Raw genomic sequence first — 57,293 nt, 5'->3', positions numbered from 1 at the left:
CAAAGTGTCCGCCGCTGCCTGGCGGTCAATGAATGCATCTCGCGGTGGATGTTCAACGGCAAAGGCACCCAGTGCGTGATCAATCCGACCCTCGGACAGGAGCGTCGCGCAAGTGATGCTCGCCGCCCTGCTTCCAGACAGGAGCGAGTATTGATTGTCGGTGGCGGACCGGCCGGTTGTGAGGCCGCGATACTGGCTGCCGAGCGCGGACATAGTGTGAGGTTGGTCGAGAGAGCGGATCGCATCGGCGGCCAGCTCCATGCGTGGGCAGCCGCGAGCCCGTTTCGCATGGAGGTCAAGAACATGATTGCGTTTTACGAGAGCGAACTCGAACGCGTAGGCGTCGACGTTCATCTCGATACCGATGCAGCTGACTTGGACCTGAGCCCATGGGACACCGTACTGCTTGCGACCGGTACCGTTGCGCAGGATCGCGGCCCGGATGTGGCCGATATGCTGGCAAGCGCCAATTTGCCTGTGACGGACGAGGTCACCGTATTTGGTGAAACCGAGGCGGCAATGTTCGCTGCCCTGTGGCTGGCGGAGCAAGGCAAAAAGGTCAGCCTTGTTTCACCCGCCGATAGCGTGGGTATCGATACCAATGATATGCAGCGCGAGCATCTCGCCGGCCTTCTCAAGCATCTTGACGTATCGATCAGCACAGCAGCAAAGGTGCCTGATGATGGTTACGTAGTAATGGCGACCGCCCGTGCGCCTTCAACGGTTCTGGAGGAGTCGGTCGATGACATTCGCGTCCACAGCATCGGTACAAGGTCCCGTGGTGGGCGGATGTATGAGGCGACCCAATCCGGTTTCTGGGCGGCGGCGAAAATAGGAGAGTTGTCATGAATGTTCGTGCAATTGAACACGTAGGCATTACCGTTCCCGATATGGAAGCGGCAACCCGATTCTTCGTCGAGGCCTTTGGTGCCGAGAAGCTTTACGACATGCTCGACGCGCCCCTGGGAGGGCCTGAGGTAGAAGCGGGACTCGGCATTCCGCCCGGTGCCGTGATTGCCTCAATCCGGATGCTGCGTCTGGGCAACGGCCCCAACCTGGAGCTGTTTTCCTACACTGGCGTCCAGCAGTTGCAGCCGATTGTTCCGAGCGACTTTGGTATTCAGCACATCTGCATCTACGTTGACGATATCGATGCCGCTGCCAATCGCCTAGAGAAGGCCGGCGGCGTTCTGCTCAGCCGACCCGGCGACCTCCCGGGTGGTGACGCCGGACCAGGTAATCGCTACGTGTACACCCGCACCCCTTGGGGAAGCACGATTGAATTGGTGACTTACCCCTCATCGCAAGCCTATGAGCGTCACACTCACCTGCGCCGCTGGCGACCGGACTTGACCGGGCCGGGTGACCACGAAATCCAGGCGCAGTAAGAAAAGGCTTGCCAGACGAGCGGTGGAAATTCCCCCGATCGATGGCAAGCCTGTTTTGCGTACAAATTTGAAGGATGTGTTAATTTTTTGTATCTGTGTCCTCGATGCCTTTAACGCTCAAAAGCCGCTAAGTACTGATAAAAACTCCATAGCCAATACAAATAAAAAGGGAGTTGTGATGATTGCCATCCTGCTAACGCCAGAAAAAATGCTGGACGTTATCCCTGGTGAAGTAACGATCAAGGGAACCGTTGAGACCGCACCTGATAATGGCGTGTCGATTCGGGGCTACCGCTTTGACAAAACCGAAGTCAGCATCCCCTGCATGCGCGATTACGAGTTGGTGAGATGGAAATCAGGCACGTCAAATCTGGGCTTCCACGATGGCAAGCAATGGCAAAAATGGTCCGTTGGCGATAACGACGTCACCATTTTGACCCGAGGCGAATCATCCAGGTGGTACTGGATGAACGATATCGAAGTCAGTCATATCTACATTTCGCAAGCCATGATGGCCAAAGTCGCCAATGAAGTCTTTCAACAGGATGTTGACGGCGTTTTTGTCGACCACTGCCCGCTCGTCAACGACGCGAAGCTCTCCAGACTCATGGCGACCTATGAAATGGAGTGCCTGAGTGGCGAACCGGGGAGCAGTATCTTCGCCCAGACGCTGGAAATACAGATGTGCATCCATCTGCTGCGTCAGTACGTGCGGTGTGACCTCAGAGACAGCGATCAAGCGTCTCGCCTGACAAACCTCAAACGCGACCAGCTTCAGCAATACATCGATTCACATCTGTCCTGCCCAATTTCGGTCAAAGACATGGCCGCCATCGTCGACCTGAGTCCGTCCTACTTTGTACGAGTGTTCGGGGCGGTGTATGGCGTATCTCCCCATCAGTACGTTCAGTCGCGACGCTTGAAAAAGGCCGAGCGCATCTTGTCGACGGTGCGCGATATTCCGTTGAAAGCTGTGGCCATGGATTGCGGGTTCTCGGACCAAAGCCATATGACCCGACTGTTTCAGGAAAAACTGTTCATGACACCCAAACAGTATCGCGAGAAAAACGCTTCCAGGCTTTTTTGCTCATCGGCCTTGCAGTAACGAAACAGCGCGTCGGCCAATCACCCAGACACCGTCCGGGAATGTTGGCCTTTTCAGCTAGCCCACTCCCCAATACCGAACATCATTGGCTGTGACCTCATGCCCGGAAAAAAGCCCGGGCAACTCCGCCTTGAGAAAGTCCACCCAGGTCTTCACTTTGGCATCCAGAAACCGCTTGGAAGGATAGAGTGCATAGACGTTTCGCTCCCTGAGCCGGTAGTCGCCCAGCAGGCGCAGCAACGTGCCCTCGCGCAGCGACCGGGTTGCGGTGTAGAACGGCAACAGGCTGATCCCCATCCCGGCCTCCGACGCATTGACCATCGCCTCGGGTACGTTGCTCTGGAAGGTTTTGCCAGGCACCACTGAATGCTCACCCTGCTCGTCACGCAAGACCCACTCATCGCCGTACAAAGGGTCAAGCATGCGCAGGCAGCTATGTTGATTCAGTTGTTCCGGGTGAGTGGGCAGGCCCCGACGCGCAATGTACGCAGGCGATGCGCAAAGCATGCTGAAAATGCGCCCTACCGTTTGGGCAACGAATTGTGAATCCTCCAACTCCTGGGCAATGGAGATGACCACGTCGTGTCCGTCTTCAAGGGGATCGGGGTTTCGCTGTGACAAGGTCAATTCAACCACCACGTCCGGGTAGAGCTCGCAGTAGCGGGCAATCAGTGGCGTCATCAAAACGCCCAACCCGTTCAAACAATGCAGACGCAAGCGGCCACTGGGCTTGAGATGAGCGCCACGCGCTTCCGCGGTGGCCTCGGCCATGTCGTCCAGAATTTGCCGCGCCCGCAGCAGAAAGCGTTCACCCGCTTCGGTCAGACTCAAGCGTCGGGTTGTGCGCTGCAGCAGGCGAGCCTGCACGTGCTGCTCAAGATCAGCCACCAGCCGAGACACTTGCGCGGTGGAAAAGTCCAGCGCCTGTGCAGCGGTGGTAAAGCTGCCTGCGTCGGCTACACGCACAAAAACACGCAGGCTGTTAAGCAAGTCCATGAACCCTCCGGTGGCAACGACTGTTGCATCTGATGTAACGCTGCATCAAGTACAGCCCTCTTTATCCGTATCTGTAGAGGATTAAAATTGACTCATCAAACAACGACGGAGAACAAAGCATGAAGACCTTATTGAGTGTACTGTTGGCCCTGACCACAACCGCCGTAATGGCCGCCGAGAGTAATCCGGCCCCAACACCTCAAACCCTGGATATCGCCAAGGTCATTTCGGTAACCGATACCTCGACTGCATGCGAAGTCGTGCCGGCAACCATGGTCTACATCGACCACCAGGGAGAAACCCATAAAGTGACCTATCAAGTGATGGGCATGTGCTCGGGCGTTTGAACGACCGGGACGCCACTTTGTTCAGGCCGCTATCCGGGATGCCTGCAGCGCCAGCTCGTGCAAACTGGCCAAACGCTGCATGACCCGCTCGACCACTTCCAGCCTGGCCACCGGACCACTGCGTAACTCCCCCATCGACTGCAATGCGACCTCGGCCTTGTCCAGGCCCGAACGCGTAGAATCGGTAAGCTGCTCAAGACCCTGACGGGCATCCTCTGCGGATTTTTCCAGGCCAGTGGCGATCTGCCGGATCTGCGCACTGGAGTCTGCTGCCTGGCGCGACAGATTGCGCACTTCGTCCGCTACCACAGCGAACCCCCGGCCATGATCACCGGCCCGTGCGGCCTCGATCGCGGCATTGAGCGCCAGCAAATTGGTCTGCCGGGCGATGTCTTGAATGCTGCCGACAATCGCACCGATGCGCACCGACTGGCTGCCTAGCTCGTCGAATACCTGATCCAGACGCTGCAGATACTGATCGAGATCCCCAAGCACGGCTGCCGAAGACTGCATGCTCATGGCACTGGCCTGTACCCGCTCACCCGCGCCACGTGCCAACTGGTTCGCAAAGCGCATGTCCTCTTCAGTTTGCAGCACCACTTGAGTCAAGTGTTCAAGTGCCACCTTCACTTGAGCGCCCGGCCAAACGGGCTCGGCCACTGGCAACGACGCTAGCGGGACCGGAGTACTGGACATCACCGGGTCCGGTTCTGGCTGAACAAGCACTTCAACCACCCGCACTGGCTGACGGTGATAAAGCACCGCCGCCGCCAGCAGCAACAGGTCGATGATGCCGGCAAACATCAGGTTCGTTCCGTTGTCGGCAGCGAGCAGCACCACTGCGCTGCCAGCTGCACCCAGAGCCAATCGCGCCCAGATTTTATTGTTCATTCTCGTCTCCAGGTCACTCACAGCAACGTCCAGGTGTAGCTCAGGATCAGTCGGTTCTCATCGATATCGGTGCGGTAATTGGAGCGCGCCATGGCATTGCGCACCCGGATGCCAAGCCCCGCGAAGGTGCCGCTCTGCACGACGTAACCGAGGTCCAGGTCGCGTTCGCGATCCCTGCCTTCGAAGCCTTTGCCGGTGTCGACGTTGTTGCCGGCGATGTAGCGCACGGTGCTGGTCAGCCCCGGCACACCGAGCGCGGCGAAGTCGTAGTCATAGCGCGCCTGCCAGGAGCGCTCGTCGGTGGAGGCGAATTCATAGGTCGGCACTTCGTTGCCCAGTGGCGAGATGTTGGCGAATACACGAGGAAACGCGCTTTCACCGTAGATGCCCTGGTAGCCGATGTAGAAGGTATGGCCGCCGTGCTTGGCCGACAGCAGGGAGAAAACCGCCTGGTTGTCGATATTGCCCAACAGCTTCTTGCCATCCTCCCTTGCGTCGAAATAGCCGAGGTTGGCGCCCAGGGTCCAACTGCCCAAGGGCTCACTGTGTTTCAGGCCCAGGAAGCCTTGATGGTAGATGTCTTCCAGTTGCCCGTACCAGGCACTGACGCTGGTGCGCTTTTCATTGAAGGCATAGTCGCCGCCGCCGTAGTTGAAGGCGTCACTGCTGACCTGGCGCTGGGGCACGTAGCCGAGCATGGCCTGCATCTTCTCGTCGCCACCCTCATTGCGCAGGTGCGTTGAGCTCAGATGGCCGCCTTGCAGCGTCAGGCCATTGACCTCGGCGGAAGTGATGCTCGCCCCCTGGTAACTGGGCGGCAGCAGACGGATGTCACTGAAAACCAGCACCGGCAAGTTGGGTTGCAGCTCGCCGACGCGCAGTTCGGTCTTCGAGTAGCGCAGCTTCAACGTCCCTTCCAGGCGACTGTATTCATCGGCCGCGCGGCCATCGCCGTGCACCGGCAACAGGCCCGTGTTCACGCGGTCCGGACTGCTGTCGAGCTTGAGCCCAAGCAAGCCGATGACATCGACGCCGACACCGATCGGCCCTGGGGTGTAACCGGACTTGGCATTGAGGATAAAACCCTGGGCCCACTCCTCGGCCTTCGACTGTCGGTTAGCGCCGACAATGTCCGAGTAGTCTCGGCTGAAGTAGTAATTGCGTGCCTGCAAGGTAACGCTGGCATCATTGATAAAACCGCTTTCGGCGGCCATCAGATGGCTGGAAATACCCACGGCGACAGCCATGGACAGCAGCGTTTGGGTTGCATGAATGGTTGGCTTCATCGATGTGCTCTTATTTTTGTTATGTACGAGGCAAGGCGTGGCGGCAGAACTGTTGCGCGCCATGTAAAGCACTGTTACGCAGAGTGCAAATCGAGGGTATTGAGACCGTAAGCGCAGCAATATCCGCTTTGCGCATATCGCTATCCGCTTTGCGCAAAGGGTGATATCGCCAGAGAAGCGATTCCTGTTTTTTTGGCTCATGGGTCTAGCAGTAACGAGCGTCCGCCAGCGAACCTGCTTCCGGTATTCTTCAGAGTGCCGCCGCATTGTTGCGCCAGTGACAGGCATGACACTATGCAAGCGATTGAATCTTCATCGCACCGCAAGGACCTATCAGTACGTGAAACTCCATCAAATCAGGGCACTGGTCGCCATCCACCAAACCGGGAGCATCAGCGAGGCCTCGCAGATCCTGCACGTCACTCAACCCGCCATCAGCCGATCGATCAAGGATCTGGAGAGCGAGCTGGGCCTGGCTCTACTACAGCGCTCCCACAGGGGGATGTCGCTCACTGACGAAGGCCGTCGCATCATTCGCCATGCACAGTTGACCGTCGAGAGCATGCGACGGCTGCAACTGGAGGCTGAAAACATCAAGGATATGCAGGTCGGTGAAGTCACCATCGGCGTCACGTCCCTGACTTCAGTGCTCAAAGGACTGGGGGAATGCATCGCCGGGTTCCAGGCCAAGAATCCGCGTGTACGCATCCGCCTGGTGAATCTGCGCCCCAACCAAATGCTGCAGCGACTTAGGGACGGCACCCTGGATTTCGCCATTACTTCGCAGCAGCATACACAGAGGCTAAACCTGGATTGGGAAGCGCTGAGCCGCATGCGGGGTCTGGTGGTCTGTCGAAAAAACAATCCGCTTCGCCACTCCCATTCGCTGCGTCAGTTGCAGTTTGCAAACTGGATCAGCCTCGATGCCATCGACGATCACTCGTCGCAGTTCTATCAAATGTTTGAAGACAACGAGATACCACCGCCGCAGCGGATAACCGAGTGTTCATCAGTCTTGTTGGCCCTTGATCTGTTACATCACGCCGATGCGTTCATGACGCTCAGTGAAGCCGGAATGGAAAACACGTTACCCAAAGGACTCAATGAAGACCTGATGCAGGTCATGATCGAAGAAAGCATCCCTGAGTACCCCATCTATCTGGTCTGCATTGATCGCCACGCGCTGACCACAACGGCACGAGACCTTTACTACGCGATCAGAAGCGTGCTCTCGAAGAACCAGCCTATGGATGCGTCACGCTAGAGCGCAGCGGCAAGCGAGAAACTTTAGAAAAACGCAACGATATGCCCAACGGTTAAGTCAGTCCCTGTTCCTTGGGACCAACCACCCTATCTTCAAGAATATCGAGCCAAACCCTGTGTTTGCCGCCTGAGTTGATTGCCAGGACGGCTGTGTCGCTGTCGTCAAACAGTGCGTGTGATCGATTATCGGGCGAAACCGCACCGATCTGGCGCCGAGTTTCACTGGGGCGGCTGGAGGTCATAACCAACGGTTAATCATCGAAGAAAAGCGCAAGTGCGCAGTGACAGTGTTTGCCGGATATTCGGCCCACAACAAAACTGTCACAGGAAATATCGATGACTACTCTGCAAGCGCCCCCTCTCCCCCGCGCCACTGCGCCATCCGTAATAGGGTCCAGGAAAGCCACCGTCGCCTGCGCTCTAGGCAATGCCCTGGAAATGTATGACTTCACGATTTACAGCTTCTTTGCCGTGGTGATCGCAAAGAACTTCTTCCCCGCACAGTCGGCCATGGCATCGCTGCTGATGTCGCTAGCCACCTTTGGCGTCGGCTTCCTCATGCGGCCGGTGGGCGCACTAGTGATTGGCCGCTTTGCCGACCGCCGTGGCCGCAAGGCCGCTTTGAGCCTCACGATCAGTTTGATGACTTTCGGCACAGCGATGATTGCCTTCGCGCCTTCCTACCAGGACATCGGCTTGTTCGGCACCTTGATGCTGGTGGCTGGCCGCCTCATGCAGGGCTTTTCGGCAGGAGGGGAAATAGGGACTGCGTCGGTGTATCTGATGGAGTCCAGCGCTACGGCAAATCGCTGTCGCAATGTGAGTTGGCAGGCCGCCAGCCAAGGCTACGCCGCCCTGGTTGGGGCCGGTCTGGGTTTACTGCTCAACAGCACGTTGAGCGCAGATGACCTTGAGAGCTGGGGTTGGCGTATCCCCTTTATGCTGGGGCTGCTCATCGGACCGCTTGGCTGGTACATCCGTCGCTGCCTGCCAGAAACCCACGAAGCTGAACCGACCAAACGCGATGGTCGACTACGTGATCACATTGACGTGCGTCACACCCTATTGGCAATCGGCCTTATGGCCAGCGCCACCATCGGCATATACCTGTTCATTTTCTATTTGCCCGCCTACCTGACTGTCACCCTGGGTTACCCGCAACGTAGCGCCTTGGCTATCGCCTGTGTGGCAAGTGCCTGTCTGGCTGTCATCACGCCTCTGGCAGGACGCTTTGCCGATCGCCACGGCCTGCGCAAGAAACTGCTGGCCTGGACGATCACCCTGCCGGTGCTACTGGCGTGGCCAGCTTTCTACTTGCTCAGTTTGAGCACTGATTTGTTCGTAGCGATGTTGGTCATTGCGATTCTGATATTGCCTGGGTGTATCGGGTCGGGTGCCTTCTTCGCCCTGATCATGGAAGCCTTTCCAAAAAATCGTCGCGCCCTGGGCACCGCCGTCAGCTACAGCTTCGGCGTCACCTTGTTCGGCGGTTTCTCGCCGTTGATCGCCACCTGGCTCACGGCTGCCTTGGATAACCCCCAGGCGCCAGCACTGTACCTGCTCGCCGGCGGCGCCCTCAGTCTGGCGTGCCTGGCTGTATTCCCCGAAAACCCTGGTCGGGAGTGACCTGATGAATGCATTGACCCAAACCCAAACCCGGCCCCTTGCCGAACTGGACCTGGACGCTTTTATCCAGTTGCGCCGGGAAATCCACCAGAACCCTGAACTGGGCGCGCACACCCCGCTGACCGCCGAGTTGGTCGCCAGCAAGCTCGAACACTGGGGCTACGAAGTTCATCGCGGCATTGGTGGACATGGCGTGGTCGGCGTACTGCGTCGAGGCAGCGGCAGTCGCCGCCTGGGCCTGCGCGCCGACATGGATGCCCTGCCGATGCAGGAGAAAAACCGATTCGCCCATGCCAGCCGGATCGAGGGACGCATGCACGGCTGCGGCCACGACGGACATACCGCTATCCTGCTGGCTGCCGCATGGCGAATCGCTCAGGCGCCTGATTTCAATGGCACGCTCAATCTGATTTTCCAGCCTGACGAGGAAGGCCTGGGCGGCGCCCAGGCCATGATGGATGACGGTCTTTTCAAACGTTTTCCTTGCGATGCGATCTTTGCCTTGCACAATTTGCCGGGCATACCGGTGGGTACCGCTGTGGTCCAGGCCGGCCCCACCATGGCTTCCTCGGAACGTGTGAAAGTGTTGATCAAAGGTCGCGGCGGTCATGGCGCAATGCCCGAACGCGCCGTCGATCCGGTGCCGGTACTGGCCAGCCTGATCAATGCGATCCAGACAGTGAAATCGCGCAATCTCTGCGTTGATGAACACGCTGTGATCAGCATTGGCATGGTCGAGGCCGGCAGCGTCTACAACATCATTCCCGACACGGCATCGATGCTGATCAGCGTGCGTACCGATACAGCGCAGACCGAAGGCAAAATCAACCAGCGCCTGGCAGAGATCGCTCAAGGCCATGAGCAGATGTTCGGCGTTGAAATCGAATTGGAAATCACGCAACTGGCACCGGCGCTCGTCAACACAGCGGCGCAAACGCAGGTGCTGCGCCAAAGCCTGGAGCCGCTATTCAATCCCGGCCAGTTGTTGTCGCACACAGCGAAGATCATGGCGACAGAAGACTTCGCGTGGATGCTGACTGAGGTTTCCGGTTGCTACTTCTTCCTGGGGAACGGTGAAGGCGAGTTTCATGGCTGCTCAGTGCATAACCCCCACTACGACTTCAATGACGAGCTTATTCGCATCGGCTCCGACTGCTGGCTGAAACTGGTGGGGGATTATCTCAACTGATGGCGCAGGCTTTAGCGGCGTTTTCATCGCTGTTTGATGACTTCGAAGTGCTCGAGCCACTGAACCCACAACCCAATACCTGTACGACCACCAGCAAGCCGCTTGCGGCCTGCTGGACAAGTCGGGCCACGCCCTGCCCGCGCAATATCTTCATAACGATTACTCGGCGACTTTCTTCTGATCTGCCCTAAAAACAACAACAGGCAAAGTCTATGTATCGCAAAGGTAATTTGGCGCTTTTCACCGCTGGCTCGCTGGCGGCCGCGGTTTCTACTTCTCAGGTCCATGCCCAGGAACAAGGGTTGCTGGAGGACAGTTCACTGACACTTAATACCCGACACTGGTATTCACACGAAGTCGGCCACAAGGCCACATATTTCAAACTGCAAACACCAGACGGTGTACGCAAGCTGCGTGACCGTACTGCCTGGCTGCAAGGCGTCAGGCTCGACTTCGTCTCCGGTTTCACTGAAGGACCGGTGAGGTTTGGGCTGGATCTTTCGACCTTCTCGGCAGTTGCGCTGGAGCGCAGCCGGACAGCGGCGGCAGGCGGCAGTAATCGAATGTTGGTGGACAAGGACGGCGATGTGGTCGATGACTGGAGCAAACTCGGTATTGCAGCGCTGAAGTTCAAGCTCGCCGACACGCTGCTCAAGGTGGGCAGGCAGCAAGTCAGGACACCGATGATGTCCTACACCGACACCCGTACGTTGCCTTCAACGTTCAATGGCGTATCTCTGGAAAGTCATGACGTCGAAGGGTTGACGATCAAGTCGGGCTACTTCGACAAGGGCTCGCCGCGTACCGGGGCCGGAAGCCAGGATTTGACTCCTACTTACGGTTCGCCCCTGGTCACCAGTGACTTTAACGCTTACGCAGGGGCCGACTACGTGTCGAACGCTGGCTGGCGCAGCAGCGCCTATGTCTCTCGATTCGACGATATCTGGGATCGTGAGTATCTGGGCCTGGGCATGAAAACCCACTGGGGACCGGTTAACGTCGATGTTCAATTGGATGCCTATAACACCCAGTCCAGTGGTCGCGAAATCGGTGGCAATATCGACCAGCAGGCCTACGGCCTCAGTATCACGCCCCAGTGGCGCAACCACTCGCTGAAGATCGGCCTGCAGCAAATCAAGGGCGACGAATATTTCGATTATCCCTTCGAATCCAATGCCATCAACCTGCCCAATACCATGATGTCGTTCTTCAACGGCCCCAATGAGCGCTCGATCGGGGTGTTCTACAACAACGATTGGGTCGCTTATGGTTTGCCTGGTCTCAAGACTACGCTCTGGTACATCAAGGGCATGGGCATCGACGGCAGTCATTACGACGGTGGGCCGAACGGCATCTACAACTCGGTACTCAAGCAACGGGGTGAAAGCCACTATGAAGTGGGCGCCAATGCCAGCTACACAGTGCAATCGGGCACCTTCAAGAACATCAGCCTGATCACGAGTTATTCCACCCATCGAGCCAGTGAATATCAACTGGAAGGTAATCTCGATGAGCTCAGGCTTATCGTCAACGTCCCGATCAAGGTGTTCTAAGCCAACCCTTGGCATGTTGCCCGATGCATGGGTGAAACGACCGCCAGGCCAACAGTCGGCCTTGCGGTCCATCCACCTGGCGGTTTATTCGACGTGTTCGAACTCAGCCTTTTCGCCTTTGTCGGGAATAGAGAGAGGGGTGCCCTCGACACCCGAGTAGGTCACTATCACGACAGCCGCCTGATCGCCGGTTACGCCGCGATGGCTGGCCCCCACCGACTCAGCGAATGCTTGCCCGGCGGTTTAGCGAGCGGTGTATTGAATGAATCTGCACATCTTTTGAATGAATCGCACGCCTTACTACCATCGAGGTTTTGGTCGCATGCATGGGAGTAGCGCTGCGCCATTGTATTGAAGCGCAGACTCGGTTGCTGAACACAAAGAGCCCGGATCATTGCCCTGAGAACACCACACCTATCTCATCGGCATACTTCAACCAGGCCTTCTTCAGTTTCTGGACCGTCTGCGGTTGGGAAACCGCCAGGTCTGTGGTTTCCCCGCGAATCTTGGTCATGTCGAACATCAGCAGGAGGCTGTTTACCATGGTCTCGATCAGAAGCACTTACCACCCAATCGATGCCGCGATCCTCTGGTGCGATCTCGCCGGAGTAAAGAGTCCAGGTCGAGTTCAAAAATGAACCTACCTCCGCTTAGTCAGTAATCCGCTTTTGCTTTCTCAAGTCCCTTACCAGACATGTGTTGCAACCAAGACACTTTTAACACTGGCGGTTAGAAGAACCTCAGCTTCTGGTGCCGGATGGCTTTTCCCTGATGCAAACGCATACCCAGCTTGCGCAGCTCGCTAAACCAAAAGACTGCGCTAGCCATTGCCAAACAAAGTCCCCACTGGCTCAGCGTCAATGCACTCGTGTCGAAAGCCTTGTTGAGTGGCGACCAGTGCACCACTGCAATCTGCAAGGCCGTCGCCAAGACAATTGCCCCCCACAGCCATTGATTGGCGAACAGCCCGACGAACGCACTGGCCGACTCCGAGCGAGCACATAGAGCATTGAACAGTTGAGCCAATACAAGGACTGTAAAACCGGCAGTACGTGCCTCGACCAGCGACTCATTACCCGCTATCAACCCTCCCGGCAACATCCAGTCGACCGTCAATACACTCGCCAACGCCATGACCAGCCCCACCTGCAGCACGCCGCCCCACATGCGTGCGTCGATGATTCGATCCGTAGGCCTGCGCGGGCTGCGCGTCATCAGATCCTCGCTGTGCGGGTCAATGCCTATGGCGATGGCAGGCGCCGCATCCGTGATCAAGTTGATCCACAGAATCTGGGAGGCCAGTAGCGGCAGGATGATCCCGCCCTTTTCATCCACCAGACCGACGACACCAGCCCCGACAACGGCCAGAAAGACCGTCAGTACTTCACCCATATTGGAAGACAGCAAGTAACGAAGAAACTTGCGGATATTGTCAAGAATTCCGCGCCCTTCGCGAATGGCCAGCACAATGGTCGCGAAATTATCGTCTGCCAGGATCATTTTTCCCGCCTGCTTGGTTACCTCCGTTCCGGTTATGCCCATCGCAATGCCGATATTGGCTGACTTCAATGCCGGTGCGTCATTCACCCCATCGCCGGTCATCGCCACCACATGCCCCTGCGCCTGGAGCGCATCGACAATCCTCAGCTTATGCGAGGGCGCAACACGTGCATAAACCGAGTTCGATTTAACCGCCTCGGCCAAAGCCGCATCGTCCAGCTTATCCAGATCGGCACCGGTCAACGCACCGGCACCAGCCTGGATGATGCCCAGATCCTCGGCAATGCGGGTCGCCGTTCGCGGATGGTCGCCCGTAATCATAATGATGCGGATGCCTGCTCGATGGGCCTCGGTAATGGCCGGGGCGACTTCTTTGCGCGGCGGGTCAATGATGCCGACCGTACCGATGAAAATAAGCCCTGTCTCAAGGGCTTCACCGGCTGCAACATCTTCACTGGTCGCCAAAGGGCGGTACGCCACGGAAAGTGTGCGCAACGCGGCACCCGACAACTCATTCACATCAGCCACGGCCTTTGCGCGAAGGTCATCGGTCAGTGGCACGACATCCATCCCGACTTGAACCTGTGTGCAATGTTGAAGGAGTACATCCGGCGCGCCCTTGCTGATCAGCAGTCGCTCATCGTTATGTTCATGATCGATGACCAGTGCCGACATCATTTTTCGATCGGAAGTAAAGGGTATTTCCGCCACGCGTTCGAAGCGTTCGATGCTGCGTGGGGGTGCATCAAGTTTGCGCTCTGCCACCAGAAAGGCACCCTCGGTAGGATCTCCCTGAATCACCCAGGTGCCATCTTCCTGCTGCGCAAGCGCGGCATTGCCGGCCAGGCTTCCGCCACGTAACAACAGAACATTTTCGCGGTGCACCGGGCCGCAGGTCATGGGCTGATCCTGATGATGAATCTGGCCCTGCGGGGCGTAACCGACACCGCTGACCGCAACGTTGCCCGATGCCGTCCTGGTTTGCTGGATGGTCATTTCGGAACGCGTCAGCGTGCCAGTCTTGTCGGTGCAGATGACTGATGCCGACCCCAGGGTCTCGACGGAAGAAAGCTGCTTGATGATGGCTTTGTTGCGAGCCATCCGCTGCACGCCGAACGCGAGCACCAGTGACAGAACGGCGGGCAGCCCTTCAGGCACCGCGGCCACCGCCAGCGACACCCCCAATAGGAGCACCCGTAATACATCGCCTACACTGTGAATCTGTGTGAGCATCAACACAGCCACGACAACAAACGAAGCGATAACCAGAACGGCAATGGCGAGCATCCGCCCTATTTCGCGCACTTCCTTTTGCAGCGGCGTTACCTCTTGCGGCGTGACATCCAGCAGATGAGCGATTGCCCCGACTTCAGTCGCCATACCGATTGCAGTTATGACGCCGAGCCCCGATCCCTGGGCGATGGCAGTGCCTTTGAACACCATATTGGAGCGCTCTGCCAAAGGCACTTCGATGCGCAAACGCACTGCACTTTTTGAGACCGCTTCACTTTCTCCGGTCAGCGATGCTTCCAGTACCCGTAAGGCATTGGCCTGAATAAGTCGAGCATCGGCGCCCACAGAATCACCTTCGGACAACACCAGCAGATCACCGACCACCAGTTGGTGACTGGGGATGCGCGACAACACTCCATCGCGGATGATTGAGGAGGTGGTTTGAGTCAGTTTGGCCAAGGCCGCAACCGCGCGTTGCGAGCGGGTTTCCTGGAGGAACCCCAACAGCGCATTAGCCAGCACAATCAGTGTGATGACCACGGCATCAACAGGCCATTCACGACCCTCTACAAGTAACCAGGTGACCAAGGTAATGGCCACTGCGACAAGCAGCAGATAAACCAGCGGATCCCGAAATTGCGCCAGCAAGTAATGCCAGGCGGGTTTGACAGGTTGAGCGCGTAACTCATTGGCCCCGTCACGGCTCAGACGCAGTTGAGCCTGTGCACTGGACAAGCCTGCGCGGGTGTCAGAACCCAGCTCACGGACAATCGTATCGACGTCTTCGAGGTATGCAGCGGCGATACAACGCTTGCCACGCTCATCGGGCTTACTCATTTCACCCCCTTTTGACGGACTTGAATTCCTAGCGCCAATCCAGATAACGAAACAGTTCCTCTTCCTGATCAAAGTGCAGTCGCACGAGGGTATCCAGACGAATCAGCTGATGCTGAATCTCATCAGCAGGTGCCGTTGCGGGGTCGGAACTGAAGTCGCTGCTCATGCGCGCCAGTAAATGGATAAGGCGAAAAATCTCCCGGTGAGCGTGGCTCATGGCTGACATCGGGTCCTCGCCCGGCATGCTTCGCGTCAGCAGCGGGTACAGTGTGTTTTCATCTTCGTGCTCATGCTGCGCCAATGATGTTTGCAGCTTGTTGACCAGTTCCAGCAAGTCGGTCTGTGCTTGCGCAAGTGGGCGCAGGGCAAAGTCATTGGCCAGTTGGTGCAGATCGCTCAGTACGGTGGAGAGTTGCTGGTGTTCAGCTTGCAGGCGATCTATATGCTCTGCGGTAAGCTTTTGTTTCCTCAGCTCCCACAACGGTCCCAGTGCCCGCAAGGCGTTAAAGATGATCACCACGTCGATGCCCTCCTGCACCACAGCGCCGATCAGCGGCGGCAGGTAACCGAGGGCCGCCACAGTCATGGCCAGCAACGACAGCCCCATGCCGACCAGCACACCCTGGCGGGCGATAAAGCGGGTGCGTCGGGCAATGTCCAGCGCCTCGACCAGACGATCCAGACGATCCACCAGCAGCACAACACCAGCGGCTTGTGCAGAAGCAGTGGCACCGCTAGCCCCCATGGCCACGCCGACATTCGCCGCCGCCAGCGCCGGGGCGTCGTTGATGCCATCGCCGACCATCAATGTGCTAGTGCGCAGGCAACCTTGCTGTACGGCACGCACTTTATCCTCAGGGGTCAACCCGGCACGCAGCTCGTCAATCCCGGCAGATAGCGCAATCATCTCGGCAGTTTCCAGGCGATCCCCGGTGAGCATGACGATCTTTTCGATGCCCCTATTGCGCAGTCGACGCAGAGTCTGTGGAGTTTCGCGCCGAACCTTGTCCGAGAAAATCAGCAGGCCCGCGAGTTTCCCATCCACGTCGATGAAGCTTCCACTGCACGCCAGGTAATCCATGTGCCGTATCATGGCGGCGATCCAGTCAGTTTCAGGGGCGTCTTTGTGAGCAAAAGACAACGTGCCGAAACGCACCTGCACGCCATCGACGTGCCCACATAGTCCAGAGCCTGGGCTTTCTTCTACTGCCTGCGGGACGCTCAGCGGCAATTGGCGCTGGTGCGCCGCTTCAACAATGGCCTGGGCGACAGGGTGCGTGGACGCCTGCGCCAGCGAAGCGGCCAGGCCGAGCAGGCGCTGCGGATCACCCAGTCCGTTGACCTCTATCGACTGCAGGCGGGCATGGCCGCTGGTGAGTGTGCCGGTCTTGTCGAGAAACACCTGCTTGACCCCCGCCAGTGCTTCCAGGGTCGCGCCGTCCTTGATCAGGATCCCGCGCCGCGCGGCCCTCGAAATACCTGACATGAAGGCAATCGGTACCGCCAGAATCAAAGGGCAAGGCGTGGCCACCACCAGAACCGCCAGCGCTCGCAAGGGATCGCCACTTAACTGCCAGGCCAATCCGGCAATCAGCAACGTCAGTGGAATGAAGAACATTGCATAGCGGTCGGCCAGGCGCACGAAAGGTGCGCGCGAACGACGTGCCTCCTCCGCCAGTCTTACGATGCCGGCGTAGGTACTCTGCGCGGCCGTTCGCGTGGCGCTTAGCAGGATGGGCGCACCGAAATTCGAAACGCCGCTGAGCACTTGCTCACCTTCTCGACGTGTTACGGGCAACGACTCACCGCTGAGCGCCGATTCGTCGAGAATGGCCGCAGGACTTAGCAGCCGACCGTCGACCGGTATCACCTCCCCCAGCCGTACCAACAATGTTTGATGCACCTGGACCTGCTCAACGGGGATCTCGCGCAAGCCGCCCTCCTCCTGCAGCCAGGCAAAACGTGGCGCCCGGTCGATGAGCGCACGAAGCTCGCGGTCGGCGCGTTGCTTGGTGAAAAACTCCAGGGTCCGTCCGGTCGCCAGCATCAAGGCAATCACCGCCGCCACCAGGGTCTGCTCAAAGGCCAGGGCGGCAGTGATTGACAGTAGCGCGATCAGGTCGACACCGGCCTCGCGCCGGGCCAGGCGCCTGACGATTTCAACGAGCAGTACCGCAGACATCACCAGACTTCCTGCGGCCCAGCACCTCGATGCCCAATCAGGTTCTTGCGCAACATACGCAACGCCGCCGGCAAGCAGCGTCAGTGCGGTGAGCAGCAATAGTGCGGGGTCCAGCCACTTACTGAACATCGGAGTGATTTCCTCAAAAGCGATTTGCACGCCTCGCTGTAAAAACATCTGTCGCTCATCGAGGTAGAGCTTAGGTCTCGAATGTCTTTCGTGTCCGCCGGGGCGCCGCAATTGAGGCGTTGGACACAACAGAGGTCATGGTTGTGCCCAGGCAAACCAGGTGATTGCCTTCTTTCTGATCTAAATCAAACAGGCGTTGGACGGACACGTAGAAATTAGAGTCCAGCATTCGCACCATCGCATTCGATGAGTGCAGAAACGCTCGTTTCGTGGAGGCTCCCATGGCTACGCACCTGCAAGGCACCCAACCGGTAGTCCCGCCGACTGCCCATCCACTTGCAGGCAGTTTGCGAAAGGTGGAACCCAAGCGCCTGTCCTTGAGCCTGCTGATTGCCCTGGTGGTCGGTTCGATGATCGGCAGCGGCATTTTCAGCCTGCCACAGAACATGGCAGCCAGTGCGGGTGCCGGGGCGATCCTGATTGGTTGGCTGATCACTGGTGTCGGCATGCTGTCGCTGGCATTGGTCTATCAGACCTTGTCCAACCGCCAACCGGCGCTGGACAACGGCGTGTTCGCCTACGCCCGCGCCTTGGGTGGCGAATACCTCAGTTTCAATTCAGCTTGGGGCTATTGGATCAGCGCCTGGATCGGCAACGTCAGCTACCTGGTGATTTTGTTCGCTGCGCTGAGTTATTTCTTCCCCCTGTTCGGAGAAGGCAACAACAAAGCGGCGATTGCCGGTGCGTCCATGGTGCTATGGTCATTGCACTGGATGATTCTCAGGGGCATGCACACGGCAGCGCGTGCCAACGCGTTGACGACGGTGGCCAAGATCGTGCCGTTGCTTTTATTTATCGGCCTGGTGATCGCAGCCTTCCAGCGTGAAACCTTCAGTGTCGATTTCTGGGGCTCGCCTGCGCTGGGCAGCACCCTCGATCAAGTCAAAAGCACCATGCTGGTCACCGTTTGGGTGTTCATCGGGATCGAGGGCGCCAACGTGTTCTCCGCCCGCGCAGCGGAGCGGGCTAATGTCGGCCGCGCCACGGTCATCGGCTTTGTCATCACCCTGTTGCTGTTGATTGCAGTGTCATTGCTCTCGCTGGGCATTCTCACACAACCTGAACTGGCCGCCCTGAAAAACCCTTCGATGGCCGGCGTGCTTGAGGCCGCAACCGGGCCATGGGGCGCGCTGCTGATCAGCATTGGCTTGATCATTTCGGTGGGTGGCGCCCTGCTCGCCTGGACGCTGCTGGCGGCGGAATCGGTGTTCACACCGGCCAAGGAAAAGGTCATGCCGGGCGCGCTTGCCGTGGAAAACAGGCAAGGGGCGCCGGCCAACGCGCTGTGGATCACCAACGGCTGCATTCAACTGTTCCTGTTACTGACCCTGTACTCGAGCGCCAGTTACCTCGCGCTGATTTCCCTGGCCACCTCGATGATTCTGCTTCCGTACCTGTTCAGCGGTCTGTATGCCCTGAAACTGACCTGGCAGGGCCAGTCCTATGCCGGCCACCGCGCCCTGCAACTACGCGACATGGCCATCGCCTCGGTCGCCACGCTGTATTGCCTGTGGCTGCTGTATGCGGCCGGGCCTAAATACATGTTGCTCAGCGCGTTGCTCTACGCCCCCGGTTCGTTGATTTACCTGGCCACCATGAAGGCTCGTCAGGGGCAACCGCTCAGCGGCCCCGAGACGGGACTGCTGATCATTATCTGGACGGCGGCAGCCTTCGCCGGCTGGATGTTGTGGTCCGGGACACTGGCGTTGTAGGGGCAGTGTCATGTGTTTGTTCTGTCGTGGTGGACCGACAAACGGGGTGTTTGCGATCCATCTCTATCACCCAAGAGGAGAAATCAAAATGAGCAACAACGAAAAAAAAGTGCCGGTTCATAGCGACAACAAAGCCAGTCAGCATCCGGCAGCAACAGACCTTTGGCGACCCCTGGAAAAACTCCGGCAGCAGGTTGACCACTTGTTCGAAGACTTCAATCGCGGCTCGGGGCTGTCGCCATTCGGTCGCGGGCTGTTCGATGTCGAGCCGCTCTGGCGACGGGAACTGATCGGCCACAGCCTGCCTGCCGTGGACATCACCGAGAAAGACAATAGCTTCGAAATCACGGCTGAACTGCCTGGCATGGATCAGAAAAACATTGAGATCAAACTGTCCAACGGCAGCCTGGTCATCAAGGGCGAAAAGAAAGAGGACAAGGAAGAAAAAAGGAAGGGCTATCACCTCAGCGAGCGTCACTACGGTTCCTTCGAACGGGTTTTCAACCTGCCCAAAGGAGTCGATGCCGAGAAGATCGACGCGAGTTTCAGCAAGGGCGTGCTGAGCATCTCGCTTCCGAAAAAGCCCGAAGCCATGAAAGCTGACAAGGTCGTGCCGATCAAAGGCGACTGATTCTCAGGCTGCCCTGCCCCTGCCAGCAAGCCGGCGGGGCAGAGTTGAGGGCTTCTCGCAACCTGCCATACAGGGTCGGGGGCGCCACACTCATCGTGGCGTCCCACCACCGCACGCCTGCTGGGGCGGATGTTCGACGCCATCGAGTACCGCGGCTTCGAACAGGAAATCGTCGAAGAGCTGGCCAAGTTCGCCGGCGTGCCGGTGTTCAACGGTCTGACCGCTGAATTCCATCCGACGCAAATGATCGCCGACACCCTGACCATGCGTGAACACTGCGACAAGCCGCTGCACGACATCAGCTACGCCTGCATTGTTTACCGGCGTTCCACAATAGCGAAACCAAAGTCGGTAAAGATATCGCCGCGCGGTATCCGCACCTGGCTAACGGCATTGAGGTGACTGATTAAATTCTGATTAATGCCATTGACGCTTTGTTTCCTCCCACTGGATGTCTGATAGCCACTTATCAGCCATCGGAAAGAAAATACTCTCCTCAGCTTCCATATGATCGTAGTATTTCCTGATGAAGTCATCGATAGTGTCAGCGATCACTCTCCCCTCCTGAGTTGAGCCCTCCAACATCTTGAGCTGTCCAGCAATACGCTCAAATGCCAGATGATCTCGCTCGATATCCTTGACCCGTTGGTGGATCGGTGCTTCAGTCGCTAGCAAGGCCCGCCGAATAAGCTCTTCATTTTCATGATGGCGTCGCTCTGCATCACCATGCAAGGCTTCCAGCATCTTAAACAACTGCTTGAAGTCATCGGCACCAGCAGATTCATGCCTCACCTTACCCAGCAATCCTTTTATCTGAGTAATTTTGGTAGCCACCTCATGATGATAAGCGTGCAGTTCATTAAGCAAGACGTTCATATCAAATCCTCACTACCACACCAACTATTGTAGAAAGACCATTATCAATCACCACCCGACAAGAGAAGCCACAGACATCTGGTTCCACCAGACGTCGACCGGTCGCTGACCGGTCCTGTAGCATGGTTTGCAATAAGGGGATTGGTGTTATGGAAAACCTCCTCAGGCGATCACGCCTGTCGTGTTGTTACACATAGCCTTGCCCGCTCTAGACTGCCAGAACGCTGCAAGGCACCTGGTACAGAATATGTTCAGTCGTGCTGCCCAGAAGCTTGACCAGGCCGTGGTCTTGGACCCGGCCCATCACGATCACATCCACGTGATGCTTGTTGGCGAACTCGCTCAGCGCCGTAACAGGATGCCCTAGTACGAAATGCCTACGGTCAGCGGGAACACCGTACCCGCCGGCGAGCTTCAGGAACGATTCCTCCAAATTTTTGCGCCGCCATTTGGTCAGCTCCGACAGTTTCAAGCCACCGCCCAGTTCCTCCAGATAGTCTTGCGAAATGTCATAGGCATAAAGCAAATGCAATTCGGCATCACACTGTACCGCGAGACTAGAAGCCTGTTGGACGATATGGTCATTCAGTTCTTTGTTTTCAGAGTCGCCCGCCGACGCATCAACCGCCGCCACGACCTTGCGCGGCGAGGCATGACGAACTCCGCCCACCAGATAAACCGGTATCGGACAGTGGCGCAGCAAGTGCCAGTCCAGCGGAGTGAAGAACGCGCGTTTGAGTGATGAGTCGTGTTGGATTTCCTTGATCACCAAGTTGGGCTGCAATTCCCTGACGTGATCAAGGATGTCTTGCTCCATGTCGTCAGCCCAAGCCAACGTGGTGGTCACCTCGATCCCTCTGTCATGGAGTTTTCTGGCCTGGTCCTTCAACCAGTCGCGATGGTCCTGCAGGTAACGCTCCCGAGCTGTTTCCCGATCGCCTTCTTCGAGCAGTGACAACAGTTTGAACGAAGGAATCAACGCCGTGATATGCAACTTTGCTCCACTGGCCCTGGCCAGCGCAGCGGCATGGTCGATCGCCGGAGAATGGCGCAGGGCCAGGTGGGTGATGAGTAACAACCGTTGATACTGGCTCACGATCTGACTCCAGGCAGAGGGACTTCAACGCCTATCGCTGCTCATCACAGGGCTCGGCCGTTGCGTCCACGCCGGATCAAGCACCAGCGTTAACTCAGGTTGCTCCGCTGGAATGTGACTGACGTTGATAAATATCAAAGCACGCTGCTTGATCAATACCAATCGTGCGGAACTTCCCTTCTTCACACTGCCGAAAAGTACGAAGCCTAATCATCAAAGGGGAAAAGAAACAGGACAAGGAAGACAAACGCAAAGGCTATTACCTTAGCGAGCGTGTGGTCGGTGTGGACAACCGACTCATTTCGTCCCCGGATTGACGTGGTCGATATCCAGCAGCGCATCGAAGAAGCGCTCAAGCGCAATGCCGAAGTCGATGCCGCGCTCAAGACTTGATTTAAATCAAATGCCCAAGCCGGCAATCCGGTAAAAGTGCGTAAAGAATGTTCCGTTCGTCTATTACACCCCGCAATCCTGAGAATCCGGTGAGTCCAACCCCTCTTGCCGCCTATCCTTAGTGAGTCATCCCTGTTGACTTCACTTCTCATGCCAGACATTCGCGCTTTGCAAGTACATTTTCTGAAGGCTGCGTGTTCAAACTGCAGTGTGATGGAGTTGTGCCTGCCCATCGGCATGACCAGCCAGGAAGTCGAGCGTCTGGACACGTTGATCGTGCAACGCTTCAAGGTCAAAAAGGGTGCGGCGCTTTACCGGGCAGGCGATCCGTTGCGCTCGCTTTATGCGGTACGCATAGGTTCGTTCAAGACCAGCATTCTTTCGGTCGATGGTCGCGAGCAAGTCACGGGGTTCCAGATCCCTGGCGAAATGCTGGGTCTGGACGCTATCAGCACGGATCTGCATGCGTGCGATGCAGTTGCCCTCGAAGATAGCGAGGTATGCCCCATCCACTTTGCCCACCTGGAAGAACTGGCCCATGAGCTGCCATCCCTGCAGCACAACCTGAACAAAGTCCTCAGCAGGGAAATCGTGCGCGATCACGACATGTTGATGATGCTGGGCAACATGAGCTCGGACGAGCGTCTGGCAGCCTTTCTGCTGAACCTGTCGCAACGTTTGAAAACCCGTGGATATTCATCGACGGATTTCGTGTTGAAAATGCGCCGCGAGGAAATCGGCTCCTACCTGGGGCTACGCCTGGAAACCATTTGTCGTGGCATCGCCCATCTGCGGGATCAGGCACTCGTGGAGATTACCGGCCGTGACGTCAAGATCCTTGATCTGGAAGGCCTCAAGCAGTTGATTGCCGGCTGCCATCGCCCTCCTGCCTGTTGATCCCGGTCATCCTATGCGCGCCATGGTTCTACACACGCCCGGTCAGCCGCTGCAACGCGAAGAGCGGCCCGTTCCGAAACCCGGTGCCAATCAACTGTTGATCAAGGTCCTCGCCTGCGGCGTCTGCCGCACCGATTTACATCTGGTAGACGGTGAATTGCCTCAAGCGGTGCTGCCCCGGGTGCCGGGGCATGAAATCGTCGGTGAAGTCATGGCTGTGGGCAGCCATGCAGACCCCGAGCGCATCGGCCAGCGGGTGGGAGTGCCCTGGCTTGGCTGGACGTGTGGTGAGTGCGCGTTCTGTCAGTCCGACCGGGAAAACCTCTGCGATCAGGCCATGTTCACCGGATGTCATCTGGACGGTGGTTACGCCGAATACACCGTGGCCGACCAACGCTTCTGTTTTCCAATCCCTGAGGCCCTCTCCAATACTGAGGCCGCACCCTTGCTGTGTGCCGGGCTGATCGGCTTTCGCGCCTTGCAAATGGCACAAGGCGCCCGTCACCTGGGGTTCTATGGTTTTGGCGCCGCCGCGCATCTGGCCATTCAAGTCGCGCGGGGACGAGGCCAGCAGGTGTACGCGTTCACTCGACCGGACGACCTGGAAGGACAGGCATATGCCCTATCCTTAGGTGCGAAATGGTCTGGTTCGTCGGACCAGCCGCCTGCGCACCTGCTCGATGCCAGCCTGATTTTCGCTCCGGTGGGGGCGCTAGTGCCGCTAGCGCTGGCCGCCACCGTCAAGGGGGGCTGCGTGATTTGCGCCGGTATTCACATGAGTGACATCCCGGCCTTTCCTTATCGGTTGCTATGGGGCGAGCGCAGCGTACGATCTGTGGCAAATCTTACCCGCGACGATGGCACAGCGTTTTTTAAAGAACTGCAACACACTCCGGTACATTGCGACACCACTCATTTTTCCCTCGACGATGCCAATCAGGCACTGGCACTGTTGCGCAGTGGTCAGTTCAACGGCGCGATCGTGCTTGTTCCGTGACACGCGACCTGCCGGCCGTCGCTGATGACGGTGCTCGTTCAGGAGACTGAATGACTGGTGAATAAACTGGTCAATGCAACCCATTCCGTTGTTGGCTGACATAAGCGTTCCCAGCGATTCGATGAGCATCGGAATTGATGCTGATGAGCACGCCTTGATCCTGGTCATGTCGTTCTTGATGCAGGTCAGACGAGCATGAAGGACCATCACGGCGACCGCGCGTACGGCCCATCACGGATCCCCCGCAGGGCATTCATTGCTGTGCACCGAGTGCTGCCATGTACCGGGCGACCGATTCGGCATCGGCCTGGGAAAGTGCATGATCCACCGGCAACATCGGAGCACCGTTGGGGCGTTGCCCGGTCTGCTGAAGCACCATAATCTGATGGCTCATATAGCTGGCATGCTGGCCCGCCACCCGTGGAATCACCCCATTGCCCCCGCCGTCCGTCCCGTGGCAAGCGCTGCACGGTGGGACGCCCCTCTCAGGCAAGCCCTGGCGAAAGATCACTTCACCTCGCGCATCTGGCGTCCCGGTGTCAGCCTGCATGGCTCGCTGGCTCGCAAAATAGTCGGCCAGTTCGGCAATCTGAGTCTTGGTCAAATGGGACAATCCCCCCATGTACCGGCTGTCTGTTGCAGCGCTACGCCCATGGTTTTTGAAATCGGTCAGTTGCAGCTGCAAATACTCGTTTTGCTGGCCCGCCAACTTGGGAAACATGGGCGAGACAGACTCCCCCGTCAGCCCATGGCACAGCGAACAAACGCTGTCCGCCATGGCGATCCCCGACAGGGTGGACGTTTGCTGGAGCGCCTCTTCGCTTGTACCCGTACAACCCATGAGCGTAGTCAGGCAAAGGGCCAGAACATGAGGCGCCCGATCCATATGCCGCAGGCTGGATACGTTCATGGCTGTTACCTCTGGCGTTGGCGGATCACTATCTTCGCCTGGGGGATTGCGCTCTTTATTGATAAATCTCAACCAATCCTCTTGGTCGCGGTGTAGGAATAATCAGGCAGAAGGACACAGGGGCTTCGAAGCGTTAATGACCTGTGTCAAGAACCTGGGCAATGTCTCGGGCGGGTGAGCGTCTGATACGACCCGAGCGCCCTGCCGCCGTCAGCAATCCACCCTTGGGGGGATGAACTCATGAACTCACCTTCGCAGAAATGGCTGGATAAGCCCTACGGCCAGCAACATCACGTAGACACGGCACACATAACCCCAGTGTTACGCCAATACGCTGAACCCCTGCCAGAGCTGGACTCCTGCGATTTTGCCAACCTGTTCGATCGCTACGCCGATGCACGTGTGGTGATGATCGGCGAAGCGAGCCATGGCACCCGCGATTTCTATCGAATCCGGGCGGCGATCACCCAAGGGCTGATCGAGCGGCACGGGTTCAATATTGTTGCAGTGGAAGCCGACTGGCCGGACGCCGGTCATGTCGACCAGTACGTACGGGGGTTGGCCCATTCGGCCTGGAAGCGCCACATCTTCAGCCGCTTCCCGACCTGGATGTGGCGCAACAGCGAGGTGAAGGCGTTTACCCACTGGCTGCATCAATACAATCACCAACAGGTCACCGACCGCCGCGTCGAGTTCCGCGGCCTGGACGTCTACAGCCTGCGCAACTCCATTCATGAAGTGTTGGGCTATCTGGACCGGGTCGACCCGCGTCTGGCCCAAGAAGCCCGGCGTCGCTATGGCTGTTTGACACCGTGGCAGGACGATCCGGCGCTGTACGGCCACTTTGTCGAGCATGGCGGTGTGATGCCCTGTGAACAGCCGGTGGTCGAGCAGCTCAATGCCATGCTGGCTGAGCAATTGACCGGGCTCATCCGCGATGACGAAGCGTTCTTCAATGCGACACGCAACGCTCGGGTGGTGATGGCGGCGGAACAGTATTACCGGGCGATTTATCGAGGGTCGACGACTTCCTGGAACCTGCGGGACCGGCACATGTTCGATACCTTGCGTGCACTGCTCGAACACCGTGGGCCCCAAGCCAAGGCTGTGGTCTGGGCCCACAACTCCCATATCGGCAATGCGGGCGCCACGGAAATGGGCTGGAAGGGTCAGTTCAATATCGGTCAACTGTGCCGTAGCGCCTTTGGGCGCGATGTCGTGCTGATTGGCATGGCCACCGACCGAGGCCAGGTGGCTGCCGCCGATGACTGGGACGGCGAGATGTTGATCAAAGACGTCCGCCCTTCCCGACCGGACAGCTGGGAGCATCAGTTTCTCAAGGCCGGGGTGGCGGCGTCTCTGACCGACTGGCGAGACCCGCAGCGCAAAGTACTGCGCAGCGTTCTGTCCGCGCCCATGCTGGAACGGGCTATCGGAGTGATTTACCGCCCCGAAAGCGAGCGGTTCAGTCACTACTTCGAATCGATGCTGGCCGAACAATTCGATGCCATGATCTGGATCGAGCAAACCACGCCGGTCACCGCGCTGCCCCTGCCGAAAAACCAGCAGCTGGAGCCGGAAGACGAAACCTATCCGTTTGGCGTGTAAGTCAACGTGCAGGATAAGTCGCCTGGCCAACCGGAGGATATCTAACGCAGTTCCCGGGTCCGGTTGTCCAGACGCGGCTCCGATTCTGTGAGCAGGTCGAACAACAGCGAGCCCCGTCCCCGCCGAGCCAGGGCATCGGCCACATATTGATTACGCGGGCTATAACAGCTTTTGGTACTGGCTCATGATCTGCCTCTACTCGGGTGAGTGTTCGATTGCGGCGGCTGCCAAGGGCGTCCATTGCCAGTTCAGTACTTCCGGCATGTCCTGCCCATGTTCAATGAGGTAGAGCTTGTGTTTCTCCATGGTCGACCAGTAGCGCGACCGCGCGCTTTGCACCTGATCGTGCAGCCGGGGTACGCGTTCGATGACGTCCAGTGCCAACTGATAACGATCCAGGTTGTTGAGCACCGTCATATCGAACGGCGTGGTGGTCGCGCCCTCCTCGTTGAACCCGCGCACGTGGAAATTCTCATGATTGGTGCGCTTGTAGATCAGTCGATGGATCAGCGCCGGGTAGCCGTGGAAGGCAAAAATCACCGGTTTGTCGCACGTAAACAACTCATCGAAAGCGCTGTCCGGCAGACCATGGGGGTGCTGGAACGAGGATTGCAAAACCATCAAGTCCACGACATTGACCACCCGCACCCGCAAGTCCGGCACGTACTCGCGCAACAGGGTCACGGCGGCCAGTGTTTCCAGGGTCGGCACGTCACCAGCGCAGGCCATCACCACGTCCGGGTCACCATCATCACGACACGCCCAGCTCCAGCGACCGATACCCGTCTGGCAGTGTCGGATGGCGGCATCGATACCCAGCCATTGCCATTCCGGTTGCTTGCCGGCGACGATGACATTGATGTAGTTGCGGCTTCGCAGGCAGTGGTCAGTCACGGACAGCAGGCAATTGGCATCGGGTGGCAGGTAGATGCGGACCACGTCCGCCTTTTTATTGGCCACCAGATCGATGAACCCAGGATCCTGGTGGGAGAACCCGTTATGGTCCTGACGCCAGACATGGGAGGTCAGCAAGTAATTGAGCGAAGCGACCGGTTTGCGCCACGGCACCTCGGCGGCGGTCTTCAGCCATTTGGCATGCTGGTTGACCATCGAATCGACGATATGGATAAAGGCCTCGTAACAGGACAGCAGACCATGGCGTCCGGTCAGCAAATAGCCCTCCAGCCAGCCTTCGCACACCTGTTCACTGAGGATCTCCATCACCCGGCCATCGACCGCCAGATTGAGGTCGTCCGGCTCCAGCGGCTCCATCCAGGCCTTGGCGCTGACCTCATAGACGGCATCCAGCCGGTTCGAGGCGGTTTCATCCGGGCCGAACAGGCGAAAATTGCTGGCGCTCAGGTTGTTTTTCATCACGTCGCGCAAATACGTGCCCATGACCCGTGTGGCCTCCGCACGCTGGCTGCCAGGCACTTCGAACGGCACGGCATAGTCAGTAAAGCGCGGTAGATCCAGCGCTCGCAACAGTACGCCACCGTTGGCATTGGGGTTGGCGCTCATGCGTCGATGACCGGTCGGTGCCAGCGAGGCAATTTCGGGCAACAACGCACCATCGGCATCGAACAGTTCGTCGGGGCGATAGCTGTTGAGCCACTCTTCCAGCTGGCACAGATGATCCGGTTGCTGGAAATCGGCCAGCGGCACCTGATGCGCGCGCCAGGTGCCCTCGACTCGATGGCCATCGACGAATTTCGGACCGGTCCAACCTTTGGGGGTTCGTAACACCAGCATTGGCCACAGGGGCCGTTCCGGCGGTGCGGATCGCGAGGAGCGGCGCGCGTCGAGCTGAATGCCTCGAATCTTCAGGACCATGGCGTCCAGCGTCTGGGCCAGGGCCTGATGCACTTGCATCGGGTCGTCGCCTTCGACGAAATAGGGATCGTAGCCATAGCCATACAGCAGGGCTGACAGCTCATCCTCACTGATTCTGGACAGTACGGTGGGGTTGGCGATCTTGTAGCCGTTAAGGTGCAGGATCGGTAATACCGCACCGTCACGCACAGGATTCAGGAACTTGTTGGAATGCCAACTGGCGGCCAGCGTGCCTGTTTCCGCCTCACCGTCACCGATGACGCAGGCGACGATCAGCTCCGGATTGTCAAACGCGGCACCGTAGGCATGGGCCAGGCTGTAGCCAAGTTCGCCACCTTCATGGATCGATCCAGGAATCTGTGCCGATACATGGCTAGAAATACCATAAGGCCACGAAAACTGCCGAAACAGGCGAACCAGGCCGTTACTGTTGCACTCCACCGACGGACAGAACTCGGTGTACGTGCCTTCGAGGTAGGTCTGGGCGACCACTGCCGGGCCGCCATGACCGGGACCGGCGATGAAAATCATGTTCAGATCGTACTGCTTGATCAAGCGATTGAGGTGTGTGTAGATCAGGTTCAGCCCGGGCGTCGTGCCCCAATGGCCGAGCAGGCGCGGCTTGATGTGTTCCAGAGACAACGGCAGCTTCATCAGCGGGTTGTCCTTGAGGTAAATTTGCCCCACGGCCAGATAATTGGAGGCCCGCCAATAGGCATCCAACCCCTCCAGTTGCTCAGCATTCAGAAAATCGGTCATGTCCTTCTCCGCCGCAGCCCAATCCAACTCACTGATAGACGTCTTCGTGCCCCATTGCTCAGGATTGCAACATCTGGCCCGGCTTGATCGCCAACACACTGCACGGCGCCCGATGCAACAATTGCTCGGCCGTGGTCCCCAGTAACTTGTCCAGTCCCTTGTTCTGAACCGTGCCCATGACAATGACGTCGCAGTGGTGCTCGGCGGCGAACTCACAAATGCTCGGTACTGGCATGCCCTCCATGAAGTGGCGACATTCGGGTGGCACGCCGTGGCGTTCGGCGATGGCCGCAAACGCCTCATTCTGAGCCACCCCCAACGCTTCATAAATTCCGGTGGCCAGCGGCAGTGCGCCAAAGCCGATGTCCTGGGTATACAAGGACGTCCAGTCAAACACGTGCAGCAGTTCCAGCCGGGCATCGCAGACCTCGGCCAACTTCACGGCGGCGTCGATGATCTGGTCGTTGAATTCATGATCCTGTTCTTTACTGCGCAGCACATCGATGATCGCCAACACATTGCGTGGACGCGGGTTGAGCGCATGGGTCACCAGATGCACCGGTACCGGACAGTCGCGCAACAATTGCCAATCCAGCGGCGTGAAAAACACCCGTTTCAAGGCCGGTTCTTCCTGCGCATCCTTGATGATCAGCGCCAGCGGCATCTCTTTGACGAATTGCACAATCTCTTCGTAGGGGTGTTGGACCCACACCACTTCGCTGGTGACCTGGATACCGAGTTTACTCATCGCCCCGGTTTGCTCCGTCAACCATTGCCGATGGGCTTGCAGGTAGCCTTCAAGGGCCTGGCCGATCTGCTCGGGAGCAAAGAAGCCGGCCACCGCCAGGGCCTGGACATAATCAAACGCCACAATGTGCAAGGGCATTTGCAGGGCATGCGCCAATGCGGCAGCCCGGTCGAATGCCGGTGTACGGGTCATGGCTTCGGGAGCAATCAACAGTAAGCGCTGGAGTTGCGACATGGAACACCTCGGCATGCGGACAATGGCATGGAACAGGCCTTCAGAATGAGCGCGTCACATTCAGCCAACTTGATATTTGTCAGTTATCGGTGAGCCGCGATCAGAAGAGCACGAGGCGACTGGACAAGGCGCGTGTCACCGCATGTCGGGCGCCATTGTCACTGCCACCTCTGTTTGACAAAGATCAAGCCCAGTTTGAGAGCCGGGCGCAGGATAAAGATGGCTCCACTTCGCTGACGTACCGTTGCCACTGTGCACAAGCGTCCATGCCATTATCGACGGGAGATGTGCCATGCCTGATCAACCACGTTTCATGCTGGTCGTTTCGTACCAGATGGAAAACACACCGGCTTTCGACCGGGCCGCCGCGCTGGCCAAGGCTTCGGGTGCAGCACTGCACATCGTGGCATTTGATTATCTGGAAGGTCTGGCGAGCGTCGGCATGGCCAACGACGAGGCGCGCGAGCAGATGCGCGTTGACTATATCGAGCGCCATCGCCAATGGCTGGAGACTCAGGCCCGTCCGTTGCGCAAAATCGGCATTCCCGTCACCACTGAAGTGGTCTGGGTGGAAAGACCCTTACAGGAAATCCTCATTCATATCAAAGAACAGCCAATGGCCCTGCTGATCAAAGCCCTGGAACACGAGTCACTGTTGTCACGCCTGATGTTCACTCCCCTGGACATCCATCTGCTACGTGAATGTCCGGTGCCGTTGCACTTTGTCAGCCATGTACAGCACGACTTGCCCCGCCGGATCGTCGCCGCCGTGGATCCGTTCCACCGCGATGGTCAGTACAAGAATTTCAATGACCGGATACTGCACGAGGCGGCAAAACTGGCGAGTACCTGCAACGCCGAGCTCGATGTGATCTACGCCCATGACCTTTCCTCCATCAGTGCCGACGAATTCGGCTTCGATAATGCTTCGGCGTTTTTCTCCTCGAACAAAGCCACGACCCTGTTCGATGCTCAGGCCGATGCCTTGCGCGAGCTGGCCGAGCGCAACGGCATCCCGCCGGAGCGTCAGCACATGATCATGGGCGACCCGGCCAAGGTACTTACCCGCTACGCCGATGCCTATGACATTGACGTGATCGTCATGGGCCGTGTCGGTCATCGTGGCATGGGCCGCCTGGTGGGCAGTACGGTGGAACATCTGCTGCACAAAATGCCGTGCAGCGTCTGGGTGGTTTCGCCGCAAGTATTGGGTGATTGATCAGCGCCGCGATCAGACTGCTCACGCTGGCGGTGGCAGCAAGCACAGGGTACGGCTACCGGGCCAGGCTTCCTGTTTGCGGTGTTCAGTTCTGATCCAGATCATGTTCGCCAGCGGCCAACAGTGTAGAAACAAATGAACCGCGTCGTTCATCACTGCGCGCCCCCCTTGATACCAGACGGAGGATCGCCCGATGTTCACTGTCAAAAATCCTCATTATCGGGCCGCTGAAGCCTGTACCAAAGTCACAGGCCAATACTGGATCGAAACCCTTCAGGATGGCGGTCACGTGTTGATCCGGCAGTTGACGGATAAAGACCGCGAGCGTGAATACGCCTTCATCAAACGTCTGTCCCCCGAGTCCCGGCACATGCGCTTTCTCTCGCGGGTCAACGAACCTCAAAAAGCCATGGCTGGCCCCTGGTTGGACATCGATAACAAACAGCGCATGGCGTACATCGCACTGGTCCACGAGGATGGCCAACTGATCGAGATTGGCGTCAGCCGCTATGGCGCCATGGACGAGCACAAATGTGAATGTACCGTGACAGTCGCCGAAGAATGGAAGCAGCTGGGATTGGGTACGCTACTGATGGAACATTTGATCACGGCCGCGCGCAAGAATGCTTTCCACCACATTTACGCGGTCGACGAATCCAGCAATGCGCCCATGCGCGCCCTGGCCAGATCCCTGGGCTTCGAGACGCGGGACGATCCCTTCGAAACCCGCAAGGTCGTTCACCTCCTGTACCTGTAATCATCCTGCCCCCACCTTTTTGCCCGAGACTTCGATCGGCATTGATCTTTCAGATCACCCCGCTGCCGCCATTGCGTAAAAATGACTTGAGCCCGCTCAGCAAGCGGGGGGCTATTGCTTGCATCCGCGCAACCTTTCCGTTTGGCGTGTGAACGGTTCAAGGCTCACCATGCCTATGGATGGCGACCTTGCAGATGGGTTTCAAACCAGTCGCCAGCCAACCTGGCGACTTCTTCAAGGGTTCCGGGCTCTTCGAAAAGATGCGTAGCGCCCGCCACCACGTCCAGACGCTTCTCGCAGCGCAAGGCATGACTGCTTCGCTGATTCAATTCGAGCACCACCAGATCCCGTGCGCCGACTATCTGCAAGGTAGGCGCCCTGACTTGCGACAGCGCCGCTCCCGCCATGTCGGTTCGCCCTCCCCGGCTGACCACTGCTTGAACCACGTTCGCGCGCGCGGCGGCGGCCAACAGCGCCGCAGCCGCACCGGTGCTGGCACCGAACAGACCGATTTGTAGCGAGCGCAAATCCGCGTCCCGGCCTACCCAATCGATCACCTCCACCAGCCGCCCGGCAAGCAAGTCGATATCGAACCGTAGCTCGCCGGTGAGGTTATCCAGGCGTTGCTCTGGCTCCGTAAGCAGGTCGAACAACAGCGACCCCAGCCCCCGACTGGCCAGCGACTGCGCGACAAACTGATTACGCGGGCTCAAACGGCCACTGCCGCTGCCATGTACGAAGATCACCAGACCGTCAGCATGGAGCGGCAGCCGTAAATCGGCGGATAACTCAACGTCTTGCAAAACCAGCTGTCGAGATTGAGGCTCAATCATCGAGAGGCTCCTGAGAGGAGGAAAGGCTCGCGGCTTCTCGCAGCCAGGCCCGCTGCAACAAATCATTCACTTCTTCATCCGAGGTCTGGGGGAAGTGCAAGTACCAATAACCGATCGACATCATCCATTCAGGCATGAGTGGGCAGATCACCTCATCGACTTCGAAGCTCAGCGTCTCCACCGTTTCCAGTGGCGCAACCGGCACGGCAACGACGATGCGAGCAGGTGCTTGCATGCGCACCGCGCGGATTGCCGCCATCATCGAGGCGCCCGTCGCCAGGCCGTCATCGACCAGTATCACCACCTGATCCTTGAGCTGCAAGGGTGGCCGGGCACCCCGGTAGAGCTGCTCGCGCCGCTGCAATTCCCGAGTTTCGCGCTCGACCACCGTCTCGAATGCGGCCGCAGAAATCGGATGAGTACGCAGCGCTTCTTCATTTCGGATCTGGATACCGCCACTGGCAATGGCGCCCATGGCGAACTCCGGGTTGGATGGCACGCCCAGTTTGCGCACCAGCATCAGGTCCAGGCGCACGTCCAGGGCCTTGACCACTTGATAGGCGACCGGTACGCCGCCACGGGGTAAGGCAAGGACGATGACATCGGGTCGATGCGCGTATTTGAGCAACGGTTCCACCAGCCGTCGACCGGCTTCTGCCCGGTCCTTCAAGGTGGTTTGCAATGAGGGGCTTTGACTCATGAAAAACCTCCTCAGGCGATGACGCCTGGCGTTTCGTTACAACATGGCCTTGTCCGATCTAGACCGCCAGAACGCTGCACGGCACCTGGTACAGAATATGTTCGGTTGTGCTGCCCAGCAGCTTCTCCAGGCCGTGGTACTGGACTCTGCCCATCACAAACACATCCACCTGCTGCTCGTTGGCAAAATCGCTCAACGCCGAGACCGGGTGACCGAGAATAAAATGCCGACGGTCAGAGGGGACGCCGTACCGACCGGCCAGTTTGATGAACGATTGTTCCTCGGTTGTGCGCAACTCTTTGGTGATGTCTGAAAGCGCCAGCCCCCCCATGTCCGTCAGATAGATCCCTGAAAGATCACAGGCGTCCTGCTTCATGTCATCGGCCCACGTCACCTCTGTCGTTACTTCGAGCCCGAGGGCATGAAGATTCGTTGCCTGGTTCTTCAGCCAGTCGCGATGGTCCTGAAGATAGCTTTCCCGGCCCCTTTCCTGCACGCCTTCGTCCAGTAGTGACAGTATCTCCAAGGGCCTTACAAACGCAGCAATATGCAAGCTTGCTCCGCTGGCCTTGGCCAGGGCGGCCGCATGGTTTATCGCAGGGGAATTGCGCAGGCTCGGGTTGAGGTTCTGGTACATCTCTCCCAGCGAGGCGTTCTTGCCAGCGACCAGCGATACATCGTTGATACCCAGCTCTTTGAACCAGCGGATATGTGAATGCATCACGATGTTTCTCCATTTGATGGGGGGAGACTTTGTCGGCCGCTTCTACTTGATATAGAGCTTTATGGCTTGATGCCGTCTGCATGTGTTGATTTAGATCAATGAGCGCCCTTTGAGCAGCAATAGCTGGGAGTTTCAGCCCGCTTTTTGATGTATGCAGAGGGCGTAGCTGGACGAGAAGTATCGCCGGTACCAAGACCTAGCCGCCGACAATGGCAGCCGGCTCTGGTCACATACGCCGATTGAGCGTTGAATGATGTAGCCGAGCCGCCCGCCATCCTATTCAGGATCAAACCCATGACCCGTTCTGTTCCTATAAACGCCGACGATCTGGAGCGAATACATAATCGATCGTTCGAGGAAATCGTCATCGGCGAGTCCGCCTCTCTGGAGCGCACCCTGACAGCTCAAGACATTCAGGTGTTCGCACTGGTCTGCGGCGATGTGAACCCGCTTTACGTCGATCCGGAATTTGCCGCCACCACCCACTTCAAAACTGTTTTCGCCCATGGCATGTGGGGGGGAGCGTTGATTTCGGCGTTGATTGGTACGCGGTTGCCAGGGCCCGGTTCGGTGCCCTTGGGGCAAACCCTCAAGTTCCTTGCCCCGGTACGCATCGGTGACACACTGACGGTCTCGGTGACGGTTACTGCTCGCGACGTAGCGCGAAATCTGCTCACGCTGGCCTGTACCGGCATCAATCAGGAGGGCGTGGTAGTGCTGGAAGGTGAATCCCTGGTCCACGCGGCCGGCGAGCATATCGATGTGCGTCGAGCCAGCCTGCCGTGCATAGAGCTGCGCCACAGCGCCGACGGTCTGAATCGTTTGTTGCAAGCCTGCCAGACGCTGGAGCCGATCCGCGTTGCGGTGGTACATCCGTGCGACGACGTGAGTATCAAGGCGGCCCTTGATGCCCGCAATGCAGGGTTGATCGATCCGATCCTGATTGGCCCAAGAGCCAAACTCGAAGCATTGGCGGCCAAGGGCGGCCACGACCTTTCCGGTCTCACCATCGAAGACGTGCCCCACAGCCACGCTGGCGCCCTGCGCGGTGCGCAAATGGCCCGTGAAGGTCAAGTAGAAGCCTTGATGAAAGGTAGCCTTCACACCGACGAATTGATGTCCGCCGTGGTGCCGTCGGCGGCCCTATTGCGTACCAAGCGGCGGATCACCCACTGTTTCGTGATGCAGACGCCTTTTTATCCGCGCCCCTTCATCATCACCGATGCAACGATCAATATCGTGCCGGCCCTGGTCGACAAAGTGGACATCGTGCGTAACGCCATCGATCTGGCGCATATCCTCGGCGTCAGTAATCCCCATGTGGCGATCCTCGCTGCCGTGGAAACGGTGAATGCCAACATGCCCGCCACCCTTGATGCCGCAGCGCTGTGCAAGATGGCTGATCGCGGCCAGATCACTGGCGCGGTCCTTGACGGGCCGCTGGCGTTCGACAACGCCATCTCCCTGGCGGCGGCACGTATCAAGGGCATTCACTCAGCTGTTTCCGGTAAAGCCGACATTCTCGTAGTGCCTGATCTGGAAAGCGGCAATATGCTTGTCAAACAACTGGAATACCTGGGCGGCGCCTCCAGCGCGGGTATCGTGCTTGGCGCCAAAGTGCCGATTGTCCTGACCAGCCGCGCCGACTCCGTCGAATCGCGCATCGCGTCCTGTGCCATCGCCGCGCTGGTCGCCCATCACTATCGGGTCACCCCGCCATGAACGACACAGATACCGGTGAAGTGATTCTGGTCCTCAATGCGGGGTCGTCGAGCATCAAGTTCGCCCTGTTCGACGCCACCTGCAGCCCTTTGGCTCGCACACCACTGTGGCGCGCAAAGGTCGATGGCATCACAGGGCCAAACTCGATGGTCAGCGAAAACGGCGGCGACGATCAGCCATTGACCCTCGATGAAAAGCATCCTTATCACGATGCCCTTGGGTATATTCGTGATCGGCTGCGAACTCAACTGGTAGGCCGTTCGATCAGGGCCATAGCGCACCGCGTCGTACATGGAGGGATTAAATACTCAAAACCGGTATTGATCGACACGCAAGTGCTGGCCGACCTTAAAAGCTACATCCCGCTAGCCCCTCTGCATCAGCCCTTCGCCCTGGAGGCCATCGAAACGCTGCTGCAAACCCGCCCCGACCTGCCACAAGTGGTATGTTTCGATACCGCATTCCACCAGACCCTGCCAGACGTGGAGAAAATCCTGCCGCTGCCTTGGTCGGCCTGGGAAAACGGCCTGCGTCGTTACGGGTTTCATGGGCTTTCCTATTGCTACCAATCCATTGCGCTGGCCGAGCGCTATGGCGATCAGGCGCGTGGCCGGACGCTGGTCGCGCACCTGGGCAGCGGTGCCAGCCTGTGCGGTATGCGGGACTTGAAAAGCGTCGCCACCACCATGGGTTTCTCAGCGCTGGACGGTTTGATGATGGGCTCTCGCTGCGGGGCGCTGGACCCTGGCGCAGTGATTTTCCTGATGGAAATCTGGAAGCTGAGCCTCGAGCAGGTCAGCCATATTCTGTATCACGAGTCTGGTCTGCTGGGAATTTCCGGTATTTCCAGCGACCCGCGCGAATTGCTCAAAGTCGAAACCACTGAGCCTCGCGCGGCCATGGCCCTTGCGTTGTACCTGCGCCGCTTCATCCACGAAGCCGGTGCCCTTGTCGCGGCACTGGGTGGTCTGGACATGCTGGTGTTCACGGCAGGTATTGGTGAACACAACGCGGCGATTCGCTCTCGTATGTGCGTTGGCCTGGAGTATCTGGGCGTCGAACTGAACGAAACGGCGAACCAGGCCAATGCCTCAGTGATCTCGACTCCGGCCAGCCGAGTCAAGGTGGTGGTCGAGCCCACCAACGAAGAATGGGTCACGGCGCTCGATGCCCTCCGCCTGACGGAGCCAGCCAATCAGCAAGTTCGATCCGCCCCGCGCCTCATCCCCTGAAGGTATTCGATGGCTCGCCGATAAGTGGTGTAAAGCGTCGGCACGCCGGTCAACCCGCCGACGGTGTTTTTTCAGCCAGGCTCGACGCGCCTGAGCGACGCCGTAGCGCAAACAGGAAAAATCCGCGGCGCGATGGGCGTGCGAATTGATGCTGATGAGCACGCCTTGATCCTTGCTTGATTGTTCAGTCACTCACGATGGTCCTGAAGGTAGCTTGCTCGGGCTTTTTCCCGTGCGATTCCTCAAGCAGATCGGACTTTTGGCAATATCCAACCCCGCCACGGTAGCCGAGTTCAGCGCTAAATGCCGAGGAGGCACATGCTGTGCGTGTTTTGCGATCAGCCGATCCAGCGAATCTCCGGCGCCTTGTGCGAGACCGGTGCAGGCGCCGATTTCGGATGGCCAACGATAATGGGCGCCACTGGCGTCCACTCGGCAGGAAGGCCCAGTGCATGCTTCCCCTGCGGCGTATCAAGAAAACTTTGGGCGAAACCGATCCAGCAGGTACCCAGCCCGTCAGCGTACGCGGCGAGCATCAGGTTTTCGGCGGCCAATGCGCAGTCTTCGACGATCCACTGACCTGGCGCGTTCCCCGAAATAAGGATGAGTACTGGCGCGTGGTAGAAGATCTGAAAGTTTTCGTCATTGAGTAACGAATGGAAGTGCGCGGAATGGGGGCCAGCGGGCATCGTCTTGAGCATGTAGGCCTTTGCTTCTCGCGAGATCCGATCCAGCACTGCTTGGTCGCGGATCACCGTGAACGTCCACGGTTGTTGGTTGACCGCGCTGGGCGCCTGGGCGGCGGCATTGATCAAACGACGAATGACTTTTTCATCAACGGCTTCTGTCGTGTATTCACGCGTGGAGCGCCGGCCGGAGATTGCCTTGTCGATGTCCATCAGTGCATACCTCAAGGTAGGTCATTTCATAAAGTCGTCCACCCACGCAGACCTGCTGCTGATTTAAATCAGATCAGGGCGGATCCGGCGGCAACCGGCGATTCGATCGGCTCACAGTCTGTGTGGCAAAACAATGCGCGACGGCGCTACTGCCCGGTACCTTCACCCCTTGCGGATCGAAGGCTCGGCTTCGCAGGATTTCCCCTTTGCCCCAGGTAGGTGATGAGCTTGTCCAGGGTGTCCACGCGTTGGTAGTCGCTTTCAGCAATTGCAATTCCCAGGCTCCGATTCAGAGCCTCGATGAAACGAAGCCAGTCCATGGAATCCAGATCAACCTCTTCGCGCAGTGACCGATCAGATCGCAACTGTTCGATTTCAAGTTCCGGGGCAATGCACTTCAAGGCTTTCAATACTTCATCGCGGATCATTTGCCGGTTCATATGTCCTCTCCTCAAAGCGCCTCTGGCGTCTGCAACAAGCGACGGACTTCGCCCAGAAAACGTGCGCCGTAATGACCGTCGCTGACTCGATGATCGGCGGACAAACTGCTAATGACGGTCGGCATGACACACAGCTGGCCCTCTTTCACCCAGGGCCGCTCACTAATACGACCGAAACCGACCAAGGCCACCTGGGGCGGATAGATCACCCCCAATACGCTGTCCACGCCCTGATCGCCGAGTTGAGTGACCGTTGTGCCGGCGCCTCCCAGCTCGGAGCTGCGCAGGGATCCGCTACGGGCGCGCTCGACCAGGCTGGCCAGTTCACTCATCAAATGAGTCAGGGATGTGTCCGCCACATGATGCAGAACCGGGGCGACCAGGCCACCCTGGCGCAAGGTGATTGCCACCCCAAGGTCTGTATCGAGTGCGGGTTTGAAGGCGTTATCCAGCCAGAAACCATTGAGCTGCGGATAGTCGCGCAGGGCCAGCGCCACCGCTTTGAGCAGCAAGACGCTGGGCAGCAGGCGTTCCTCAAGTGAGCTTTGCGCATTGTGTGCCTGCAGCCAGGCCATGGCTTTATCCAGGGCGATGGTTTCGCTCAGGTAGTAATGGGGAATCTCGCGTTTTGATCGACTCATGGCCGCGGCGATGGTGTGCCGCATGGCCTGGTCGGGGTCCGGTGGGTGCGCCACGCGGGCGGCAGTTTCGATGTCCTCCAGGGTAATGACACCCTGTGGACCATGGCCTTTCAAATCACCGGTACTGAGCCCTAACTCGACAGCACGCTTGCGCGCCGCTGGAGAAATCCGCGGGCGCCTGCCGGCCGGGGCTTGCTCTTCGATCAGCAGAGGCACCGCAGTCGTTCGTCGTGCACTTTGCGGATTTTCGCCCGGTTCCAACAACCAGGCGATGGCTGTACCAACAGGTACTTTGGTGCCGATATCGATCAGCAGTTGCGACACGGTGCCTTCATGCCAGCACTCGACGTCGATGGCGGCCTTGGCGGTATCGAAGACGGCAATCACTTGACCAGGCTTGACCACATCGCCCGGATGGACTTTCCACTCCAGCAACGTGCCTTCATCCATATCAGCCCCTAGAGAGGGCAATTTGAATTCGATCATCGTTTACCCTCCTGGCCGGATACTCGAATACGCCACGTCATTGCACTCACCCTGATGTCCCCCGACACAGCTCATGAGCGGCCGCGACAATCGTCGACACTTGAGGCAGGGCAGCCTCTTCCAGATGCCGGGGATAAGGTATTGGCACCTCGGCGCTGCACACCCGTACCGGCGGAGCATCCAGCTCAAAAAAGCCTTGTTCAATGATCCGTGTAATGATCTCGGCGGACAGGCTGCCGCTGCGCCACCCCTCGTCGACCACCAAGGCGCGACGGGTCTTGCAGACAGAAGCCATCAGCGTCTTGTCATCCAGAGGGCGCAGGACCCGCAGGTCGATGACTTCGCAATCAATGCCCTGCCCGGCCAGTTCCTGCGCAGCCGCCAGGCACTTGCCAAGTGTGCCGCCATAGGTGATCAGGGTCAGGTCCTTGCCGACTCGGCGTACCTTGGCGGAGCTGATGTCCAGCGTCTCCCACTCGCCGGCATCGCCCTCCAGGTTGTACAGCTGGGCATGTTCGAATATCAGCACCGGATCTGGGTCCAGCAGCGCTGGCCAGAGCATGCCGCGCGCATCTTCGATGGTCGCCGGAGCCAGGATTTTCAGTCCGGGAATATGTGAATACCAGCCCTCCAGACTGTGGGAGTGTTGCGCTGCAAGCTGGCGTCCGGCGCCTGTCGCCATCCGCACAACCAAGGGCACGGAGAACTGTCCACCGGACATGTGCCTCAAGGCTGCCGCCGTGTTCATTAGAGGATCGAGGGCGAGCAGACTGAAGTTCACCGTCATGATTTCTACGATCGGCCGCATGCCCCCCAATGCCGCCCCAATACCGGCGCCCACGAAGCCCAGTTCGGACAACGGCGCGTCTCGAATGCGCTCGGGGCCGAACGCCTCCAGTAACCCCAGGGAGACGGCATAGCTGCCACCGTAGCGACCGACGTCTTCGCCCATCAGAAATACCCGCGGGTCCCGCTGCAGCGCCTCACGCATTGCCTCGCGTAGCGCTTCGCGATAGCTCATACGAATGCTCATGGCGCCGCCCTTGGGGTGTATACATCGCGAAACAAATCCTCAAGCGGCTCCAGGCTGCCGTTTTCGGCATACGTCACCGCGGCTTCCACTTCTGCGTCCACCTGGGTCAGGATCGCCAGAAATCCGGGTTCGTCCAAAAGGCCCTCGGCCTTAAGCCGGGCACTGTATGTATGAATCGGCCCATGGGTCTTCCATTGCTCCACCTCGTCCTTGTCACGATACAGCTGGGGGTCGAACATCGAGTGGGCACGAAATCGATAGGTGCGAAACTCCAGAAAAAAAGGCCCACGCCCCGCGCGGATGTGTTCAACCGCCTCACGAGCGGCTTCATACACTGCGATCACGTCCATGCCATCGACGGATCGGGTATTGACTTTGTATGCCGAGGCTTTCGCACACAGGTCTGTTTGCGACTGCGAACGGTCCAGGGAAGTCCCCATCGCATAGAGGTTGTTTTCGCAGCAAAACAGCATCGGCAGCTGCCACAATGCGGCCAGGTTGATGGACTCATGAAAGGCCCCTTCCGCCATCGCGCCTTCACCAAAAAAACACGCTGAGAGACGCGATCCACCTTGCATACGTTCAGCGAGCGCCAGGCCGACGGTCAATGGCAAGCCACCCGCCACGATGGCGTTGCCGCCGAAGAGTCGTGTAGTGGCATCAAACAGGTGCATTGAGCCGCCGCGCCCTCGCGAGCATCCTTGCTGGCACCCATACATCTCGGCCATGATTGCTTTCATGGGGACCCCCTTGATCAGGGCGTGGCCATGTTCGCGATACGTCGCAACCACCGCATCGTTGGCTGCCAATGCATGCAGAACGCCGACGGCTACCGCTTCTTCACCAATGTACAGGTGCAGAAAGCCACGAATCTTGCCCTCCCCATACAACTCGCCAGCCCGTTCCTCGAGACGGCGGATACGTACCATGTCCCGTAGCAGGTCGAGGGCAATGTCCTGGGACTGCGGTGGGAGACTCATGATGGGCTCTCCATGCTGGAAGTATCGCCTTCAGGCAAACCCAGTTCCCGGGCCTTGAGCAGACGCCGCATGAGTTTTCCGCTACGGGTGTGCGGTAGCACTTCCACAAATTCCAGTTCCTTGGGCGCAACGACCGCCCCAAGGCGCTTGCGTCCATGACCGAGCAACTCGTCGTGCAGGGCCTGGCTGGCAGTGAAACCGCTCTTGAGTGAAACAAAGGCTTTCACGGTTTCACCCAACAGCGGATCGGGCTTGCCAATCACCGCGGCCTCGGCCACGGCCGGGTGTTCCATGAGGGAGCTTTCAACTTCGAACGGACCGATCAAGTGCCCAGCCGACTTGATGACATCGTCGCTGCGACCAATGAACCAGTAGTAACCATCGGCATCGCGACGCACAAGATCGCCGCTCAGGTACCATTCACCGACAAAGCAGTGACGATAACGCTCCTCCTGCCCCAGGTAGGTACGGAACATGGCAGGCCATGGCTGTTTCAAGGCAAGGTCACCGACCTCATTGTCACCCAGAAACACCAATACTCCCTCTCCCGCTCGTTCGACGATGGCCGCCTCGACACCCGGCAGCGGCTTACCCATGGAGCCTGGTTTGATGGGCATGGCGACCGTGTTAGCAATCATGATGCCGCCGGTTTCGGTCTGCCACCAATTGTCGTGGATCGGCAGCCCAAGCACCTCTTTGCCCCACCAGACTGCCTCGGGATTCAGCGGCTCGCCGACACTGGCAATAAACCGCAGACTCGGAAAACGATGGCTGCGCGCCAAAGCTGCACCTGCTTTCATCAAGAGGCGGATGGCCGTCGGGGCCGTATACCAGACCGTCACCTGCTGCTTCTCAAGTATCCGGTACCAACGCTCAGCATCGAATTCATTGCCCTCGACCACACTGGTGACGCCCAGCAACAACGGGGCAAAGATCCCATAGGAAGTGCCGGTAACCCAACCCGGATCGGCGCTACACCAATAGACATCTTCGGGGTGCAAGTCCAAGGCGTATTTTGCTGTGACGCAGTGGGTCAGCGCCGCGCCATGGACATGCAACACGCCTTTTGGGGTGCCCGTTGTGCCACTGGTGAAGTGTAATAGTGCGGGGCTGTCGGCTGTCGTATTGACAATGGTGAACGCGTCCACTGCTTGCGCCAACAGTTGCTTCAGATTAAGCGTCCCCTCGATAGGCGCCGTATCCACACCATTTTCGTCATACAGCAGCACATGCTTGAGTGCCGGCAAACGCTCACGAATGGCCGCAACCTTGCGCCGGTAGAGGTTTTCGCTGGTCAGCAACACACTGCCTTCGCCAAGACGCATACGGGTTTCGATGGGTTCCGGGCCGAACGCACAGAACAATGGCGACACCACGCAACCGAGTTTCAAGCCGCCGAGAACGCCCAGATAAAGTTCCAGCCCCCGGCCACAGAGTATAAATAATCGTTCGCCGGGCATCACGCCCAGCTTTTTCAGTACATTGGCAAATCGGTTGGTCAGGATGCTCATCTGGGCGTAACTGGTGTCGCAACTACCCCCATTGCGGTCAAGAATGCGCAATGCCGTATGCCGTCGATGCGCACCCTGCGCATGCCGATCCACGGCCTCATACGCAAGGTTCAAACCACCCCCCGGCAAACCGGCCAGAGCACTGGCTTCCACCTGCCAGGAAAAGGCCTCGCGAGCTTGCACGCTATCGAGCCAATTTGGCGCTAGCGGCAAGTTGGCCAGGGTTTTCTTGATGATCGCTGGATGCATGATCGCCCCCTTGGGTCGTCATCGGTCCGTCTCTAGACCGCCAGAACGCTGCCTTGGCGAGCGCTGCTACATGCTAGATTGCCGGAGAATGGCGCAGGGCCAGGTGGATGGGGGGTAACAACCGTTGATGCTGGCTCATGGTCTGACTCCAGGCAGAGGGCTTCAACGCCTATCGCTGCTCATCGCAGGGCTCGGCCGTTGCGTACACGCCGGATCAGGCACCAGCGTTGATTCAGGTTGCTCCGCTGGAATGTGCCTGACGTTGATAAATATCAAATACCGGCGAGAGCCCCGTAAGACGCGCGGCCTTTCATTTCACCGTACTTGATCAATATCAATCGGCGCGGGCCTTCCCTTCTTAACACTGCCGAAAAAAGTCCGCAGACAGCGTGGAGGCGTGAATGAACAACCCGCAAGACGAGGTAATTGCCTTTCTCTCCAGGCCGTCCAGCTACGGCACGTCCAACCATCCGGTGGAGCGTATCGAGACCCATGGCTAGGTGTACGTCTGTTGTCCAGTTACCTCAACCACAGTGATGTGCAGGAAAATTGCAAACCCTTGGCGTTTTTCCTTTCTTTGCGGGCTGCCACGCGCTGCTTCTCCCTCGCGGGTGCAGCGCTACGTCATGCCGAACCGGCCAAGCGATACGAGAAAAAGGAAAAAGCTGTCCAGTTGATGCACCAGGCACTGAGTTACTTGCACGGCGAAAACCCGATCCTCAATCACCTGACGATGACCGAGGCGACCTCCTATACCTGAGCTATAACCACCACGGGATTTTCATTCAGGGAAAGATGGCTGGGTAGGTGATTCCTTTTCCGGAATATCAGTCATGGTCGCCTCGGTCAGCAGCAAGATACTGGCGACTGAAACAGCATTTTCGAGGGCAATACGCACCACCTTGGTCGGGTCAATGATGCCGGCTTCGTACATGTCGACATAGCAATTGGCGGACGCATCAAAGCCAATGTTCCCTGGTTCCGCAAGCATGCGCGCAACCACGACGCCGGCGTCCACTGCCGAATTTTCAGCGATGAGTCTGGCCGGTGCTTCCAGCGCCCGGCGAAGAATTTGCAAGCCGGTCCTGGCATCGCCCTCATGACGGGCTTCTTCAGCGGTGATAATCGGGACGGCCTTGAGCAGAGCAAGACCACCTCCCGGGACAATGCCTTCGGCGATCGCCGCACGGGTCGCTGAGATAGCATCATCCAGCGCATCCTTGCGCGCCTTCATTTCAGCTTCGGAAGGCGCTCCGACCCGAATCACCGCAACACCGCCAGACAGCCTGGCCAGTCGTTCCTGAAGCTTTTCACGGTCGTAATCGCTGGTGGTGCTGTCTATTTGCGCACGGATCTGCTGCAAACGCGCCTCAATGGCCTCGCGTGTACCGGCGCCCCCTATCAGTGCCGTGCTGTCTTTTTGCACCACGACTCGATGCGCACGGCCCAACTGATTCAGTTCCACCTGTTCCAGGGCGACGCCCAGCTCGTTGGAAACCACCGTCGCTCCCGTCAGAACGGCCATGTCCTGAAGCATTTCCTTGCGCCGATCCCCAAAACCAGGCGCCTTGATCGCCACCGCTCGCAGAACACCCCGTATCTGGTTGACAACCAGTGTTGTCAACGCCTCACCTTCGATGTCGTCTGCGATCAAGACCAGGGGTTGCCCGCTTTTGGCAACGAGCTCGAGCAAGGGCAGCAAGTCTTTGAGTGCGCCGATCTTATGGTCACAGAGCAGCAAGTAGGCATCATCGAGTTCAACCTGCATCTTCTCGGTGTCAGTGACGAAATAGGGTGAGACATAACCCCGGTCAATCCGCATGCCTTCCATGACCTCGACCACTGTTTCGGTGGTCTTGGACTCCTCCACACTGACGACACCTTCAACGCCGACCTTTTCCAGGGCGTCCGCCACCAGTTGACCGATGACGGCATCGTTATGCGCCGACAGCGTGGCGACCTGGGCCTTTTCCTTGGGCGTGCTGACCGGGCGCGACTGGGCGGCGAGGGATTCCACAACCAACAACAGGCCACGATCCAGGCCGCGCTTGAGGTCGATCGCACTGGCACCCGCAACGACGTTGCGGATGCCATCGGCCAGGATTGCATGGGCCAACACCGTTGACGTACTGGTCCCGTCCCCTACTGCATCGCCTGTGCGCTCGGCCGCCTGACGCAGCATTTGCGCGCCCAGGTTTTCCTCGGGGTCGAGCAGGTCGATGCGTTTGGCGATCGTGACGCCATCATTGCAGACGGTCGGATTACCCCATTTATTCTGAATCAGCACCGACTTTGATTTCGGCCCCAGCGTCACGCGCACGGCGTCCGCCAACTGGGTGGCGCCACTCAGGATTTTCTCGCGAGCTGCAGCACGAAACACGACTTTAGTGTGGGCCATCAGGGTGCTCTCCTGGACGGTTTTACAACAAGTGCGTTTTTGCAGCTTCTATGAAATGGCCCGCGCGACGTTGACTTTTATCAACAAACTCACAACGCCACCGCGCCCCACCCCGAGACCTGGTGGCTGGATGCCGAGTCCGCCTTCGGCGGCCCACTGTTTCTTCAAATACTGACAAAGCTCAACGTTTGACTCACACATTGGGATTTAATGATTCCATCCTGATGCCCCGACCAGGTTCTGGCTGTCCCAAGCCCGACTCAACCGGGCCTGTAATGGAGAGAGCATGCACTTCTTAGCCTTAGCGGTGGACTTTGACGGGACCATAGCCGAAAACGGTAGCGTTCCACCGGATGTCTGTGCATCGCTCACCACCCTCAAAAACAGCGGCCGCAAGTTGTTGCTGATTACAGGGCGGGAATTGCAAGCGCTCAAGCATCATTTCCCACAGCTAGAGCTATTTGACCTGGTGATCGCAGAAAATGGCGCGCTCTTGTACGACCCGATTACAGACACCGAAGAACTCATAGCAGATCCGGCTTCCACAGAGTTGGTTGGCCGCCTGCGCGACAAGGGCGTCTCACCATTGTCGATCGGTCGGTCAGTCATCGCCACCTGGCACCCGTTTGAGAACGCGGTGATCACCAGCATCCGCGAGCTGGGCCTTGAACTGCAAATAACGTTCAACAAGGATGCGATCATGATCTTGCCGCCTTGTGTGAACAAGGCGTCGGGCCTTATGGCTGCCTTGCGAAGACTCGGTATATGCGAGCTGAACGTGGTGGGCGTGGGCGATGCAGAAAACGACCATTCCTTTCTATCGATCTGTGGCTGTGCCGCGGCAGTGAGCAATGCCATCGAGTCCATAAAGTCCAGCGCCGACCTGTGCCTCAGCCATGATCATGGTCGCGGGGTCTGTGAGTTGGTGGACATGCTGCTGGAAAAAGACGCCAAGCTGGTTCCCATCGAGCGCACCGGGATCCAGTTGGGCCAGACCACCAATGTACGTGAGGTATGGCTTCCTCCAGAATCGGTGATGCTGGTCGTTGGAAATTCGGGTTCTGGCAAATCCAGCTACATCACCTGGCTGACAGAACGTATGGTCCAGGCTCACCAGGGATTTTGCATCATTGATCCCGAGGGTGACTACCTGACCCTGGACGATGCGGTAACGGTGGGTGGCCTGACCGTCCCCCCGACGACAGAGGAGTCGGTCCATCTCCTTCTACAGGCGCAGCTCAACGTGGTGGTGAGCGCCCTTGCTCTGGATCCGGCAGCACGAGTGCAACTGTTCGGCGAACTACTGCCCTTTATCCAGCATCTTCGCAGCGCTTCAGGTCGGCCCTACTGGTTGATAGTGGATGAAGCCCATTACATGCTCCCCCACTGTTCCAATTGGCCGCCCGGTTTTCTCGGTAACATCGGTGCAATCATCGTTGCCCTCGACTTCGATCAGGTCTGCCCGGCCCTCCTTGAGGGGGTAGACGTGCTGGTGACACTAGGCAGCACTGCCCGGGAATTGGCCGAACAGTTTGCCAAACGCATGCAGCGCCGCAGCCCCGAGTTTCCGGAACGCCCAGGCCTCGAACATGCCTGTCTGTGGAACCTTCACGAAGGCGAAGAGGTGTTTCTGCTCGATCAGGTTCAGCCCAATCAAAAGCACCATCGCCACAGCGGGAAGTACGTCGCGGGGGATGTCGGCGCATGGCATTCATTCCACTTTCCTACCCTTGGCCAAAGCGCCTCGAACCTGACTGAGTTTTTGTCTTCCTCGACGCAACTTGCGGACCTCGCTCTTCGCGAACATATGAATGCCGGGGATTTTTCTAATTGGTTCCGCAATGTGATCCGGGACGATGTACTTGCCAATAGGACACACCTTATTGAAACAAATAGAACTCTCGCACCCAAGAACGCCTTGAAACAAATCACGCGACTTGTGCAATCGCGTTATCATCTCTAAAGACTTCGCTCTGTTCGCATCACTCAAGGATATGATTGACGATGAGCCCAAGGGGTAATTCCGGCGGCATCGTGCACATCCTGTGAGCTGCCTTCTGACGTGACGGCCCTCAGCCAGGCCGAGCATATTCTCGCAGTCATGGCCGACCCGCTGGGCCCTGAATTTGGCGGGATAAAAATGCCGTCCTGCAGTATCGGCGTGGCCCTTTATCCCGCGGATGGCAAAATCTGTCCATCGGCTGGCAGGAAATTCACCGCACGATGGGACAATTGTAGAGTGAGATGATTCGCCTGCTGATCGCGGGCAAGTGCTAGCGCCCCCTTCAAAGTGGCAGGCGCTTGGCCAGTTCGACATTGGGCAGCCACAGGGCGTTAATACAGGTCTCTTCGTCCTTTTCCGTCACGGGTTCAAGAGCCATCGAATCAAGCATGCGCATGTTGACCATGGCCAGACGTACAATACCGTTTTTGTCGAGGAAGGAATGTGCCACACATTCACACAAGGGCCGAGCCAGGGCTTTTGTGAGGGGATCTGTGTCGGCATTCTCAAACTCGATCTCTAAACGCGCTGTGCACGTGCCTACCAAGTCCTGCACCGCGTGAGAGGCGGAGAGAAACACCGTGAGATGTCCCGCCATCAACGCCACCAAGCCCCACAGCAGGATGGTTGCCTCCCGCTTCCAGGAACCTGTGCCCGTCCAGTGCAGGTACCTGTGCACCGCAATTCTGCTCCTGTCCTGAACCGCGTGATATGCGCCGAAGAGCTTGTTGTTGGTCATGACTGGATCTCTCGCCATCTTTATCAAAACAATAGAGCCGACCGAAAAATGCCGTTTGATCTGGATCAACCCAGATGCAGCTGGGTCCGCCTTCTTGACCTGCAAGGAACCATGCCTCAAACGGTGGTGGCTTTTTGTTACCTTGATGAGCTGGCAGTGATATCGATACTGGAGAGTTCAACGCTATCGCGATACTCCGGCACCGAAACCGACCATCCCAACTCCTGGCTGATTCGTCGGCAGTACATCCGACGCATTAGGTTCCCCGTGGACGACAAAGGTATGTTTGGGAGGCCGTCTGAATCCACGCAGCCACTGCATGATTTCATCGGCATCGGCGTGCGCGGACAAGGTTTGCATCGGCACGACTTCAGCCCGGATCGGCACATCCTTGCCGTGGATACGCACTGAAGGCACTCCGGCAACAATTTGCGCGCCACGGGTGCCACCGGCCTGGAAGCCTGGCATCAGCAATGTGTTAACCGGATTCGGCGCCAGTGCCTTGAGGTGATGGACCACGCGCCCACCGGTCGCCATGCCGCTGGCGGCAACAATTACCGCCGGGGTGCGTTGCTGATCAAGTGCTCTCGAATCATCGACGGTGCGTACGAATTGCGCCACATGGCACATGCCTTCGCACTCCTCCAGGGACAATCTGTGCTCGCTGCGAAAACGCTGGTACAAAAGCGTGACATCGGTGGCCATCGGGCTGTTGAGGTAGATTGGAATATCGGGAATCGCCCGCTTCTGCTTCAACTGATACAAGTGATACATCAGCAGTTGAGCACGTCCAACCGCGAAGGATGGCACCAGGGTAATCCCTCGGCGCAGCGCCGTGCGGGTGATGACCTCGGCCAGTTGCGCCTGTGGCGCCTCGCTCGGATGTCGACGATCACCATAGGTCGACTCCACCAACAGGTAATCCGCCTGCTCGACGGTTTCCGGAGCGAACATCAGAGGATCGTCCGGCCGCCCCAAATCCCCTGAAAACACCAGGGCCTGGCCGTCGGCATTCACCTCCACCGTAGCGGCACCCAGAATATGCCCGGCGCCACGAAGCAGGATGGTCATGTCCGCGGGGAGCATTCAGAGGAGCACTATTGATCGCTCCTTTTGGCTCAAGGGCAGTTGATTTTTATCAACTGCAGGTTCGACGGCGTCTCGTTCAATCGGGTGGGGGGTAGTGGTTTAACGATCATCAAACTGCACGGTGCCCGGTTTAACACGCCCTCAGCGGTATCGCCGATAAACCGGTCAGGCCCATGGTGATAAACCGTGCCCAGCACCACCATGTCGAAGGCCTTTTGTTGAGCGAAAAGTCCGATGACCTTGTGGGGGATGCCCGTCAGTGAGTGTCGGTGTGTATTTTTGATGCAATAGCGTTCAGCAAGCACATCGAAAGCCTCTTGCTGAGCATCTTCAATCGCGTCTCTCAAACTGTCATCAAGACTGCCTGTCGGCACACTCATCGGCGCCTCGCTTATCTCTGACCAACGACAGACATTAAGCAAGTGCAGCGCGGCACCGCAGCTGGCCGCCAGAGTCGAGGCCAGATCGAGTATTCGGTCATTTAAACCGTGCGTCAGCTCTTCCAGATGGGAGAGATCGATCGCCGCAAGAATTTTCATTGGTTTCGGATTTTTGGCACAGGTCACCAGGTGCAGGTGAGTCGGGCACTCGCGCAGCATTCGCCAGTCCAGAGGCCGGTGAAAGGCACGGTCAAGTGCCGGCACGTAATGGGTATCCTTGATGACCAGGTCCGGATTAAAGTCATTCACGTACTCAAGCAGGTTGTTCAGGCTCGACTTGGTCCAGACCACTTCGGTAGTCACCTGCATGCCGCCACATCGGTAAAATCGGGCCTGCTGCTCCAGCCAATGGCGGTGCACCTGCAAATAACCTTCTCGGGCCTGGGCCATCGCATCGTGGTCCAGCAGACCGGCTATTGCCAGAGCCTGGACATAATCGAAGGCGACAATGTGCAATAAGGCACCGGTTGCACAAGCCAAGGCATGTGCACGCGCAAACGCCGGGGTCAGAGTCATTTCGCTGGGGGCTATCAATAAAATGCGTTTGAGCTTGAGCATCACATACCTCGCCCTGAAACCTACCAAGCCCGACTTCCCGTCAGGGGCCTTGAGTCAAACGCTTGTTACGTCGCCTTGCTGACTGCGATCGTACTCATGGCCGCAACCAGCGAAATATCCGGCAATGCAAAGGACAAGTGCGTCTTTATAATCGTCCCGTCAAACTTGTTGCGACTGGAAAAACTGTAGCTCGATTATTTGGTGTTATGCCGTGGGGGATCTGACTTTTATCAATAAATCAGCAGCTATCGTGAATGGAACGACTGACGTTCGGTGAGTAAGCCCCTTGTTGATTCAGCTCAACGATTTGCCGGCTTCTTGGCGTAGAAATACACTGATCCGCCGCCTCCCTTTTCGCTGGAGATTTGCCATGCTGGCAGTCACGCTGATCAATACGCTGGTGGTCATCATCACCGTAGTGATCCACTATGAATGCCTGCTACGCCTGAATGATTGGCTACCCCGGCTCAAGCTGTGGAGTCGCTTCAGAATCGTGGTTGGGGTATTTGGCGCCCTTTTCGCACATGCGATAGAGGTCTGGTGCTTCGCCCTGGTTTATTACCTGATGGTGCACTCCGGGAAATGGGGCGGCCTGACGGGCAACTTCGACGGTTCGCTGATGGACTGCGTTTACTTTTCTTTTACAACGTACACGACGATCGGCTTCGGCGATATTTCACCAGTGGGCAACCTGAAATACTTGACCGGTCTACAAGCCCTTACCGGGCTAGTGCTCATTACATGGACAGCATCCTTCCTGTTTCTGGAAATGCAGAAGTACTGGAAGCGCAAATAATCTCTTTCTGACTCGTATTTGCCGTTCCAGCCTGGACATCATCCCCTGACATGTGACTTGACCGCCAGAATACTGCCCGGCACAGAGTACAGCACCCGTTCTGTATTGCTGCCGATCAGCCGGTCGACTCCCACCCGATGCACGGTGCCCATCACCACTACATCAGCCAGGTATTGCTCGACGAACTCACTGATCACCGGCACCGGTAATCCCATGACGAAATGCCGTCGCTCCGCAGGCACCCCGTAACGCTCAGCCAGTGTAATAAACGCCTGGTGCAAGGATTGACGCAGCTCCTCGGTGAAATCCACACCCCAACCGCCCCCGGCCAGAGGTGCATCGCTGTTGAAGGCAGGCGATAAATCATAGGCGTACAGTAGGTGTAATGGCGCGTCGCATTGCAGCGCCAGGGCGTTGGCGGTCTGGATGATGGTGTCGTTCAAACCGCTGATGTGTGTTGCCGGATCGAACGGGTCCACTGCCGCCACGATTCGGTGCGGCAAGCTGTAAGGGGCGTGGTTGACCAAATGAACAGGGATCGTGCATTTACGCAACAAGTGACAGTCAAGCGGGGTAATGAACACCCGCTTGAGCACAGGTTCAAGGGTTGCATCCTTGATCAACAGGTCGGGCTTCAAATCTTCGACCGTCTTCAAAATGTCCAGCAGCGGATGGGTGGTAAAGACCACTTTGACCGTCACGTCCAGGCTCAGGTCGCTGAGCCGATCCAGTTCATCGGCCTCCCAGCGGTGGTAGCGACGCCAATAGCGCTGCTGCTCTGCATCGTCGACTTGTTCTCGCCATAAATGAACCACAGGCGCCGGTTCGACATAAACCCGTACATCCAGTACGGCCCCGGCTGCCTTGGCCAACGCCACGGCACGCAACTGGGCAGGAGACTGATGCAGGGTTGGGTCAGCGATCAGCAGAAAACGTTGATATTGCGCCATCACACACCTCCACTCGACTCCGGTTATACACTGCCGGCATGATTCAAGACTGCGCTTCATCACTTCGTGCAGTTTGATTTGCATCAAGCACCAGCAAATCAATGCCGGCGGCACCGATGTCTGATCCAGATCAGATTCAAGCATCGACAGCAGTGTAGAAAGGATTCAAACGCGGCTCCTTTGCCGCGAGCCAACCTTTCAACCGCACTGGAGGAACACCCCATGCTTACCGTCAAAGACCACAATGAGCGGGCTGCGACCACCTACGCCGCGGTCGACGGCCAACACTGGATCGAAGCGCTCAGGGACGGCCGCCACGTACTGATCCGGCCACTGGCGGAGAAGGATCGCGACCGCGAATACGCCTTCATCAAACGGCTATCTCCCGAATCTCGACATATGCGCTTCCTCGCGCAGATCAACGAGCCCGACGCGGCGATGCTTAATCAATTGATGGACACTGACAATACACAGCGTGTGGCCTATATCGCCCTGGTCCATGACAACGGGCAACTGGTCGAGATCGGCGTCAGCCGATACGCGGCCACCGGCGAGCATGAGTGTGAATGTGCCGTCACGGTCGCCGATGAATGGACGCACCTGGGTCTGGGCACATTACTGATGGAGCATCTGATCAAGGCAGCCCGCAAAAACGGCTTTCGCCAGATGTATTCAGTGGACTCGGCCAGCAATGCCCCCATGCGCGACCTGGCCAAGGCGCTCGGGTTTGAGACGCACAATGATCCCGACGACAGTCATCAGGTCATCCATCGTCTTTACCTGTAGAAAATCGCCCCGCGATGTTCCGGCCAACGGCCCATCGCGGGGCGATCCAGTCTTCAGGATTGCAGCAGTCTTCCCGGCTTGAACGCCAGCACACTGCACGGCGCCCGATGCAGGAGTTGCTCGGCTGTGGTTCCTAGTAATTTGCTCAAACCCTTGTTTTGCACCGTGCCCATGACAATGACATCGGTGCGGTACTCTGAGACAAACTCACAAATACTCGGCACGGGTGCCCCCTCTATGAAATGACGACGCTCCGGTGGCACGCCGTGGCGCGCAGCGATCGCCGTTGCCGCTGTCGCCGCTTTACCAAGCGGGTTACCGCCAAAAGCCGCTGCAAACGTACCCGCACCAATGGCCTTGAGAAGTTCACGGCGCTTTATGTCCAAGACGGATTCATCGTCCTCTTCCATTTACTCTGTCTCCCGGATTGAGTGGCCTGGGTGTTTTGACGACTGTTTCATTCAAGTCAGACCACAATGACCGGAGCTGTATACAGCCCAGTCATGACTAGCAGGCGTCGCTGGTTCCACTTGTCAGTGTCGCCAGCTCAATGGCCTCTCGCCTCGACCTGATCAAGCCAGTACGCAACGCTGCGGGATTGCGTCCCTCCTGGTGCACAAGCCCATGAATCAGATTTAAAGCACAAGCGGTGCGAGCCTCAGGTCCGCCTCAATCGTTTCGGCTACACAGCCAAAGCAATAAAAAATCTCAAAACCACCAGGTTGCACTGGTACTCAACGCCTGAATCCAAGCATTGTTAAAACTACCCGAGATCCGTGTCCCGTCCGGTTTTTCCTGGGTGACCGGCATATCTCCCATGGAGACGAACTCATAACTCACATTGACTTCGGTCTGAGGATCCAGCGTGTGCTTGTTGATCTGCATCAACGCCCCATGGTTTTCATGCTTTCGGCCCAGCGTCCATGGCGCCTCTGGCTAATGCGTCTTGTGTTAGCTCGACCTGTTCAAGTTCATCCTGCCGGGACGCCGCTGAGGAAAAGGAACGCCAGCCCGAGGGAAAAATAGACTGCCAGTAACTGCACGCCCTTGAACCAGTCGGAGCGACCATCGTCGGCGACCTCGCTGGTGATCAGCACCGCCAGCAGCACCGCCAGCACGAGGCCCGGCCGGAAGGCGAGGTCCATGGCAGTCGGACCGATGAACAGACTGGCCAATACAAGCGTCGGGGCCACGAACAGGGCCACCTGCACGCTCGAACCAATGGCAATGGACAGCGATAGGTCCATTTGATTTTTTAGTGCTGCAGTGATGGCAGTCGCGTGCTCCGCCGCGTTGCCAAGGATGGCCACCACGAAAACACCGACGAAGATGTTGTTCAGGCCAAGCGCCTGGGTACTGGGCTCAATGGTGCCAATCAGGATCTCGCTCACCCAAGCCACCATCACCGTCGACAGACAAAGGACCAGCAGCGCCTTGCCGACCGACCAGGACGCAGCGTTTTCTTCGATGCTCTCCGACTCTTCGCTACTGAATTCCTTCTTGTGGGTCACAAGTGAATAGATAAGGAACAGGGCATAGACGACCAGCAGCAGCACAGCAATGGAAATGCTGAGGTAATGGGAGCCCAAATTCATCCTGCCCTCGGTGGCGATCTTGTTTGCGGCGGGGATGATCAAGGCGATGGCGGCCAGGGTCAGCAGTGTGGACTGCGAGCGCGCTCCTATCGCGTTGAAGTGCTGCTCTGAATGGCGCAGTCCACCTGCCAGCATGGCGCAGCCCATCACTAGCAGGATGTTGCCGATGATCGAGCCAGCGATGGAGGCCTTTACCACGTCGTAGAGCCCGGCCTGCAGGGCGGCAATGCCGATGATTAACTCGGTAGCATTACCGAAGGTGGCATTGAGTAGCCCACCCACGCTCTCGCCCAGATGCGCGGCCAATTGCTCGGTGGCGCGCCCCAGCCACCCTGCCAGCGGCAGGATGGCGAGCGCGGCGCTGATGAAAACCAGCAGATAGTGCGCCGGAGCGAAGTATTCCAGGACAATCGACAGAGGAAGGAACAGCAGCAACCAATTAATCATGGGGGGAACTCCTCGTATGCAGCTAGCGCCCGTCACGCTGCACCGGTTACGCGTTCACCGTCAGCCGTTCTGCTGGTTAGATTGCGTAGTCGGAGTAAAGCACCTGTTCAGAAGATGATGTATGAAACGGCACTTTTTCAAAGCCAATATCCCAAGGCCTCATGCCTTAGTCGCAGTGTTTCAAAATTGTATCTGTCGATTGACCTGAATAGCCGCGATCTTGAGCGTTTAAACACTCTAATAATCGAACGGATCAGGGTTAGAAAGGGCTCAGCTTTGTATCGTATGGGCGATCCCTTGCGCTCGTTATACGCAGTCCGTGTCGGTGCATTCAAGACCAGCATGTTGTCAGTTGATGGGCATAATCAGATCATGGGTTTTCAAATACCGGGTGACATGCTTGGTTTGGAAGCCATCAGTACCGGTTACTACGGCTGTGATGCGCTGGCTCTGGAGGATAGTGAAGTCTGTTCGATTCATTTTTTGCGACTGGAGAAACTCGCGCAGGATCTGCCAGCTTTACAACATAACCTGAGTAAACTCCTGAGTCGTGAGATCGTAAGTGATCAGCATATGCTGTTTCTGATAGGCAACCTGAATTCAAACGAACGGCTGGCAGACTTTCTACTAAACCTGTCCCAACGGCTGAGTATTCTGGGGAGTTCATCCACGGACTTCGTACTGAAGATGAGCCGTGATGATATTGGTTCCTACCTAGGGCTGCGCCTGGAAACCATCTGTCGGTGCATTGCACATTTGCGAAATCGTGCATTGGTCGAAATAGTTGGCCGTGACGTCAAAATTCTGAATATTGAGGGTCTCAGGTATCTGATGGCAGGCCATCATCGGAACACCTGAGTTTAGGAAGATGCGTTTACCGAACGGTTACCCCGGACTTTCTAGGCGCCTGGAATAGAGGCCATAGCGAAAAATGCTCCGTATTTTTCGCTACGGAGCATTTTCTTCGAGCGCTGAGTAGATTGCTAGGTTCACAGCACATTCGATACACCTAAAGGTTTTCATAGTTGTAACTGGTTCATGGGGCATGCAGGCAGGAGCTCGAACCTATAGTTATGTGATTTCCGTGATGACCGACAAGGCCGTCAAATATGTGGCTGAAACCAAGGGACGGGAAATCGGTGTAGGGGGCGACGGTGGTCGTCGTCGATGAAGGGGTGGGAAGAACCTGTCCAGCTCGCCGCGATGCTGTTGACCGTCCCCCCATTCAAGGAATGGTTGGTTGCAATCGCGTTACCTGGCGAACGATCCATGCAAGCCCTAACAATTCTCCTGCTATCGGCCTGCAGTTAGCTTCGTCTCGTTGCACTGATTGTTCTCAGTTGCGACCGACACCGGAACGGGCGCGAAACTGGGCCGGTGTGGTCCCGTGGGCCGTCTTGAAGGCGGCTGTCAGGTGACTTTGTGAACTGAAGCCGCATTCCAGCGCGATATGCAGGATGGGCAGGTCGGTTTGCATGAGCAGTTCACGCGCATGTTCGAGCCGCAGGTTCATCACATAGCGGTGAGGCGCGATACCCATGGCATTGTCGAACAACCGACGAAAATGCGCAGGACTGACGCCGGCCCGGGTCGCCAATTGGTTGATCGACAGGTCCTCGGCCAGGTGCTCGCGCATGTACGCCACCACCGATTGCAGACGCGCCAATTGTATATGCGGAGGGTTGATCGAGTTCGGGGTCTGCGTGCTCAGCGCACGGCATACCTGCTCGAGCATCACCGCAGCCAGCCGGGCCATGAAATCCTGATCGGCCTTTTTTCCCAGATTCA

The 57,293-nt window shown here is 57.8% G+C and carries 48 protein-coding genes and 7 pseudogenes (2 of these 55 cut by a window edge); 25 read left to right on the top strand and 30 right to left on the bottom strand.

The annotated features are described in order from the left end of the window. The 3 genes in view from ACIO0C_RS10275 to ACIO0C_RS10265 are tightly spaced (each overlapping or abutting the next) and all read left to right on the top strand, a layout consistent with a single transcriptional unit that may run on beyond the window. Positions 1-849 carry the 3' end of an FAD-dependent oxidoreductase gene (locus ACIO0C_RS10275; protein WP_401311150.1) on the top strand. The gene continues 1,047 nt to the left of window position 1, outside the view, so 849 of the gene's 1,896 nt are visible here — the last part of the coding sequence; the start codon falls outside the window, past its left edge; the stop codon is at positions 847-849. After that, entirely contained in the window at positions 846-1,388 is a 543-nt protein-coding gene (locus ACIO0C_RS10270) for a VOC family protein (RefSeq protein WP_401311148.1), read from the top strand. Before ACIO0C_RS10275 ends, ACIO0C_RS10270 begins: the two co-directional genes overlap by 4 nt. Continuing rightward, positions 1,363-2,493 carry a helix-turn-helix domain-containing protein gene (locus ACIO0C_RS10265; RefSeq protein WP_401311145.1) on the top strand — a complete coding sequence of 377 codons (1,131 nt, stop codon included), beginning with the start codon at positions 1,363-1,365 and terminating at the stop codon, positions 2,491-2,493. The genes ACIO0C_RS10270 and ACIO0C_RS10265 overlap by 26 nt, the downstream gene beginning before the upstream one ends. Positions 2,494-2,550: 57 nt before the next feature. Here the strand turns inward: ACIO0C_RS10265 and ACIO0C_RS10260 are convergent, their stop codons facing one another. After that, a complete protein-coding gene (locus ACIO0C_RS10260) occupies positions 2,551-3,489 on the bottom strand; it encodes a LysR family transcriptional regulator (RefSeq protein WP_401311142.1) in 939 nt (312 codons plus the stop codon). Between the two features lie 119 nt (positions 3,490-3,608). Here ACIO0C_RS10260 and ACIO0C_RS10255 point away from each other — a divergent pair, with 119 nt between their 5' ends. After that, entirely contained in the window at positions 3,609-3,836 is a 228-nt protein-coding gene (locus tag ACIO0C_RS10255; protein WP_401311140.1) for a DUF2790 domain-containing protein, read from the top strand. Positions 3,837-3,857: 21 nt separating this feature from the next. Here ACIO0C_RS10255 and ACIO0C_RS10250 read toward each other — a convergent pair. Together ACIO0C_RS10250 and ACIO0C_RS10245 are read right to left on the bottom strand one after the other, a co-directional pair. Continuing rightward, positions 3,858-4,250, bottom strand: a pseudogene (locus ACIO0C_RS10250) (methyl-accepting chemotaxis protein); the annotation flags it as partial. Positions 4,251-4,744: 494 nt separating this feature from the next. Then, a complete protein-coding gene (locus tag ACIO0C_RS10245) occupies positions 4,745-6,013 on the bottom strand; it encodes an OprD family porin (RefSeq protein ID WP_401311138.1) in 1,269 nt (422 codons plus the stop codon). Between the two features lie 340 nt (positions 6,014-6,353). Between ACIO0C_RS10245 and ACIO0C_RS10240 the strand changes: the two genes are divergently transcribed. The 4 genes from ACIO0C_RS10240 to ACIO0C_RS10225 all read left to right on the top strand — a co-directional run bounded on the left by ACIO0C_RS10240 (position 6,354) and on the right by ACIO0C_RS10225 (position 11,644). Next, complete coding sequence (locus tag ACIO0C_RS10240; RefSeq protein ID WP_007980464.1) at positions 6,354-7,277, top strand: LysR family transcriptional regulator; 924 nt, start codon at positions 6,354-6,356, stop codon at positions 7,275-7,277. A 335-nt stretch (positions 7,278-7,612) separates the two neighbouring features. Continuing rightward, positions 7,613-8,902, top strand: a complete 1,290-nt coding sequence (locus ACIO0C_RS10235; RefSeq protein WP_401311433.1) for an MFS transporter — start codon at positions 7,613-7,615, stop codon at positions 8,900-8,902. A gap of 4 nt (positions 8,903-8,906) precedes the next feature. Continuing rightward, positions 8,907-10,091 carry a M20 aminoacylase family protein gene (locus ACIO0C_RS10230; RefSeq protein WP_401311134.1) on the top strand — a complete coding sequence of 395 codons (1,185 nt, stop codon included), beginning with the start codon at positions 8,907-8,909 and terminating at the stop codon, positions 10,089-10,091. Positions 10,092-10,303: 212 nt separating this feature from the next. After that, positions 10,304-11,644, top strand: a complete 1,341-nt coding sequence (locus ACIO0C_RS10225; protein WP_401311131.1) for an OprD family outer membrane porin — start codon at positions 10,304-10,306, stop codon at positions 11,642-11,644. Between the two features lie 391 nt (positions 11,645-12,035). On the opposite strand, the gene ACIO0C_RS10220 is transcribed toward ACIO0C_RS10225, so the two are convergent. The 3 genes from ACIO0C_RS10220 to ACIO0C_RS10210 form a co-directional block, all read right to left on the bottom strand. Continuing rightward, a complete protein-coding gene (locus ACIO0C_RS10220; RefSeq protein ID WP_401311129.1) occupies positions 12,036-12,188 on the bottom strand; it encodes a hypothetical protein in 153 nt (50 codons plus the stop codon). A 185-nt stretch (positions 12,189-12,373) separates the two neighbouring features. After that, positions 12,374-15,214, bottom strand: coding sequence for a cation-translocating P-type ATPase (locus tag ACIO0C_RS10215; protein WP_401311126.1), 2,841 nt, complete (start codon positions 15,212-15,214; stop codon positions 12,374-12,376). Between the two features lie 28 nt (positions 15,215-15,242). Then, positions 15,243-17,525 carry a heavy metal translocating P-type ATPase gene (locus ACIO0C_RS10210; protein ID WP_401311124.1) on the bottom strand — a complete coding sequence of 761 codons (2,283 nt, stop codon included), beginning with the start codon at positions 17,523-17,525 and terminating at the stop codon, positions 15,243-15,245. A 281-nt stretch (positions 17,526-17,806) separates the two neighbouring features. On the opposite strand from ACIO0C_RS10210, the gene arcD reads away from it, so the two are divergent. The 3 genes and pseudogenes from arcD to ACIO0C_RS10195 all read left to right on the top strand — a co-directional run. Next, entirely contained in the window at positions 17,807-19,297 is a 1,491-nt protein-coding gene (gene arcD, locus ACIO0C_RS10205) for an arginine-ornithine antiporter (RefSeq protein WP_401311121.1), read from the top strand. Positions 19,298-19,385: 88 nt separating this feature from the next. After that, a complete protein-coding gene (locus ACIO0C_RS10200; RefSeq protein ID WP_401311118.1) occupies positions 19,386-19,928 on the top strand; it encodes an Hsp20/alpha crystallin family protein in 543 nt (180 codons plus the stop codon). Between the two features lie 87 nt (positions 19,929-20,015). Next, positions 20,016-20,335 (top strand): annotated as a pseudogene (locus ACIO0C_RS10195) (hypothetical protein); the annotation flags it as partial. 10 nt (positions 20,336-20,345) lie between these two features. On the opposite strand, the gene ACIO0C_RS10190 reads toward ACIO0C_RS10195, so the two are convergent. Together ACIO0C_RS10190 and ACIO0C_RS10185 are read right to left on the bottom strand one after the other, a co-directional pair. Then, positions 20,346-20,804: a hemerythrin domain-containing protein gene (locus ACIO0C_RS10190; protein ID WP_401311115.1), complete on the bottom strand. Its 459-nt coding sequence runs from the start codon at positions 20,802-20,804 to the stop codon at positions 20,346-20,348. 208 nt (positions 20,805-21,012) lie between these two features. Beyond that, on the bottom strand, positions 21,013-21,900 hold the full coding sequence (locus tag ACIO0C_RS10185) for a universal stress protein (RefSeq protein ID WP_401311112.1): 888 nt from the start codon (positions 21,898-21,900) through the stop codon (positions 21,013-21,015). 203 nt (positions 21,901-22,103) lie between these two features. Between ACIO0C_RS10185 and ACIO0C_RS10180 the strand changes: the two are divergent. The 3 genes and pseudogenes from ACIO0C_RS10180 to ACIO0C_RS10170 form a co-directional block, all read left to right on the top strand. After that, positions 22,104-22,211 (top strand): annotated as a pseudogene (locus ACIO0C_RS10180) (Hsp20/alpha crystallin family protein); the annotation flags it as partial. Between the two features lie 232 nt (positions 22,212-22,443). Then, positions 22,444-23,190: a fumarate/nitrate reduction transcriptional regulator Fnr gene (gene fnr / locus ACIO0C_RS10175; RefSeq protein WP_401311430.1), complete on the top strand. Its 747-nt coding sequence runs from the start codon at positions 22,444-22,446 to the stop codon at positions 23,188-23,190. A gap of 13 nt (positions 23,191-23,203) precedes the next feature. Further along, positions 23,204-24,187 (top strand): zinc-dependent alcohol dehydrogenase family protein, encoded by a 984-nt coding sequence (locus ACIO0C_RS10170; protein WP_401311109.1) that lies wholly within the window; start codon positions 23,204-23,206, stop codon positions 24,185-24,187. A 253-nt stretch (positions 24,188-24,440) separates the two neighbouring features. On the opposite strand, the gene ACIO0C_RS10165 is transcribed toward ACIO0C_RS10170, so the two are convergent. Beyond that, on the bottom strand, positions 24,441-25,097 hold the full coding sequence (locus ACIO0C_RS10165) for a c-type cytochrome (RefSeq protein ID WP_401311106.1): 657 nt from the start codon (positions 25,095-25,097) through the stop codon (positions 24,441-24,443). Between the two features lie 240 nt (positions 25,098-25,337). Between ACIO0C_RS10165 and ACIO0C_RS10160 the strand changes: the two genes are divergently transcribed. Beyond that, the gene (locus tag ACIO0C_RS10160) at positions 25,338-26,705 is read left to right on the top strand and encodes an erythromycin esterase family protein (RefSeq protein WP_401311104.1); all 1,368 of its coding nucleotides are present in this window, start codon (positions 25,338-25,340) and stop codon (positions 26,703-26,705) included. 44 nt (positions 26,706-26,749) lie between these two features. Here ACIO0C_RS10160 and ACIO0C_RS10155 read toward each other — a convergent pair. The 3 genes and pseudogenes from ACIO0C_RS10155 to ACIO0C_RS10145 form a co-directional block, all read right to left on the bottom strand. Further along, positions 26,750-26,866, bottom strand: a pseudogene (locus ACIO0C_RS10155) (alpha/beta hydrolase); the annotation flags it as partial. A gap of 34 nt (positions 26,867-26,900) precedes the next feature. Beyond that, a complete protein-coding gene (locus ACIO0C_RS10150) occupies positions 26,901-29,297 on the bottom strand; it encodes a phosphoketolase (RefSeq protein WP_401311101.1) in 2,397 nt (798 codons plus the stop codon). 58 nt (positions 29,298-29,355) lie between these two features. Further along, positions 29,356-30,279, bottom strand: coding sequence for a universal stress protein (locus ACIO0C_RS10145; RefSeq protein WP_401311098.1), 924 nt, complete (start codon positions 30,277-30,279; stop codon positions 29,356-29,358). A gap of 292 nt (positions 30,280-30,571) precedes the next feature. Here ACIO0C_RS10145 and ACIO0C_RS10140 point away from each other — a divergent pair, with 292 nt between their 5' ends. Both ACIO0C_RS10140 and ACIO0C_RS10135 read left to right on the top strand, forming a co-directional pair. Further along, complete coding sequence (locus tag ACIO0C_RS10140; RefSeq protein WP_401311095.1) at positions 30,572-31,498, top strand: universal stress protein; 927 nt, start codon at positions 30,572-30,574, stop codon at positions 31,496-31,498. Positions 31,499-31,691: 193 nt separating this feature from the next. Then, positions 31,692-32,255: a GNAT family N-acetyltransferase gene (locus ACIO0C_RS10135; protein WP_401311092.1), complete on the top strand. Its 564-nt coding sequence runs from the start codon at positions 31,692-31,694 to the stop codon at positions 32,253-32,255. Positions 32,256-32,428: 173 nt separating this feature from the next. Here ACIO0C_RS10135 and ACIO0C_RS10130 read toward each other — a convergent pair whose 3' ends face one another. From ACIO0C_RS10130 to ACIO0C_RS10120, 3 genes are read right to left on the bottom strand one after another with little or no spacing between them, the layout of a single operon-like run. After that, entirely contained in the window at positions 32,429-33,088 is a 660-nt protein-coding gene (locus tag ACIO0C_RS10130) for a dienelactone hydrolase family protein (RefSeq protein WP_401311090.1), read from the bottom strand. Next, positions 33,081-33,788, bottom strand: coding sequence for a phosphoribosyltransferase (locus ACIO0C_RS10125; protein WP_401311089.1), 708 nt, complete (start codon positions 33,786-33,788; stop codon positions 33,081-33,083). Before ACIO0C_RS10125 ends, ACIO0C_RS10130 begins: the two co-directional genes overlap by 8 nt. A gap of 58 nt (positions 33,789-33,846) precedes the next feature. Then, entirely contained in the window at positions 33,847-34,425 is a 579-nt protein-coding gene (locus ACIO0C_RS10120) for a universal stress protein (protein ID WP_401311427.1), read from the bottom strand. Between the two features lie 381 nt (positions 34,426-34,806). Here ACIO0C_RS10120 and ACIO0C_RS10115 point away from each other — a divergent pair, with 381 nt between their 5' ends. Together ACIO0C_RS10115 and ACIO0C_RS10110 are read left to right on the top strand one after the other, a co-directional pair. Further along, positions 34,807-36,234: a bifunctional enoyl-CoA hydratase/phosphate acetyltransferase gene (locus ACIO0C_RS10115; protein WP_401311086.1), complete on the top strand. Its 1,428-nt coding sequence runs from the start codon at positions 34,807-34,809 to the stop codon at positions 36,232-36,234. Beyond that, entirely contained in the window at positions 36,231-37,466 is a 1,236-nt protein-coding gene (locus ACIO0C_RS10110) for an acetate/propionate family kinase (protein WP_401311083.1), read from the top strand. Before ACIO0C_RS10115 ends, ACIO0C_RS10110 begins: the two co-directional genes overlap by 4 nt. Before the next feature lie 338 nt (positions 37,467-37,804). On the opposite strand, the gene ACIO0C_RS10105 is transcribed toward ACIO0C_RS10110, so the two are convergent. The 6 genes from ACIO0C_RS10105 to acsA form a co-directional block, all read right to left on the bottom strand. Continuing rightward, the gene (locus ACIO0C_RS10105; protein WP_401311080.1) at positions 37,805-38,365 is read right to left on the bottom strand and encodes a nitroreductase family protein; all 561 of its coding nucleotides are present in this window, start codon (positions 38,363-38,365) and stop codon (positions 37,805-37,807) included. Between the two features lie 146 nt (positions 38,366-38,511). After that, positions 38,512-38,805, bottom strand: coding sequence for an acyl carrier protein (locus tag ACIO0C_RS10100; protein WP_401311077.1), 294 nt, complete (start codon positions 38,803-38,805; stop codon positions 38,512-38,514). An 11-nt stretch (positions 38,806-38,816) separates the two neighbouring features. Beyond that, positions 38,817-39,932 carry a dihydrolipoamide acetyltransferase family protein gene (locus ACIO0C_RS10095; RefSeq protein ID WP_401311074.1) on the bottom strand — a complete coding sequence of 372 codons (1,116 nt, stop codon included), beginning with the start codon at positions 39,930-39,932 and terminating at the stop codon, positions 38,817-38,819. Between the two features lie 46 nt (positions 39,933-39,978). Then, positions 39,979-40,965 (bottom strand): alpha-ketoacid dehydrogenase subunit beta, encoded by a 987-nt coding sequence (locus ACIO0C_RS10090; RefSeq protein ID WP_401311071.1) that lies wholly within the window; start codon positions 40,963-40,965, stop codon positions 39,979-39,981. Beyond that, positions 40,962-41,945 carry a pyruvate dehydrogenase (acetyl-transferring) E1 component subunit alpha gene (gene pdhA, locus ACIO0C_RS10085; protein WP_401311068.1) on the bottom strand — a complete coding sequence of 328 codons (984 nt, stop codon included), beginning with the start codon at positions 41,943-41,945 and terminating at the stop codon, positions 40,962-40,964. Before pdhA ends, ACIO0C_RS10090 begins: the two co-directional genes overlap by 4 nt. Further along, on the bottom strand, positions 41,942-43,705 hold the full coding sequence (gene acsA, locus ACIO0C_RS10080; protein WP_401311065.1) for an acetate--CoA ligase: 1,764 nt from the start codon (positions 43,703-43,705) through the stop codon (positions 41,942-41,944). Before acsA ends, pdhA begins: the two co-directional genes overlap by 4 nt. A gap of 511 nt (positions 43,706-44,216) precedes the next feature. Here acsA and ACIO0C_RS10075 point away from each other — a divergent pair. Then, the gene (locus tag ACIO0C_RS10075) at positions 44,217-44,465 is read left to right on the top strand and encodes a hypothetical protein (protein ID WP_401311062.1); all 249 of its coding nucleotides are present in this window, start codon (positions 44,217-44,219) and stop codon (positions 44,463-44,465) included. 21 nt (positions 44,466-44,486) lie between these two features. On the opposite strand, the gene groL is transcribed toward ACIO0C_RS10075, so the two are convergent. Continuing rightward, positions 44,487-46,103 carry a chaperonin GroEL gene (gene groL, locus ACIO0C_RS10070; protein ID WP_401311059.1) on the bottom strand — a complete coding sequence of 539 codons (1,617 nt, stop codon included), beginning with the start codon at positions 46,101-46,103 and terminating at the stop codon, positions 44,487-44,489. 286 nt (positions 46,104-46,389) lie between these two features. Between groL and ACIO0C_RS10065 the strand changes: the two genes are divergently transcribed. Next, positions 46,390-48,066, top strand: a complete 1,677-nt coding sequence (locus ACIO0C_RS10065) for an HAD-IIB family hydrolase (RefSeq protein WP_401311056.1) — start codon at positions 46,390-46,392, stop codon at positions 48,064-48,066. Positions 48,067-48,189: 123 nt separating this feature from the next. Continuing rightward, a pseudogene (locus ACIO0C_RS10060) lies at positions 48,190-48,288 on the top strand (diguanylate cyclase); the annotation flags it as partial. 100 nt (positions 48,289-48,388) lie between these two features. On the opposite strand, the gene ACIO0C_RS10055 reads toward ACIO0C_RS10060, so the two are convergent. From ACIO0C_RS10055 to ACIO0C_RS10045, 3 genes and pseudogenes are all read right to left on the bottom strand, one after another. Next, the gene (locus ACIO0C_RS10055; RefSeq protein WP_401311053.1) at positions 48,389-48,844 is read right to left on the bottom strand and encodes a hypothetical protein; all 456 of its coding nucleotides are present in this window, start codon (positions 48,842-48,844) and stop codon (positions 48,389-48,391) included. A gap of 137 nt (positions 48,845-48,981) precedes the next feature. Then, positions 48,982-49,915 (bottom strand): annotated as a pseudogene (locus ACIO0C_RS10050) (MBL fold metallo-hydrolase RNA specificity domain-containing protein); the annotation flags it as partial. A 47-nt stretch (positions 49,916-49,962) separates the two neighbouring features. Next, positions 49,963-50,931 (bottom strand): universal stress protein, encoded by a 969-nt coding sequence (locus tag ACIO0C_RS10045; RefSeq protein ID WP_401311050.1) that lies wholly within the window; start codon positions 50,929-50,931, stop codon positions 49,963-49,965. Positions 50,932-51,301: 370 nt separating this feature from the next. Here ACIO0C_RS10045 and ACIO0C_RS10040 point away from each other — a divergent pair, with 370 nt between their 5' ends. Then, on the top strand, positions 51,302-51,727 hold the full coding sequence (locus ACIO0C_RS10040; protein ID WP_401311047.1) for a potassium channel family protein: 426 nt from the start codon (positions 51,302-51,304) through the stop codon (positions 51,725-51,727). A gap of 38 nt (positions 51,728-51,765) precedes the next feature. Here ACIO0C_RS10040 and ACIO0C_RS10035 read toward each other — a convergent pair whose 3' ends face one another. After that, positions 51,766-52,677, bottom strand: coding sequence for a universal stress protein (locus ACIO0C_RS10035; protein ID WP_401311424.1), 912 nt, complete (start codon positions 52,675-52,677; stop codon positions 51,766-51,768). A 222-nt stretch (positions 52,678-52,899) separates the two neighbouring features. Here ACIO0C_RS10035 and ACIO0C_RS10030 point away from each other — a divergent pair, with 222 nt between their 5' ends. Then, entirely contained in the window at positions 52,900-53,463 is a 564-nt protein-coding gene (locus ACIO0C_RS10030; RefSeq protein ID WP_401311044.1) for a GNAT family N-acetyltransferase, read from the top strand. Between the two features lie 53 nt (positions 53,464-53,516). Here ACIO0C_RS10030 and ACIO0C_RS10025 read toward each other — a convergent pair. The 3 genes and pseudogenes from ACIO0C_RS10025 to cax form a co-directional block, all read right to left on the bottom strand. Continuing rightward, a pseudogene (locus tag ACIO0C_RS10025) lies at positions 53,517-53,756 on the bottom strand (universal stress protein); the annotation flags it as partial. Positions 53,757-54,171: 415 nt separating this feature from the next. Continuing rightward, a complete protein-coding gene (locus ACIO0C_RS10020; protein ID WP_401311041.1) occupies positions 54,172-54,348 on the bottom strand; it encodes a hypothetical protein in 177 nt (58 codons plus the stop codon). 86 nt (positions 54,349-54,434) lie between these two features. Next, positions 54,435-55,505: a calcium/proton exchanger gene (cax, locus tag ACIO0C_RS10015; protein ID WP_401311038.1), complete on the bottom strand. Its 1,071-nt coding sequence runs from the start codon at positions 55,503-55,505 to the stop codon at positions 54,435-54,437. A gap of 117 nt (positions 55,506-55,622) precedes the next feature. Between cax and ACIO0C_RS10010 the strand changes: the two genes are divergently transcribed. Continuing rightward, the gene (locus ACIO0C_RS10010) at positions 55,623-56,363 is read left to right on the top strand and encodes a helix-turn-helix domain-containing protein (protein WP_401311421.1); all 741 of its coding nucleotides are present in this window, start codon (positions 55,623-55,625) and stop codon (positions 56,361-56,363) included. Positions 56,364-56,841: 478 nt separating this feature from the next. Here ACIO0C_RS10010 and ACIO0C_RS10005 read toward each other — a convergent pair whose 3' ends face one another. Further along, positions 56,842-57,293, bottom strand: the 3' portion of a protein-coding gene (locus tag ACIO0C_RS10005; protein WP_401311035.1) for a helix-turn-helix domain-containing protein. Its footprint extends 412 nt past the window's final position; 452 of the gene's 864 nt are visible here — the last part of the coding sequence; the start codon falls outside the window, past its right edge — the gene reads right to left on this strand; it ends in the stop codon at positions 56,842-56,844.

The organism is Pseudomonas sp. NPDC087336, assembly GCF_044744285.1.
In the GTDB taxonomy this organism is placed as follows: domain Bacteria; phylum Pseudomonadota; class Gammaproteobacteria; order Pseudomonadales; family Pseudomonadaceae; genus Aquipseudomonas.
This window is presented reverse-complemented; position numbering and strand designations above follow the sequence as displayed.

Excerpts from the sequence above, each read along its gene's own strand:
- ACIO0C_RS10270 (WP_401311148.1), top strand. The coding sequence starts at position 846 with ATGAATGTTCGTGCAATTGAACACGTAGGCATTACCGTTCCCGATATG.
- ACIO0C_RS10260 (WP_401311142.1), bottom strand. The coding sequence starts at position 3,489 with ATGGACTTGCTTAACAGCCTGCGTGTTTTTGTGCGTGTAGCCGACGCA.
- ACIO0C_RS10255 (WP_401311140.1), top strand. The coding sequence starts at position 3,609 with ATGAAGACCTTATTGAGTGTACTGTTGGCCCTGACCACAACCGCCGTA.
- ACIO0C_RS10245 (WP_401311138.1), bottom strand. The coding sequence starts at position 6,013 with ATGAAGCCAACCATTCATGCAACCCAAACGCTGCTGTCCATGGCTGTC.
- ACIO0C_RS10235 (WP_401311433.1), top strand. The coding sequence starts at position 7,613 with ATGACTACTCTGCAAGCGCCCCCTCTCCCCCGCGCCACTGCGCCATCC.
- ACIO0C_RS10230 (WP_401311134.1), top strand. The coding sequence starts at position 8,907 with ATGAATGCATTGACCCAAACCCAAACCCGGCCCCTTGCCGAACTGGAC.
- ACIO0C_RS10225 (WP_401311131.1), top strand. The coding sequence starts at position 10,304 with ATGTATCGCAAAGGTAATTTGGCGCTTTTCACCGCTGGCTCGCTGGCG.
- ACIO0C_RS10220 (WP_401311129.1), bottom strand. The coding sequence starts at position 12,188 with ATGGTAAACAGCCTCCTGCTGATGTTCGACATGACCAAGATTCGCGGG.
- ACIO0C_RS10215 (WP_401311126.1), bottom strand. The coding sequence starts at position 15,214 with ATGAGTAAGCCCGATGAGCGTGGCAAGCGTTGTATCGCCGCTGCATAC.
- ACIO0C_RS10210 (WP_401311124.1), bottom strand. The coding sequence starts at position 17,525 with ATGTTCAGTAAGTGGCTGGACCCCGCACTATTGCTGCTCACCGCACTG.
- arcD (WP_401311121.1), top strand. The coding sequence starts at position 17,807 with ATGGCTACGCACCTGCAAGGCACCCAACCGGTAGTCCCGCCGACTGCC.
- ACIO0C_RS10200 (WP_401311118.1), top strand. The coding sequence starts at position 19,386 with ATGAGCAACAACGAAAAAAAAGTGCCGGTTCATAGCGACAACAAAGCC.
- ACIO0C_RS10190 (WP_401311115.1), bottom strand. The coding sequence starts at position 20,804 with ATGAACGTCTTGCTTAATGAACTGCACGCTTATCATCATGAGGTGGCT.
- fnr (WP_401311430.1), top strand. The coding sequence starts at position 22,444 with ATGCCAGACATTCGCGCTTTGCAAGTACATTTTCTGAAGGCTGCGTGT.
- ACIO0C_RS10170 (WP_401311109.1), top strand. The coding sequence starts at position 23,204 with ATGCGCGCCATGGTTCTACACACGCCCGGTCAGCCGCTGCAACGCGAA.
- ACIO0C_RS10165 (WP_401311106.1), bottom strand. The coding sequence starts at position 25,097 with ATGAACGTATCCAGCCTGCGGCATATGGATCGGGCGCCTCATGTTCTG.
- ACIO0C_RS10160 (WP_401311104.1), top strand. The coding sequence starts at position 25,338 with ATGAACTCACCTTCGCAGAAATGGCTGGATAAGCCCTACGGCCAGCAA.
- ACIO0C_RS10150 (WP_401311101.1), bottom strand. The coding sequence starts at position 29,297 with ATGACCGATTTTCTGAATGCTGAGCAACTGGAGGGGTTGGATGCCTAT.
- ACIO0C_RS10145 (WP_401311098.1), bottom strand. The coding sequence starts at position 30,279 with ATGTCGCAACTCCAGCGCTTACTGTTGATTGCTCCCGAAGCCATGACC.
- ACIO0C_RS10140 (WP_401311095.1), top strand. The coding sequence starts at position 30,572 with ATGCCTGATCAACCACGTTTCATGCTGGTCGTTTCGTACCAGATGGAA.
- ACIO0C_RS10135 (WP_401311092.1), top strand. The coding sequence starts at position 31,692 with ATGTTCACTGTCAAAAATCCTCATTATCGGGCCGCTGAAGCCTGTACC.
- ACIO0C_RS10130 (WP_401311090.1), bottom strand. The coding sequence starts at position 33,088 with ATGATTGAGCCTCAATCTCGACAGCTGGTTTTGCAAGACGTTGAGTTA.
- ACIO0C_RS10125 (WP_401311089.1), bottom strand. The coding sequence starts at position 33,788 with ATGAGTCAAAGCCCCTCATTGCAAACCACCTTGAAGGACCGGGCAGAA.
- ACIO0C_RS10120 (WP_401311427.1), bottom strand. The coding sequence starts at position 34,425 with ATGTACCAGAACCTCAACCCGAGCCTGCGCAATTCCCCTGCGATAAAC.
- ACIO0C_RS10115 (WP_401311086.1), top strand. The coding sequence starts at position 34,807 with ATGACCCGTTCTGTTCCTATAAACGCCGACGATCTGGAGCGAATACAT.
- ACIO0C_RS10110 (WP_401311083.1), top strand. The coding sequence starts at position 36,231 with ATGAACGACACAGATACCGGTGAAGTGATTCTGGTCCTCAATGCGGGG.
- ACIO0C_RS10105 (WP_401311080.1), bottom strand. The coding sequence starts at position 38,365 with ATGGACATCGACAAGGCAATCTCCGGCCGGCGCTCCACGCGTGAATAC.
- ACIO0C_RS10100 (WP_401311077.1), bottom strand. The coding sequence starts at position 38,805 with ATGAACCGGCAAATGATCCGCGATGAAGTATTGAAAGCCTTGAAGTGC.
- ACIO0C_RS10095 (WP_401311074.1), bottom strand. The coding sequence starts at position 39,932 with ATGATCGAATTCAAATTGCCCTCTCTAGGGGCTGATATGGATGAAGGC.
- ACIO0C_RS10090 (WP_401311071.1), bottom strand. The coding sequence starts at position 40,965 with ATGAGCATTCGTATGAGCTATCGCGAAGCGCTACGCGAGGCAATGCGT.
- pdhA (WP_401311068.1), bottom strand. The coding sequence starts at position 41,945 with ATGAGTCTCCCACCGCAGTCCCAGGACATTGCCCTCGACCTGCTACGG.
- acsA (WP_401311065.1), bottom strand. The coding sequence starts at position 43,705 with ATGCATCCAGCGATCATCAAGAAAACCCTGGCCAACTTGCCGCTAGCG.
- groL (WP_401311059.1), bottom strand. The coding sequence starts at position 46,103 with ATGGCCCACACTAAAGTCGTGTTTCGTGCTGCAGCTCGCGAGAAAATC.
- ACIO0C_RS10065 (WP_401311056.1), top strand. The coding sequence starts at position 46,390 with ATGCACTTCTTAGCCTTAGCGGTGGACTTTGACGGGACCATAGCCGAA.
- ACIO0C_RS10055 (WP_401311053.1), bottom strand. The coding sequence starts at position 48,844 with ATGACCAACAACAAGCTCTTCGGCGCATATCACGCGGTTCAGGACAGG.
- ACIO0C_RS10045 (WP_401311050.1), bottom strand. The coding sequence starts at position 50,931 with ATGCTCAAGCTCAAACGCATTTTATTGATAGCCCCCAGCGAAATGACT.
- ACIO0C_RS10040 (WP_401311047.1), top strand. The coding sequence starts at position 51,302 with ATGCTGGCAGTCACGCTGATCAATACGCTGGTGGTCATCATCACCGTA.
- ACIO0C_RS10035 (WP_401311424.1), bottom strand. The coding sequence starts at position 52,677 with ATGGCGCAATATCAACGTTTTCTGCTGATCGCTGACCCAACCCTGCAT.
- ACIO0C_RS10030 (WP_401311044.1), top strand. The coding sequence starts at position 52,900 with ATGCTTACCGTCAAAGACCACAATGAGCGGGCTGCGACCACCTACGCC.
- ACIO0C_RS10020 (WP_401311041.1), bottom strand. The coding sequence starts at position 54,348 with ATGCAGATCAACAAGCACACGCTGGATCCTCAGACCGAAGTCAATGTG.
- cax (WP_401311038.1), bottom strand. The coding sequence starts at position 55,505 with ATGATTAATTGGTTGCTGCTGTTCCTTCCTCTGTCGATTGTCCTGGAA.
- ACIO0C_RS10010 (WP_401311421.1), top strand. The coding sequence starts at position 55,623 with ATGTATGAAACGGCACTTTTTCAAAGCCAATATCCCAAGGCCTCATGC.